The organism is Stenotrophomonas sp. Sm6012 (assembly GCF_030985895.1).
GTDB lineage: Bacteria > Pseudomonadota > Gammaproteobacteria > Xanthomonadales > Xanthomonadaceae > Stenotrophomonas > Stenotrophomonas forensis.
The window spans coordinates 1-45,836 of sequence record NZ_JAPTFX010000016.1 but is presented as its reverse complement, the minus strand read 5'-3'; the positions used below and the strand labels follow the sequence as shown (position 1 = coordinate 45,836).

General features: G+C 66.4%; 41 protein-coding genes. 26 read left to right on the top strand and 15 right to left on the bottom strand.

Going from position 1 to position 45,836, the window contains the following annotated elements; translation table 11 throughout:
- The 6 genes from O0J73_RS05165 to asnS form a co-directional block, all read right to left on the bottom strand.
- Positions 1–514 (bottom strand): 3-hydroxyanthranilate 3,4-dioxygenase (locus O0J73_RS05165; RefSeq protein ID WP_308308151.1); only part of this gene is annotated, 514 nt, incomplete at its 3' end.
- A 19-nt stretch (positions 515–533) separates the two neighbouring features.
- Positions 534–1,196, bottom strand: coding sequence for a carbonate dehydratase (can, locus tag O0J73_RS05160; protein ID WP_006453004.1), 663 nt, complete (start codon positions 1,194–1,196; stop codon positions 534–536).
- Positions 1,197–1,268: 72 nt separating this feature from the next.
- Positions 1,269–1,907 (bottom strand): FMN-binding negative transcriptional regulator, encoded by a 639-nt coding sequence (locus tag O0J73_RS05155; RefSeq protein WP_308308150.1) that lies wholly within the window; start codon positions 1,905–1,907, stop codon positions 1,269–1,271.
- A 7-nt stretch (positions 1,908–1,914) separates the two neighbouring features.
- On the bottom strand, positions 1,915–2,229 hold the full coding sequence (locus O0J73_RS05150) for a hypothetical protein (protein ID WP_006453002.1): 315 nt from the start codon (positions 2,227–2,229) through the stop codon (positions 1,915–1,917).
- A 7-nt stretch (positions 2,230–2,236) separates the two neighbouring features.
- Entirely contained in the window at positions 2,237–2,536 is a 300-nt protein-coding gene (locus O0J73_RS05145) for a hypothetical protein (RefSeq protein ID WP_005417403.1), read from the bottom strand.
- Between the two features lie 30 nt (positions 2,537–2,566).
- Entirely contained in the window at positions 2,567–3,961 is a 1,395-nt protein-coding gene (gene asnS / locus O0J73_RS05140) for an asparagine--tRNA ligase (protein ID WP_006452999.1), read from the bottom strand.
- Between the two features lie 128 nt (positions 3,962–4,089).
- Here asnS and O0J73_RS05135 point away from each other — a divergent pair, with 128 nt between their 5' ends.
- From O0J73_RS05135 to zipA, 6 genes are all read left to right on the top strand, one after another.
- The gene (locus O0J73_RS05135) at positions 4,090–4,428 is read left to right on the top strand and encodes an iron-sulfur cluster assembly accessory protein (RefSeq protein ID WP_006452998.1); all 339 of its coding nucleotides are present in this window, start codon (positions 4,090–4,092) and stop codon (positions 4,426–4,428) included.
- 221 nt (positions 4,429–4,649) lie between these two features.
- Positions 4,650–5,087 (top strand): 30S ribosomal protein S6, encoded by a 438-nt coding sequence (rpsF, locus tag O0J73_RS05130; protein WP_006452997.1) that lies wholly within the window; start codon positions 4,650–4,652, stop codon positions 5,085–5,087.
- A gap of 11 nt (positions 5,088–5,098) precedes the next feature.
- Positions 5,099–5,329 (top strand): 30S ribosomal protein S18, encoded by a 231-nt coding sequence (gene rpsR / locus O0J73_RS05125; RefSeq protein WP_002804494.1) that lies wholly within the window; start codon positions 5,099–5,101, stop codon positions 5,327–5,329.
- 105 nt (positions 5,330–5,434) lie between these two features.
- Positions 5,435–5,884, top strand: a complete 450-nt coding sequence (gene rplI / locus O0J73_RS05120; protein ID WP_006452981.1) for a 50S ribosomal protein L9 — start codon at positions 5,435–5,437, stop codon at positions 5,882–5,884.
- 259 nt (positions 5,885–6,143) lie between these two features.
- On the top strand, positions 6,144–9,647 hold the full coding sequence (gene smc / locus O0J73_RS05115) for a chromosome segregation protein SMC (protein WP_308308149.1): 3,504 nt from the start codon (positions 6,144–6,146) through the stop codon (positions 9,645–9,647).
- A gap of 46 nt (positions 9,648–9,693) precedes the next feature.
- Positions 9,694–10,431, top strand: a complete 738-nt coding sequence (zipA, locus tag O0J73_RS05110) for a cell division protein ZipA (RefSeq protein WP_197564560.1) — start codon at positions 9,694–9,696, stop codon at positions 10,429–10,431.
- Between the two features lie 115 nt (positions 10,432–10,546).
- Here zipA and O0J73_RS05105 read toward each other — a convergent pair whose 3' ends face one another.
- Entirely contained in the window at positions 10,547–11,671 is a 1,125-nt protein-coding gene (locus tag O0J73_RS05105) for a pyridoxal phosphate-dependent aminotransferase (RefSeq protein ID WP_308308148.1), read from the bottom strand.
- A gap of 230 nt (positions 11,672–11,901) precedes the next feature.
- Here O0J73_RS05105 and ligA point away from each other — a divergent pair, with 230 nt between their 5' ends.
- From ligA to O0J73_RS05070, 7 genes are all read left to right on the top strand, one after another.
- Positions 11,902–14,373, top strand: a complete 2,472-nt coding sequence (gene ligA, locus O0J73_RS05100; RefSeq protein WP_308308153.1) for an NAD-dependent DNA ligase LigA — start codon at positions 11,902–11,904, stop codon at positions 14,371–14,373.
- A gap of 49 nt (positions 14,374–14,422) precedes the next feature.
- Complete coding sequence (locus O0J73_RS05095; protein ID WP_006452958.1) at positions 14,423–14,908, top strand: GNAT family N-acetyltransferase; 486 nt, start codon at positions 14,423–14,425, stop codon at positions 14,906–14,908.
- Complete coding sequence (gene epmA, locus O0J73_RS05090) at positions 14,905–15,861, top strand: EF-P lysine aminoacylase EpmA (protein ID WP_006452957.1); 957 nt, start codon at positions 14,905–14,907, stop codon at positions 15,859–15,861. The genes O0J73_RS05095 and epmA overlap by 4 nt, the downstream gene beginning before the upstream one ends.
- Before the next feature lie 139 nt (positions 15,862–16,000).
- Entirely contained in the window at positions 16,001–16,729 is a 729-nt protein-coding gene (locus O0J73_RS05085; RefSeq protein ID WP_049458739.1) for a DUF3011 domain-containing protein, read from the top strand.
- Between the two features lie 47 nt (positions 16,730–16,776).
- A complete protein-coding gene (gene mtnA / locus O0J73_RS05080; RefSeq protein WP_006452954.1) occupies positions 16,777–17,841 on the top strand; it encodes an S-methyl-5-thioribose-1-phosphate isomerase in 1,065 nt (354 codons plus the stop codon).
- A 222-nt stretch (positions 17,842–18,063) separates the two neighbouring features.
- Complete coding sequence (gene gyrA, locus O0J73_RS05075) at positions 18,064–20,778, top strand: DNA gyrase subunit A (protein WP_308308147.1); 2,715 nt, start codon at positions 18,064–18,066, stop codon at positions 20,776–20,778.
- 130 nt (positions 20,779–20,908) lie between these two features.
- The gene (locus O0J73_RS05070) at positions 20,909–23,461 is read left to right on the top strand and encodes a membrane-bound PQQ-dependent dehydrogenase, glucose/quinate/shikimate family (protein WP_197564443.1); all 2,553 of its coding nucleotides are present in this window, start codon (positions 20,909–20,911) and stop codon (positions 23,459–23,461) included.
- A 7-nt stretch (positions 23,462–23,468) separates the two neighbouring features.
- Here O0J73_RS05070 and O0J73_RS05065 read toward each other — a convergent pair whose 3' ends face one another.
- On the bottom strand, positions 23,469–24,458 hold the full coding sequence (locus O0J73_RS05065) for a zinc-dependent alcohol dehydrogenase family protein (protein ID WP_308308146.1): 990 nt from the start codon (positions 24,456–24,458) through the stop codon (positions 23,469–23,471).
- 118 nt (positions 24,459–24,576) lie between these two features.
- Here O0J73_RS05065 and O0J73_RS05060 point away from each other — a divergent pair, with 118 nt between their 5' ends.
- The 3 genes from O0J73_RS05060 to O0J73_RS05050 all read left to right on the top strand — a co-directional run bounded on the left by O0J73_RS05060 (position 24,577) and on the right by O0J73_RS05050 (position 27,428).
- The gene (locus O0J73_RS05060; RefSeq protein ID WP_308308145.1) at positions 24,577–25,482 is read left to right on the top strand and encodes a LysR family transcriptional regulator; all 906 of its coding nucleotides are present in this window, start codon (positions 24,577–24,579) and stop codon (positions 25,480–25,482) included.
- Positions 25,483–25,710: 228 nt separating this feature from the next.
- Entirely contained in the window at positions 25,711–27,141 is a 1,431-nt protein-coding gene (locus O0J73_RS05055; RefSeq protein ID WP_308308144.1) for a serine hydrolase domain-containing protein, read from the top strand.
- A gap of 62 nt (positions 27,142–27,203) precedes the next feature.
- Positions 27,204–27,428: a hypothetical protein gene (locus tag O0J73_RS05050; RefSeq protein ID WP_152908755.1), complete on the top strand. Its 225-nt coding sequence runs from the start codon at positions 27,204–27,206 to the stop codon at positions 27,426–27,428.
- Positions 27,429–27,440: 12 nt separating this feature from the next.
- Here O0J73_RS05050 and O0J73_RS05045 read toward each other — a convergent pair whose 3' ends face one another.
- A complete protein-coding gene (locus O0J73_RS05045; protein ID WP_308308143.1) occupies positions 27,441–27,833 on the bottom strand; it encodes a DUF3037 domain-containing protein in 393 nt (130 codons plus the stop codon).
- The gene (locus tag O0J73_RS05040) at positions 27,811–28,587 is read right to left on the bottom strand and encodes a HipA family kinase (protein WP_308308142.1); all 777 of its coding nucleotides are present in this window, start codon (positions 28,585–28,587) and stop codon (positions 27,811–27,813) included. The genes O0J73_RS05045 and O0J73_RS05040 overlap by 23 nt, the downstream gene beginning before the upstream one ends.
- Positions 28,588–29,045: 458 nt before the next feature.
- On the opposite strand from O0J73_RS05040, the gene O0J73_RS05035 reads away from it, so the two are divergent.
- The 4 genes from O0J73_RS05035 (at position 29,046) to O0J73_RS05020 (ending at position 33,323) form a co-directional block, all read left to right on the top strand.
- Positions 29,046–29,375 carry a hypothetical protein gene (locus O0J73_RS05035; protein ID WP_207049180.1) on the top strand — a complete coding sequence of 110 codons (330 nt, stop codon included), beginning with the start codon at positions 29,046–29,048 and terminating at the stop codon, positions 29,373–29,375.
- A 169-nt stretch (positions 29,376–29,544) separates the two neighbouring features.
- Positions 29,545–32,007 (top strand): prolyl oligopeptidase family serine peptidase, encoded by a 2,463-nt coding sequence (locus tag O0J73_RS05030; protein ID WP_308308141.1) that lies wholly within the window; start codon positions 29,545–29,547, stop codon positions 32,005–32,007.
- A 109-nt stretch (positions 32,008–32,116) separates the two neighbouring features.
- Positions 32,117–32,884 carry a hypothetical protein gene (locus tag O0J73_RS05025; RefSeq protein WP_308308140.1) on the top strand — a complete coding sequence of 256 codons (768 nt, stop codon included), beginning with the start codon at positions 32,117–32,119 and terminating at the stop codon, positions 32,882–32,884.
- A 118-nt stretch (positions 32,885–33,002) separates the two neighbouring features.
- The gene (locus O0J73_RS05020; protein WP_006452913.1) at positions 33,003–33,323 is read left to right on the top strand and encodes a hypothetical protein; all 321 of its coding nucleotides are present in this window, start codon (positions 33,003–33,005) and stop codon (positions 33,321–33,323) included.
- Between the two features lie 13 nt (positions 33,324–33,336).
- On the opposite strand, the gene O0J73_RS05015 is transcribed toward O0J73_RS05020, so the two are convergent.
- Complete coding sequence (locus tag O0J73_RS05015; RefSeq protein ID WP_308308139.1) at positions 33,337–34,320, bottom strand: hypothetical protein; 984 nt, start codon at positions 34,318–34,320, stop codon at positions 33,337–33,339.
- 138 nt (positions 34,321–34,458) lie between these two features.
- Between O0J73_RS05015 and O0J73_RS05010 the strand changes: the two genes are divergently transcribed.
- Both O0J73_RS05010 and O0J73_RS05005 read left to right on the top strand, forming a co-directional pair.
- Positions 34,459–35,424 carry a DUF2268 domain-containing putative Zn-dependent protease gene (locus O0J73_RS05010; RefSeq protein ID WP_308308138.1) on the top strand — a complete coding sequence of 322 codons (966 nt, stop codon included), beginning with the start codon at positions 34,459–34,461 and terminating at the stop codon, positions 35,422–35,424.
- A gap of 50 nt (positions 35,425–35,474) precedes the next feature.
- The gene (locus O0J73_RS05005) at positions 35,475–36,284 is read left to right on the top strand and encodes an SGNH/GDSL hydrolase family protein (RefSeq protein ID WP_308308137.1); all 810 of its coding nucleotides are present in this window, start codon (positions 35,475–35,477) and stop codon (positions 36,282–36,284) included.
- Here the strand turns inward: O0J73_RS05005 and O0J73_RS05000 are convergent.
- The gene (locus O0J73_RS05000) at positions 36,232–37,101 is read right to left on the bottom strand and encodes a LysR family transcriptional regulator (RefSeq protein WP_308308136.1); all 870 of its coding nucleotides are present in this window, start codon (positions 37,099–37,101) and stop codon (positions 36,232–36,234) included. The two genes, O0J73_RS05005 and O0J73_RS05000, sit on opposite strands and share 53 nt — an antisense overlap.
- 105 nt (positions 37,102–37,206) lie before the next feature.
- Between O0J73_RS05000 and O0J73_RS04995 the strand changes: the two genes are divergently transcribed.
- The gene (locus O0J73_RS04995; protein ID WP_308308135.1) at positions 37,207–38,340 is read left to right on the top strand and encodes an agmatine deiminase family protein; all 1,134 of its coding nucleotides are present in this window, start codon (positions 37,207–37,209) and stop codon (positions 38,338–38,340) included.
- 6 nt (positions 38,341–38,346) lie between these two features.
- Here the strand turns inward: O0J73_RS04995 and O0J73_RS04990 are convergent, their stop codons facing one another.
- A complete protein-coding gene (locus O0J73_RS04990; RefSeq protein WP_012511531.1) occupies positions 38,347–38,892 on the bottom strand; it encodes a thioesterase family protein in 546 nt (181 codons plus the stop codon).
- A 69-nt stretch (positions 38,893–38,961) separates the two neighbouring features.
- Here O0J73_RS04990 and O0J73_RS04985 point away from each other — a divergent pair, with 69 nt between their 5' ends.
- Both O0J73_RS04985 and O0J73_RS04980 read left to right on the top strand, forming a co-directional pair.
- A complete protein-coding gene (locus tag O0J73_RS04985) occupies positions 38,962–39,537 on the top strand; it encodes a TetR/AcrR family transcriptional regulator (protein WP_308308134.1) in 576 nt (191 codons plus the stop codon).
- A 52-nt stretch (positions 39,538–39,589) separates the two neighbouring features.
- Positions 39,590–39,973: a nuclear transport factor 2 family protein gene (locus O0J73_RS04980; RefSeq protein ID WP_006452852.1), complete on the top strand. Its 384-nt coding sequence runs from the start codon at positions 39,590–39,592 to the stop codon at positions 39,971–39,973.
- A gap of 187 nt (positions 39,974–40,160) precedes the next feature.
- Here O0J73_RS04980 and O0J73_RS04975 read toward each other — a convergent pair whose 3' ends face one another.
- A complete protein-coding gene (locus O0J73_RS04975) occupies positions 40,161–42,269 on the bottom strand; it encodes a TonB-dependent receptor (RefSeq protein ID WP_308308133.1) in 2,109 nt (702 codons plus the stop codon).
- A gap of 209 nt (positions 42,270–42,478) precedes the next feature.
- Here O0J73_RS04975 and O0J73_RS04970 point away from each other — a divergent pair, with 209 nt between their 5' ends.
- Complete coding sequence (locus O0J73_RS04970; RefSeq protein ID WP_308308132.1) at positions 42,479–44,164, top strand: hypothetical protein; 1,686 nt, start codon at positions 42,479–42,481, stop codon at positions 44,162–44,164.
- A 138-nt stretch (positions 44,165–44,302) separates the two neighbouring features.
- Here O0J73_RS04970 and O0J73_RS04965 read toward each other — a convergent pair whose 3' ends face one another.
- Positions 44,303–45,739 carry a serine hydrolase domain-containing protein gene (locus O0J73_RS04965; protein WP_308308152.1) on the bottom strand — a complete coding sequence of 479 codons (1,437 nt, stop codon included), beginning with the start codon at positions 45,737–45,739 and terminating at the stop codon, positions 44,303–44,305.
- Positions 45,740–45,836: the final 97 nt, after the last annotated feature.

The window sequence follows — 45,836 nt, the reverse complement described above, 5'->3', positions numbered from 1 at the left end:
CTGCCGGCGCCGGCAGCGGGTCCACATGCCCGCACTGGCTGCAGGTACGCAGCTCCAGGCTGGCGTGGTAGCGCGCGAACACCTTGGGCAGGTCGGTTTCGATGTTCTGCAGCGGGAAGAACTCTTCATGCAGCTTGTGGTTGCAGCGTTCGCAGTGCCAGATCACGCCGTCCAGCTCATGCGGCAGGCGCTTGCGCTCGACCACCAGGCCAACACCGCCGGGTGGGCGCCGCGGCGAGTGCGGTATCTTCCCCGGCAGCAGGAAGATCTCGCCGGCGCGGATCGGAATGTCGCGCACCGCGCCATCCTCCTGCACCTTCAGCACCATCTCGCCTTCGAGCTGGTAGAACCACTCCGGGCCTTCGTCGTAGTGGTAATCGGTGCGCGAGTTCGGCCCGCCGACCACCATCACGATGAAGTCGCCGTTGTCGATCATCTTGTTGCCCACCGGCGGCTTCAGCAGGTGGCGGTGTTCTTCGATCCAGGCGTGCAGGTTGATCGGCGAAGCGAGCATGATCGGTTTCCCCTGGAAGTCAGTCGCGCTTGCCCTTGCGCGGCACGTAGGACAGCGCTTTTTCGTAGGCCGGCTGCAGCTCTTCCGGCGCGCCGACGTCGATGCCCATCTCGCGCACGCGGCCGTCCTTCAGGCTGTAGACCCAGCCATGCACCATCAGCTTCTGGCCGCGCGCCCAGGCATCCTGCACGATGGTCGAGCGGCACAGGTTGGCGACCTGCTCGATCACGTTCAGTTCGCACAGGCGGGCGTGCTTGAGCTCGTCGGTCTCGATGGCATCGATGATCGCGGTGTGCTTCTGCATCACGTCGCCGACATGGCGCAGCCAGTTGTCGGCCAAGCCGACGCGGGTGTTGTGCAGGCAGGCATGCACGCCGCCGCAGCCGTAATGGCCGACGATCAGGATGTGCTTCACCTTCAGCTGGTCCACTGCGTACTGCACCACGCTCAGGCAGTTCAGGTCGGTGTGCGCGACCACGTTGGCGACATTGCGGTGCACGAACACTTCGCCCGGCGCCATGCCGATGATCTGGTTGGCCGGCACGCGCGAATCGGAGCAGCCGATCCACAGGTACTCGGGGTGCTGCTGCTTGGCCAGCTGGTGGAAGAACTCCGGATCTTCCTTCTCGATACGGTCGGCCCAGTCGCGGTTGTTCTGCAGCAGCTTGTGGATGTCTTTCATGTTCGGGTCCCTGGCGTCGGGTGGGGGCTCGCTGCAACCGTCCGGCTGCGGCGTCGCGGGAATCTGGGGCGTTCAGCCGTTCTGCGCGGCCTGTTCGCGGTGCCAGCGCATCCACTGCGCCAGTTCCTGGGAAGGCGGGGTGGCCAGCGCATCCAGCGCGGCGATCACCGCCTGCTGGTTGGCGTCGGGATGGTTCTGGCTGAGCTTCAGCTTCAGCTGTACATGCTCGACCTGGAAGCGGAAGCCGATGATGGCGCGCAGCTCCGGGCCATGCTCGGCACGCGTGGCATCGAACTGCCAGGCCTGGCCGACACTGGCCTCGAAGCGGTCGCTGATCGCGCCGACCAGCTCGGCCAGTGCATCGGTATCGTCGAAGGCATGAAGCTGGCCGCGCAGTTCCGCCGCAGCGTAGTTCCAGGTTGGCACCCGCGCGGCGGGCTCCTTGTCCGGGTACCAGCTGGCCGAGACGTAGCCATGTGGGCCATCGACCAGCACCTTGGCCGCGCCACGATGGCGCGACTGCGGGTTGGCACGGGCCCAGTGCCCGCGCAGCTCGATGTGCTCGCCATCACGCCGGTACAGCACCGGCATCCGGGTCAGCTCCGGCAGGCCATCGCTGCCCGCGGTGAGCACGGTGACGAACGGATCGCGCGCCAGCAGGCGGTCCAGCCAGAGCAGGTCGGTCTCGGCGAAGGCGCGCGGGGTGAACATGCGAGGGTCAGGCGCGCCCGCCCAACGACTGGATCATGCGACCGCGCAGGCCTTCATCGCTGTCGGCCTGCGGCGGCTGCACTTCGTGCAGGCTGAAGCCACGCACCAGCGCGTCTTCCTCGTCCAGGCCGTCGTACTCGACGAATTCGGCGTCGAACAGCTGCGAACGGGCGGTGTCTTCGCTGTCATAGCTCAGCGTGTTGCCATCGCTGTCGAGCACTTCGGCGGTGCCGGCCGGGCGCACGCGCAGGCGTGCCCAGATCAGGGTGTTGCCGAGGCTGGCCAGCCACCAGCTGTCGCGCGAGGCGGTGATGTCATTCATGGATGTGTTACCAGAGCGAGGCCAGCCAGAGCAGGGCGGCCATGCCCAGTCCGGCCAGCAGGGTCAGCAGCGATACCCAGGCCGGGGTCGCCAGTCCCGACAGCGAGCGGTCCGGCTGCTGGCGATAGTCGCGGCGCAGCAGCCAGGCCAGGGCATCGGGCTTGAGGAAGGCGCCACTGCCGAAGCGCTCGGCAAGCGCCGGATGGCGATCGCGCACGTGCACCAGGGTCAGTGGCCAGAAGATCACGAAGGCACTGAACCCGGCCACTGCAACGCCGACGAAGCAGAGGGCGAAGAACAGGGTCATGGGGGCAGTACCTCCGTGGTCGTGTGGGGCTTAGAAGTCCGCGCTGCCCGGCGCGCGCGGGTAGGGGATCGCATCGCGGATGTTGGACAGGCCGCAGACGTACACCACCAGGCGCTCGAAGCCGAGGCCGAAGCCGGCGTGCGGCACCGAGCCATAGCGACGGAAATCGCGGTACCAGCTGTAGTGCTCGCGGTCCAGGCCGAACTGGGCCATGCGCGCGTCCAGCACGTCCAGGCGCTCTTCGCGCTGGCTGCCGCCGATGATCTCACCGATGCCCGGGGCCAGCACGTCCATCGCGGCAACGGTCCTGCCGTCGTCGTTCAGGCGCATGTAGAAGGCCTTGATGTGCTCCGGATAGTTGGTCACCACCACCGGGCGGCCGACGTGTTCCTCGGTCAGCCAGCGCTCGTGCTCGGTCTGCAGGTCCAGGCCCCATTCGACCGGGAAGTCGAACTTCTTGCCGGACTTCTGCAGCAGGCTGACCGCATCGGTGTAGTCGATGCGTTCGAACGGTGCGTTGATGAAGTCTTCCAGCTTGGTGATCGCGTTCTTGTCCACGCGCTCGGCGATGAAGGCCAGGTCGTCGCTGCGCTCGTTCAGCACCGCGCGGAACAGGTACTTCAGGAACTCTTCGGCCAGGCGCGCATCTTCGGCCAGGTCGGCGAAGGCGATTTCCGGCTCGATCATCCAGAACTCCGCCAGGTGGCGGGTGGTGTGGCTGTTCTCGGCGCGGAAGGTCGGGCCGAAGGTGTAGACCTTGCTCAGCGCCAGGCAGTAGGCCTCGACGTTCAGCTGGCCGGACACGGTCAGGAAGGTTTCCTTGCCGAAGAAGTCGCGGCTGAAATCGATCGCGCCCTTCTCGTCACGCGGCAGGTTCACCATGTCCAGGGTGGACACGCGGAACATCTGGCCGGCGCCTTCGGCGTCGGAGGTGGTGATGATCGGGGTGCTGATCCAGTTGAAGCCGTTCTCGTGGAAGAAACGGTGCACGGCCTGGGCCAGGCAGTTGCGGATGCGGGTGACCGCGCCGAACAGGTTGGTGCGCGGGCGCAGGTGCGCCACTTCACGCAGGAACTCCGGCGACATCGGCTTGGGCTGGATCGGGTAGGTGAGCGGGTCTTCGACCCAGCCGACCACCTCCAGCGCGCTGGCCTGGATCTCGAACGACTGGCCCTTGCCCTGCGACTTCACCAGGGTGCCGGTGGCGATGACCGAGCAGCCGCTGGTCAGGCGCTTGATCTCGTCGAAGTTGGCCAGGCTGTCGTTGGCCACGACCTGGATCGGGGCGAAGCAGGAGCCGTCGCTCACATTCACGAAGGCCAGATTCGCTGAACCGCGCACCGTGCGCACCCATCCGCGTACCGTGACTTCGCCGCCTTCCGGGATCTTCCCGGCAAGCGCATGTTCAACGCTGACCACCGTCATGACTTGAATCCTCTGCTGATCGACTCGATCTGTGAACACGGGAGTTTACCGGTTGCAGTGTTCCGCTTGCGAGGCATTTTTCATGGCAACGGCTCCTTATAATGTCCCCGTACCTCTGGAGTAGCCCCATGGCCGTCAGCCTGACCCCCATTGCCTTCGAGCGCGTGCAGCGCTTCGTCGCCCAGACCCCCGGTGCGCTGGGCCTGCGTTTTGGCGTGACCAAGACCGGCTGCTCCGGCTGGGGCCACGTGACCGATCTGGCCCGCGACGAGCGCGAGGGCGATACCGTGTTCGACCAGGACGGCGTGAAGATCTACGTTGATGCCAAGAGCCTGGCGCTGGTGGACGGCACCGTGATCGACTTCGGCAAGCACGGCCTGAGCGAGACCTTCACGTTCAGCAACCCGAACGCCACCGCCGAGTGCGGCTGCGGCGAGAGCTTCACCACCGACGCCGACAAGGCCTGAGGGCCGACGTGAGCCTGATCGCTCTGGTAGCGGCCAATCTTGGTTGGCGTGAAGGCTGCTCCCGGGTTCAGGTTGCCCTATGGCCTGCCGGTTGCCCGGCCACCCCATCTGCGCCATAATGCGCGGCTTCCTGCCTTCCTGGCGGGAATCCTTGCCCCACCGCGGTCTCAACGGCGGGGGGCTGTCCGGCCGCAAGGCCACATCCGAAAGGTAGAAAAAACATGAGTCGTCATTACGAAATCGTGTTCATGGTCCACCCGGACCAGAGCGAGCAGGTCCCGGCCATGATCGAGCGCTACAAGTCGCTGGTCGAGAACGGCAACGGCACCATCCACCGTCTGGAAGACTGGGGCCGCCGCCAGCTGGCGTACCCGATCCAGAACCTGGTGAAGGCCCACTACGTGCTGATGAACATCGAAGCCGACCAGGCCGTTCTGAACGAACTGACCGAAAGCTTCCGCTTCAACGACGCCGTGCTGCGCAACCTGGTCATCAAGCGTGACGAGGCTGACACCGAGCAGTCGCTGATCATGAAGAGCAAGGACGAGAAGGGTGACAAGCCGGAGCGCGGTGAGCGCCGTCGTCGTGACGACGAAGAAGGCGAGTCCACCACCACCGCTGACAACGAAGCCGGCGACGACGCCGCTTCCGCCGCCTAAGGAGCCTTCCCATGTCCAAGTTCTTCCGTCGCCGCAAGTTCTGCAAGTTCACGGCTGAAGGTGTGAAGGAGATCGACTACAAGGATCTCAACACCCTGCGCCAGTACCTGACCGAGAACGGCAAGATCGTGCCGAGCCGCGTCACCGGTACCAAGTCGAAGTACCAGCGCCAGCTGGCGACCGCCGTCAAGCGCGCTCGCTTCCTGGCCCTGATTCCGTACACCGACAACCACGACGTCTGATGCCCGGCGGGGCGGCCCGGTGCCGCCCCCGCTGTGCCAGCTATTCGGACAGCCTTTGTTGCGGGGCATCGCCTCGCTAACGAATAACTCATCTGGAGCAATACCATGCAGCTGATCCTCCTGCAGAAAGTCACCAACCTCGGCAACCTGGGCGACCTGGTCGACGTGAAGCCGGGCTACGGCCGTAACTTCCTCGTGCCGCAGGGCAAGGCCGTGCCGGCCACCGAGAGCAACAAGGCCGAGTTCGAAGCCAAGCGCGCCGAATACGAAGCCAAGGCCCAGGCCATCCACGCCGACGCTGACGCCCGCAAGGCCAAGCTGGAAGGCGCGAGCGTGACCATCGCCGCCAACGCTTCGACCGAAGGCAAGCTGTACGGCTCGGTCGGCGCCCGTGAAATCGCCGATGCCTTCACCGCTGCCGGCCTGCCGGTCAGCAAGAGCGAAGTCATCCTGGGCGAAGGCGCCTTCCGCAACATCGGCGAATACGACGTGCTGGTCCACCTGCACGCCGACGTCGAGACCACCGTCAAGGTCGTCGTCGTCGCCGAAGCCTGATCCCACGCCGCAAGGCCTGGAATCACCGCAGAACGGGCGCCCGCAAGGGTGCCCGTTTTGTTTTATGGCCCGCTTTCTCAGCGTTGCGCCACGCCTGGCCGGCGGGGCGGGGCCGGACAATGTTCCACGCCCATTCGTAGAACACGGCCACATCGGTATACTCAGGGCGTCACACCCGTTCCACGGGCATCGATCCCAACAGGATCAATGGCTTGGAGGGTAAACGCAGGCCGCTTGCCGGCCCCAGTCCGGAACCCCTATGCGTCTTTCCACGATCAAGCTGTCCGGCTTCAAGTCGTTCGTCGATCCGACCACCCTGCACCTGCCGACCAACATGACCGGCGTGGTGGGGCCCAATGGCTGCGGCAAGTCGAACATCATCGACGCCGTGCGCTGGGTCATGGGCGAAAGTTCGGCCAGTCGCCTGCGCGGCGACTCGCTGACCGACGTGATCTTTTCCGGCTCCAACGCCCGCAAGCCGGTCTCGCAGGCCACCGTCGAGCTGATCTTCGACAATTCCGACCATACGATTTCCGGCGAATACGCCTCGTTCAACGAAATCTCGGTCAAGCGCACGGTCAGTCGCGACGGCACCAGCAACTACTACCTCAACGGCACCAAGTGCCGTCGCCGCGACATCACCGACCTGTTCCTCGGTACCGGCCTGGGCCCGCGCAGCTACTCGATCATCGAGCAGGGCATGATCAGCCAGATCATCGAGGCGCGCCCGGAAGACCTGCGCGTGTACCTGGAAGAGGCGGCCGGCATCTCCAAGTACAAGGAGCGCCGCAAGGAGACCGAGACCCGCATCCGCCACACCCGCGAGAACCTGGACCGGCTGGGTGACCTGCGCGACGAGATCAGCAAGCAGCTCGAGCACCTCAAGCGCCAGGCCCGGCAGGCCGAACAGTACCAGGCGCTGCAGGAAGAGCGGCGGGTCAAGGATGCCGAGTGGAAGACGCTGGAATTCCGTGGACTCGACGGGCGCCTGTCGAAGCTGCGCGAAGGCCTGTCGCAGGAAGAGACCAAGCTGCAGCAGCTGATCGCCGACCAGCGTGATGCCGAGGCCCGCATCGAGACCTCGCGCGTGCGTCGTGAAGAAGCTGCCGATGCGCTCAATACCGCGCAGGCCGCGGTCTACCAGGTCGGCAGCACGCTGGCGCGCCTGGAACAGCAGATCCAGCACCAGCGCGAGCTGTCGCAGCGCCTGCACAAGGCGCGCGACGAGACCCGCCAGGCGTTGGCCGAACTGGGCCAGCACATCAGCGGCGACGAGGCCAAGCTGATGGTGCTGCGCGAAGCGGTGGAGGCCGCCACCCCGCAGCTGGAGGAGCTGCAGGAAGAGAACGAGATCAAGCAGGAAAGCCTGCGCGAGGCCGAGGAACGGCTGGCCAGCTGGCAGCAGCGTTGGGAGCAGCACACCTCGCAGAGTTCGGAAGCGTCGCGTGCCGGCGATGTCGAGCGCACCCGCGTGGACTACCTGGACAAGCAGATCCTCGACGCCGACCGCCGCCGCGAAGCACTGGCCGCCGAGCGCGCCGGGCTGGACGTGGATGCGCTGGAGGAAGCCTTCGAGCAGCTGCACCTGCAGCACGACACGCAGAAGACCGCGCTGGACGAACTGGGCGAAGAAGTCGAACACCGCAAGCAGGGCGTGGCAGCCGTGCAGGAGCAGCAGCGCAACGGCCAGAACGAACTGGCCGAACTGCGCAAGCAGGCCAATGGACTGCGCGGCCGCCTGGCATCGCTGGAAACCCTGCAGCAGGCCGCGCTCGGCCAGGAGCAGGGCGCTGCCGTGGCCTGGCTGAAGGCGCATGGACTGGATTCGGCGGCGCGTGTCGGCGAACGCCTGGATGTCGATGCTGGTTGGGAAAATGCGGTCGAAAGTGCGCTCGGCCAGTTGATCGAAGGCGTGCTGGTCGATGACCCGGCCGGGCTGGTCGATGCGCTGGGTGAGCTGGACGAAGGTCACATCGCGCTGGTTGCCGACGATGATGCGGACCTGAAGGTTGCCCCGACCTCGCTGGCGGCACGCGTGCGTGGCCCGGCCGCGATCCGTCGCCTGCTGGCGCACCTGCACGGTGCACGTGATCTGGCCGAGGCGAAGACGCTGCAGGCCAGCCTGCCCGAAGGCGATTCGGTCATCACCCAGGGGGGCGAGCGCCTGGGCCAGGGCTGGCTGCGCGTTTCGCGCTCGGGTGCGGCCCAGCAGGGCGCATTGCTGCGCGAACGTGAGATCAATGAACTGCGCGAGCAGATCGAACAGTTGCAGGAGCGCGAGGCTGAGCTGGAAGATCAGCTGGCTGGCTTCCGCGAACAGTTGCAGGCCGCCGAGCAGCAGCGCGAAGACGCGCAGCGCACGTTGTACCAGGCCCATCGTGCGGTCTCCGAGCTTGCCGGCCAGCTGCAGGGCCAGCAGGGCAAGGTGGAAGCCGCTCGTACCCGCATCGACCGCATCGAAGGTGAACTGAAGCAGCTGCAGGAAACGCTGGAAGCCAACAATGAGCAGGCGCGTGAAGCGCGCTCGCGGTTGGAGAATGCGGTCAGCAGCATGGGTGATCTGGAATCAACCCGGCAGCGCTTGGAGGGCGAACGCCGCCAGCTGACCGAGGCGCGCGACCTCGCCCGTGATGCTGCGCGTGCGGTGCGCGAACGCTCGCATTCGCTGGCGCTCACCCTGGAATCGCAGCGTGCGCAGCTGGCGTCACTGAGCCAGGCACTGGAGCGCATGGGTACCCAGCGCGGGCAGCTGGATTCGCGCCTGGGTGAATTGCACTCGCAACTGGATGAAGGTGATTCGCCGGTTGAATCGCTGCAGGCCGAGCACCAGAACGCACTGGAAGAACGTGTGCGTGCCGACCGCGTGCTGACCGAGGCGCGCACGCTGCTCGATGGCATCGATGCCGAGCTGCGCAACTACGAGCAGACCCGTCATCAGCGCGACGAGCAGGCGCTGGCCCAGCGCGAGCGTATATCGCAGCGCAAGCTGGACCAGCAGGCGCTGGTGCTCAGCGCGGACACCCTGCAGGGCGCGGTGGAAAAGGCCGGTTTCGTGCTGCAGGACGTACTCAACGCACTGCCCGAGGACGCCCGCCTGGGCGACTGGGAGCAGGCCGTGCACCAGATCGACGGCCGCATGCGCCGGCTGGAGCCGGTCAACCTGGCGGCCATCCACGAGTACGGCGAGGCTTCGCAGCGTTCGGAGTACCTGGATTCGCAGCACACCGACCTGACCACGGCGCTGGAAACACTTGAGGACGCCATCCGCAAGATCGACCGCGAAACCCGTGGCCGTTTCAAGGACACCTTCGATCGCGTCAACGCAGGCGTGCAGGCGCTGTATCCGCGCCTGTTCGGTGGCGGCCATGCTTATCTGGAACTGACCGGTGAAGACCTGCTCGACACCGGTGTGACCATCATGGCGCGTCCGCCGGGCAAGCGTGTCTCCAGCATCTCGCTGCTGTCCGGTGGCGAGAAGGCGATGACCGCGGTGGCGCTGGTGTTTGCCATCTTCCAGCTGAACCCGGCGCCGTTCTGCCTGCTGGACGAGGTGGACGCGCCGCTGGACGAAGCCAACGTCGGCCGCCTGGCCAACATGGTCAAGGAAATGAGCGAGAAGGTGCAGTTCCTGTTCGTCAGCCACAACAAGGCCACGATGGAAGCCGCCCACCAGCTGTCGGGCGTGACCATGCGCGAGCCGGGCGTCAGCCGCCTGGTCAGCGTGGACCTGGAAGAAGCCGCGCGATTGGCGGGCGCGGCCTGACGTGCCATCCTAGTTACCTGAATGAACTAGCCGGAGAACCTATCGAATGTCCGACACGGCACTGTTGCGCATCGGCATCCTGGCCGCCGGCCTGCTGTTGATCGCCGCGATCTTCCTGTTTGGCCGTCCGAAGAAGAAGCCCCAGGGGCGCCGCGTGGAAAGCGCGGAGCCGACCAGTGGCGAGCGCCGCGAGCCGGTGCTGGGCGATGACGGCGTCGCGCTGGCTGATGGCCGGGTCGAACCGGGCATGGGTGGCGAAGGCGAGCAGGCCGAACTCGGCCTGGCCGACACCGACGCGGGAGCCAGCGATCTCGGCAAGCGCGCCACCCAGGACTTCGACAAGATCGTCTCGTTGTTCGTGGCCGCCCGCGCCGGCGAGCAGCTGCGCGGCGAGGACATCGTGGTGGCGGCCGAGAAGACCGGCCTGGTGTTTGGCCACATGAATGTCTTCCACCGCCTGGTGGAGGCCCATCCCGAACGCGGCCCGATCTTCTCGATGGCCAGCATCATGAAGCCGGGCAGCTTCGACATGGCCAACATCCGCGCCATGGAAACCCCGGCGATTGCCTTCTTCCTGACCCTGCCTGCGCCGCTGACCGCGCTGGACGCCTGGGAGAAGATGCTGCCGACCGTGCAGCGGATGGCCGAACTGCTGGATGGCGTGGTGCTGGATGACAGCCGCAATGCCCTGGGCCGCCAGCGCATCGCGCACATCCGCGACGAACTGCGCGCCTACGACCGCCAGCACCAGGCACCGCCGCTGACCAAGACCCCGCGCTGGTAAAACTGGATGTGCCGACCAACGGTCGGCACCCACCGTCGGCCGTTGTTCGGTATCCCCGGGTAGAACCACGCCATGCGTGGATGGGGCGAGCCGAGGTTCGCCCCCACCCTCTGCGTCAGGCCGGCACGCCGGCCACCTTGGCGAACGCGCTGCGGAATGCCGCCATCTCCTCTTCGGTGCCCACGGTGACGCGCACGCGCTGCGGCCAGATCGGCCAGCTGCGCCCGATCACCACGCCGTTCTCCGCCATGGCCTTGGCGAATGCAGCACCGTCGCGCTGGACATCGACCACGAAGCAGTTTGCCTCCGAGGGCAGGCAGCTGAAGCCGCGCTTGCCCAGCCATGCAAGGGTGGTCTGTCGTGCCTTCGCATTCTGCAGTCGTCGCTGCGCGATCAGTTGCGGGTCGCGAAGGCTGGCCAGTGCCGCTGCCAGCGCGGGCACCGGCAGCGGGTTGTCACCCAGGCTGGCCAGTTCACGCAGGCGGTCGGGATGTGCCGCCGCTACGCCCATGCGCAGGCCGGCCATGCCGTACAGCTTGGAAAACGTGCGCAGCACGATCAGGTCATCGCGCTGTGCAACCTGTGTGATCAGGCTCGGCTGCTCGCTGTACTGCAGGTAGGCCTCGTCGACCAGCACGCGGGTGGACGCGGGCTTGTGGGCCAACAGCCAGGCAAGCTCATCCGGCGGGCTGATCGAGCCGGTCGGATTGTTCGGGTTGCACACATACAGCAGCCCGGTGGGGCGTGCATGCGCGGCGGCGGCCATCGCGCGCAGGTCGTGCGCGCCGTCCCCGCGCAACGGCACCTTCTGCACGTGCGCGCCATGCGCGGCGGCGACCTCGCCCAGCGTCTCGAAAGTGGGGTCGGCCACCACCAGTCCCGCCTGCGGACCGGTCCACAGCGTGGCAGCACGGTTCAGTGGTTCACTGGAGCCGGGGTACAGGCGCACGTGGTCGGCGGGGATGCGCGCCTGCTCGATGAAGGCGTCGCGGACCTGAGCAGCCAGCTCGAAGCGATAGCGGCCACATTGAGCGATGCTGTCGCGTGCCGCCTGCTGTGCTGCAGGCGAGGGGCCGTAGGGGCATTCGTTGAAGTTCAGCAGCACGGCGCCGTCGGCAGGGACAGGCGCCGCGACTGCGGCGGGCTGTGCCTGGCCGAGGCGGGGCAGGCCGCTGCCCGCCAGGGCGAGACCGGCACCGGCCAGTTGCAGGAAGTGGCGGCGGGAGGCAGGCAGGGTCACGGGCGGGATTCCAGAGGGCAACCGACGCACGCTAACGCTGGTGGCGGTGGGCGGCAAGCCCGCTTGTTGTGGAGTCGAGCCAGCTCCATTGAAGATGTGCCAACCAGGGTTGGCACCTACCAGGGCGGGGGAGCGCCAGTCGAGCATGGCTCGACGCTACAAAGGGCGCCGGCGTTACAGGGCCTGACGGCCGGGCGCGGTAGAATCCCCGGCCATCCCAGAACCACCGGATCCCGATGAGCCCCAGCCCCGCCGAACGCGCCGAAGACCTTCGCCGGCAGATCGCCCAGGCCAACCGCGCCTACCACGAGCTGGATGCGCCGGAGATCCCCGACGTCGACTACGACCGGCTGGTGCGCGAGCTGGAAGCGCTGGAGCGCGAGCATCCGGAGCTGGCACGTGCCGACAGCCCGACCCAGCAGGTCGGCGCCCGTCCGTCCGGCCGTTTCCCGGAAGTACGCCACGCGGTGCCGATGCTGTCGCTGTCCAATGCCTTCAGCGATGAGGAAGTGGCCGACTTCGTGCGCCGCATCGATGAGCGCCTGGGCCGTCGCAGCCTGCAGTTTTCGGCCGAGCCGAAGATGGATGGGTTAGCGATCAGCCTGCGCTATGAAGAAGGTCATTTCGTGTTGGGTGCCACCCGCGGCGATGGCAGTACCGGCGAGGACGTGACCGCCAACCTGCGTGAGATCGGCGACATTCCCAAGCGCCTGCATGGCAAGGACTGGCCCGACGTGCTGGAGGTGCGCGGCGAGGTCTACATGGCGCGCGCCGACTTCGAGGCCTACAACGAGCGTGCCCGCCAGCAGGGTGGCAAGGTGCTGGCCAACCCGCGCAATGCCGCCGCCGGTTCGTTGCGCCAGCTGGACCCGAAGATCAGCGCGCAGCGCAGGCTGAGCTTCTTCGCCTACGGCACCGGCGAGGTGCAGGGCGGCGAACTGCCCGACACCCATTCGGGCACGCTGGCCCAGCTTGGCGCCTGGGGCTTCCCGGTCAGCGCGCTGTGCAAGGTGGTGGAAGGCACCGACGGCCTGCTCGGCTACTACCGCGACATCGGCGAGCGCCGCGATGGCCTGCCGTTCGACATCGATGGCGTGGTCTACAAGCTGGATGACCGCGCCGGCCAGCAGGCGATGGGATTCGTCTCGCGTGCGCCGCGCTGGGCCATCGCGCACAAGTTCCCGGCGCAGGAACAGAGCACGACCGTGGAAGCAATCGAGATCCAGATCGGCCGCACCGGTGCCGCCACGCCGGTCGCGCGTCTGGCGCCTGTGGCGGTGGCCGGTGTGATCGTTTCCAACGCCACGCTGCACAACGCCGACCAGATCGCACGCCTGGATGTGCGCGTGGGCGACAGCGTGATCGTGCGCCGCGCCGGTGACGTGATCCCGGAAGTGGTCAGCGTCATCCTCGACCGCCGCCCACAGGGCACCACGCCGTGGCAGATGCCGACGCGCTGCCCGGTGTGCGGCTCGGAGATCGTGCGCGAGGAAGGCGCTGCAGCGTGGCGTTGCTCGGGCGAGCTGTCCTGTCCGGCACAGCGCAAGGAAGCGATTGCCCACTTCGCCTCGCGCCGCGCGATGGACATCGATGGTTTGGGTGACAAGTACATTGAAACCCTGGTCGACGCGGGCATCGTCAAGAGCGTGGCCGACCTGTACCGGCTCAACCGCGACCAGCTGCTGCACCTGAAGCTGGTGCTGGATGCCGAAGACCCTTCCGCTCTGGCCGCCGCGCTGAAGCTGCACCTGCCGGCCGAAGGCAGCGGCGTCGTGCTCAATGCGGTGCTCAAACTGGATGGAAATGATCCGGGCTGGCGCGCACAAGCGCTGGTACAGCCGGCCAGCTTCGAATGGAACACGAAGAAGATCGCCACCAAGTGGGCCGACAACCTGATCGCGGCCATCGATGCAAGCCGTGCCGCCACGCTGGAGCGGCTGCTGTTCGCGCTCGGCATCGAACATGTCGGCGAGAGCACGGCCAAGGCGCTGGCGCAATGGTTCGGTGATCTGGAGCTGATCCGCCACCTGCCGTGGCCGTTGTTCAAGCGCGTGCCCGACATCGGTGGCGAAGTGGCGCGTTCGCTGGGCCATTTCTTCGAGCAGCAGGGCAACCAGCAGGCCATCGATGACCTGCTGAAGGTCGGCCAGGTGCGCATCAGTGATGTGCATGCGCCCAGCGCAAAGCTGCGCGAAGGCCTGGATCTGGCACAGCTGCTGGTTGAATCGGAAATTCCCGGCATCACCCGCCTGCGCGCGGAGAAGCTGGTGGCGGCGTTGCCGGGCGCCCAGGCGGTGCTGGATGCCGAACATGGCCAGTTCGTCAACGCGGGCCTGCCGGACGACACCGCGCGCGGCCTGGCCGACTGGTTGGACACCGAAGGTCATGGTGCGATGCTGCTGGCGGCCGAAAAGGCGATGCAGCTGATCCTGGCCAAGGCGCCGGCGCTGGCCGGGATCGTGGCCGGCCCGCTGGACGGGCAGACCGTGGTGCTGACCGGCACCCTGGCCCAGCTCACCCGCGATGCCGCCAAGGAGCGCCTGGAAGCACTCGGTGCCAAGGTCTCCGGCAGCGTCTCGAAGAAGACCAGCTTCGTGGTGGCCGGTACTGAAGCGGGCTCCAAGCTGGACAAGGCGCAGTCGCTGGGCGTGCCGGTGTGGGACGAAGACCGCCTGCTGGCCTACCTCGCCGAACACGAATGATGACCCCGCCGGGTGCCTCGCGCCCGGCATGAAACACAAAGGAACACCGATGCAGACCGCCCCGCTGGATTTCCGCCTGGCCACCCGCGCCGACGAGGAACGGTTGATCGCGTTGATGCGCGAGTTCTATGCCGAAGACAGGATCGACTTCGATGACGCGCGCGTGCGTCGCGGCGTGGATGCACTGCTGGCCGACCCGCGCAACGGCGAAGTGCTGCTGTGGTTGGACGAAGTGGCTGAAGTGGTGGGCTACGCGGTGATCGCGATGGGCTTCAGCCTGGAGCAGGGCGGCCACTTCATGCTGTTGGACGAGCTGTACCTGAGCCATCGCGCGCGCGGCCGTGGCCGTGGCAAGCAGGCGCTGGCCATCTGCGAACAGCGCGCCCGCGGGCGTGGCGTCAGCCGCCTGCGCCTGGAAGTGAACCACCACAACGAGCTGGCCCGCCGACTGTACCTGGCTAGCGGCTACATCGATGACACCCGTGACCTGCTGACCCTGCCGCTGGACCACCCGCGCCCGGAGGGCATTCTGTGAGCGCGGCCCTGCTGCGCACGCTGCAGCAGCGTGCCGCACTCAATGCACTGGTGCGTCGCTTCTTCGCCGAGCGCGATGTACTGGAGGTGGAAACGCCGATCCTCTCGGTGGCGGGCAACACCGAGCCGAACATCGACAGCTTCCATACCGATTTCAGCGGCCATGTCGATGCCGGTGGCCGTCGCCGCTGGCTGCGCACCTCGCCGGAGTACCCGCTCAAGCGGCTGCTGGCGGCGGGCGTGGGCGACTGCTATGAGCTGGGCCGGGTGTTCCGCAACGGCGAGGCCGGTGGCCGCCACAACCCGGAATTCACCATGCTGGAGTGGTACCGGGTGGGGTGGGACCACCACCGTCTGGTACAGGAAACCGCCGAGCTGGTCGGCCAGGCGCTGGCCCTGGTCGGGCGCAGCGCGTCGCTGCACGTGCTGAGCTACCGCGAGCTGTTCCAGCAGCGTGTGGGCGTGGACCCGTTCGACGCCGATGAGGCCGCACTGCGTGCCGCACTGGGCGACGTACATATCGATCCGGTCGGCCTGACCCGCGACGACTGGCTGGATCTGTTGATGACCCACCATATCCAGCCGCATTTCGATGACGCGGTGATGACCGTGGTGCATGACTGGCCCGCCAGCCAGGCCGCACTGGCGCGCATCCGCCCCGGCACGCCGCCGCTGGCTGAACGTTTCGAGTTGTACCTCGGGGCGGTCGAACTGGCCAACGGCTATCACGAACTGAACGATGCCCATGAACAGCGTGCGCGCTTCCAGCGTGACCTGCAGCGCCGGCATGAGCGCGGCCAGGTGCAGCCGGCGTTGGACGAGGCGTTGCTGGCCGCATTGCCGTCGATGCCGGCCTGTGCCGGCGTCGCCGTCGGTGTCGATCGCCTGCTGATGGCGATGAACCGCACGCCTTGCATTGCCGATGTGCTGGCCTACGACTTCGCCCATGCGTGAGTGCTGCGTTTTCCTGAACATCGAAGACTGAACGGATTGCCGCGTCAGCGCGCTTGCTTCGACAAGCAGGATGATGCTCTTATCACGGCAGATGCGAGACACTGGCATCGGAATTCGTCCACTCCAGTTGGGGAAGGCATTGGTCAAGTGGTTTGCGGTCGTCGCTGCACCGGTGTACTCCATCGCGCTCTGGGGTGCCTGGCTGCCGTCATCGGCGTCTGCGCAGCAGGTGGGCTACGACGATGCAGTGGTGACCTGCGAATCGCGTGACATGGCGTGGGTGCATTGCGATATCGATGTCAGCAACGGCGTCGACCTGGTCCGCCAGCTGTCCAATAACAGCTGCATCCGCGGCAGCGAATGGGGAACCGACCGCAGTGGCGTGTGGGTCACCCTGGGCTGCCGTGCCGAGTTCCGCGCCCGTCGCGCTGCCGGCGCCACGGCTGCGGCCACTGAAGGCAAGCGCCTGGTCCGTCGCGTGGTGCGGTGTGAATCCAACGGCCGCCCGCAGAGCTGCCCGGTGCGTCTGGACGGCGCCCCGGTACGCCTGCTGCGGCAGCTGTCGGCGCTGCCGTGCCGGGAAGGGCAGGGCTGGGGCTACAAGCGCAATGAAGTGTGGACCAGCCGCGGTTGCCAGGGCGATTTCGAAGTGGCCGATGATGAGGGTCGCTTCGTCGATGTGCCGCGCAGGTTGACCTGCGAATCCAAGTCGAAGAAGCGCCGCTTCTGCGGTGCCAGCATCTCGGTGGGGGCCGCCGTTTCCGAGCAGCTGTCCAGCACGCCCTGTGAGGAAGGCAGCACCTGGGGCTGGAACCGCAACGGGATCTGGGTGGATGGCGGCTGCCGTGCCGAATTCTCGGTGAATTGAGCCCGGGCAGGCTCCAACCCTGGAGGGTGTGGCCCTACAATGAGCCCATGAACACTGCCTCCGACATCGATTACGCCCGCTACGACCACATCCGCCCGATCCTGTGGACCGGCGATGCCCTGCAACTGCTGGACCAGCGCAAGCTGCCGTTCGTGGTCGAGCATGTGGTGTGCCATGACAGTGACGAGGTCGCCTCGGCCATCCACGCACTGACCGTGCGCGGTGCGCCGGCGATCGGCATCGCCGCGGCCTGGGGCGTGGTGCTGGCGGCGCGAGACGTGCAGGCGGCCGATGGCGCGCAGGCACTGCAGCAGCTGGAACCGGCGCTGCAACGGTTGAACGCTTCGCGTCCGACGGCGGTCAACCTGGCCTGGGCGCTGGCACGCATGCGCCGCTGCCTGAGCGCTGCCGGCCCGGACTGGAAGGTACTGCTGGCCGCGGAAGCGCAGGCCATCGCCGAGGAAGACCTGGCCGCCAACCGCCACATGGGGGCATTGGGCGCGGGCCTGATCGACGTTGGCAGCGGCGTGCTGACCCATTGCAACACCGGTTCGCTGGCCACCGCCGGTTTCGGTACCGCACTGGGTGTGATCCGTGCCGGCATGGCCCAGCACCGTATCGCCCGCGTCTTCGCCGGCGAGACCCGACCGTGGCTGCAGGGTGCGCGCCTGACCGTGTGGGAGCTGCAGCAGGATGGCATCGACGCCACGCTGATCGCCGACTCGGCGGCCTCGCATCTGATGAAGACCGGCGCCGTGCAGTGGGTGATCGTCGGCGCCGACCGCATCTGCGCCAATGGCGATACCGCCAACAAGATCGGCACCTACCAGCTGGCCATTGCGGCCCGCCACCACGGTGTCAGGTTCATGGTCGTGGCACCGTCTTCCACCGTGGACATGGAGACCGTGGACGGCAGCCAGATCGAGATCGAGCAGCGTGACCCGGGCGAGCTGTACGGCGTGGGCGGCACCCGCACCGTGGCCGAGGGCATTGCCGCCTGGAATCCGGTGTTCGACGTGACCCCGGGCGAACTGATCGACGCCATCGTGACCGAGCGCGGGGTGATCCTGAATCCGACCGTCGAGAACATGCGCGCCGCCTTCGGCGGTTGAAGGGCCGGGGGCGCCCCAGAGTGACCTGCGCCCCCGGCTCGTACCGGCCGGTGGCCGGCAGCAATCCCCTAAGTTCCTGATTTGTGCCGGTAAAATCCCCGTAAAGGGAGGCGGAAAACGGCCTGTTGTGGTAGTATCCACAGGTTGAATCGAGGTTCCGGCACGACCCCCTCCCGCAGAGGGCTGCGCCGGACTGGACCGCTACCAGACAACGGAACCCGAATGGCAGAAACCGCCAAGGAAATCATCCAGGTCAACCTGGAAGACGAGATGCGCAAGAGCTACCTCGATTACGCCATGAGCGTGATCGTGGGCCGCGCGCTCCCGGATGCGCGCGACGGCCTCAAGCCGGTGCATCGTCGCGTGCTGTTCGCGATGAACGAGTTGAACGCGCACAGCAACAAGCCCTACTTCAAGTCGGCGCGTATCGTCGGTGACGTCATCGGTAAGTACCACCCGCATGGCGATCAGTCGGTGTACGACACGCTGGTGCGCCTGGCACAGCCGTTCTCGCTGCGTTACATGCTGGTCGATGGCCAGGGTAACTTCGGTTCGATCGACGGCGACTCCGCCGCGGCGATGCGATACACCGAGGCGCGCATGTCGCGCCTGGCGCATGAGCTGATGGCGGACATCGACAAGGAAACCGTCGATTTCCAGCCCAACTACGACGAAAAGGAACTGGAGCCGACGGTCATGCCGACCCGGTTCCCGAACCTGCTGGTCAATGGTTCGGCCGGTATTGCGGTGGGCATGGCGACCAACATCCCGCCGCACAACCTGAGCGAATCGATCAACGCCTGCATCGCGCTGATCGACAACCCGGACATCGATGTCGACGGCCTGATGGAGTACATCCCGGGCCCGGACTTCCCGACCGCCGGCATCATCAACGGCACCGCCGGCATCGTCGCCGGCTACCGCACCGGCCGTGGCCGCGTGCGCATCCGTGCCAAGGCCGATATCGAAGTGGCCGACAACGGCCGCGAATCGATCATCGTCACTGAAATTCCTTACCAGGTGAACAAGGCGCGTCTGATCGAGAAGATCGCCGAGCTGGTCAAGGAAAAGAAGATCGAAGGCATCAGCGAGCTGCGCGATGAGTCCGACAAGGACGGCATGCGCATCTACATCGAGATCAAGCGCGGTGAATCTGCCGAGGTTGTGCTGAACAACCTGTACCAGCAGACGCAGATGGAGTCGGTGTTCGGCATCAACATGGTGGCGCTGGTCGATGGCCGCCCGCAGTTGATGAACCTCAAGCAGATGCTGGAGGCGTTCGTCCGCCACCGTCGCGAAGTGGTCACCCGGCGCACCGTGTTCGAGCTGCGCAAGGCGCGCGCCCGTGCCCACGTGCTGGAAGGCCTGACCGTCGCGCTGGCCAACATCGACGAGATGATCGAACTGATCAAGACCTCGCCGAACCCGAACGAAGCCCGCGAGCGCATGCTGGCACGCGTGTGGGAGCCGGGCCTGGTCGGTGCGATGCTGGGCGCCGCCGGTGCCGAAGCCTCGCGTCCGGAAGACCTGCCCAGGGGCGTGGGCCTGATCGAGGGCGGCTACCAGCTGACCGAAATCCAGGCCACCCAGATCCTGGAAATGCGCCTGCACCGCCTGACCGGGCTGGAGCAGGACCGCCTGACCGACGAGTACAAGCAGCTGCTGGAAGTGATCGCCGGGCTGATCCACATCCTGGAAGATCCCGACCGCCTGCTGCAGGTGATCCGCGAGGAACTGGTCAACGTCAAGGCCGAATTCGGCGACGAGCGTCGCACCGAGATCCGTCACAGCGAAGAAGACCTGGACATCCTCGACCTGATTGCGCCGGAAGACGTGGTGGTCACCGTGTCGCATGCCGGCTACGTGAAGCGCCAGCCGGTGAGCGTGTACCGCGCGCAGCGCCGTGGTGGCCGTGGCCGCAGTGCGGCGGCGACCAAGGAAGAGGATTTCATCGAACAGCTGTGGCTGGTCAACACGCATGACACGCTGCTGACCTTCACCAGTTCGGGCAAGGTGTTCTGGCTGCCGGTCTACCAGCTGCCGGAAGCCGGTTCCAACGCCCGTGGCCGCCCGATCATCAACTGGATCCCGCTGGAGCCGGGCGAGCGCGTGCAGGCCGTGTTGCCGGTGCGCGAATACGCCGATGGCCAGTTCGTGTTCTTCGCCACGAAGAACGGTACGGTCAAGAAGACCCCGCTGGGCGAGTTCGCCTTCCGTCTGGCCCGCGGCAAGATCGCGATCAACCTGGACGAGGGCGATGCGCTGGTCGGCGTCGGCCTGACCGACGGTGAGCGTGACATCCTGCTGTTCGCCTCCAACGGCAAGACCGTGCGCTTCGGCGAGGACAAGGTCCGCTCGATGGGCCGTACCGCGACCGGCGTGCGTGGCATCAAGATGCCGGCCGGCGAGGAAGTGGTCAGCCTGATCGTGGCCGAGAGTGCCGGCGGCAGCGAGGACGAGAACGAGGACGACAACGGTGTCGAGGACATCGCAGCCAATGGCGATGCGGTGATCGACGGCGCCGACGACGCCAGTGTGCAGTACATCCTCACCGCCACCGAGAACGGCTACGGCAAGCGCACCCCGCTGCCGGACTACCCGCGCAAGGGCCGTGGCACGCAGGGCGTGATCGGCATCCAGACCACCGAGCGCAACGGCAAGCTGGTGGCCGCGGTGCTGATGGGCTCCGGCGATGAAGTCCTGCTGATCTCCGATGGCGGCACCCTGGTGCGTACCCGTGGCTCGGAAATCAGCCGCGTCGGCCGCAACACCCAGGGCGTGACCCTGATCCGCCTGTCGAAGGACGAGAAGCTGCAGGCGGTGGAACGCATGGATGCCTCGATCGACGAGGACGAGGACGAGGTGGCCGCCGCCGCCCCGGCCGCGACCGACGGCATCCCGGCTGCTGCCAGCAGCGAGGACACCGCGCAGGAGTGATCCTGCCGCCAGCTTGAGGTACCCGACGACGCCGGCCCTGTGCCGGCGTCGTCGTATCCGGATGCCATACATACGCGCGCGCTTCACGTCGGCGGTGGGATAAGGGCGCATGCTGCCCCGGAGATCGACGATGTCCGCCACGCCGCAGTCTTCCTCCGCTCCTTCCTCCCGCCACCCGCTGGTCACCGTGCTGTCGCTGCTGCTGGTCGTGCTCGGCCTGGTCATCGGCGGGCTCGGCGCGTGGCTGCTCAGCCTCGGTGGCTCGGCCTACTATGCGATCGCAGGGTTCGGCCTGTTGGTCAGCGGCATTCTGTTGTTCGGCAACCGCCGCAGCGGTGCGCTGCTGTACGCGCTGGTGTTCCTCGGCACGCTGCTGTGGACCTGGTGGGAGTCGGGCAGTGACTACTGGCGCTGGGTGCCGCGTCTGGGCCTGGTAACCGCGCTGGGCATCGTGCTGGCACTGCTGGCGCCGACCCTGCGTACTCCAGTTCCCAAGCGGCTCTCGCGTGCGGTGGCCGCTGTGCTGATGCTGGTATTCGTGGCGGCCTTCGGCCTGGCCTTCGCACCGCACGGCGAAGTGGACGGGCACCTGCCATTCCCGGAAGGGGCAGCCAGTGCCGGCCTGGAGCCGACCCGCGACACCACCGGCCTGCAGCCGGCCGACCAGCCTGCCGAGGGCGACTGGCCGGCGTGGGGACGCAGCAACGCCGGCACCCGCTACTCGCCGCTGCAGCAGATCACGCCGGCCAACGTCGGCACGCTGCAGCTGGCCTGGCAGTTCCGGACCGGTGACCTGCCCAGGAAGCGCTGGGGCGCGGAAACCACACCACTGAAGATCGGCGACCGCCTGTACCTGTGCACCGCCCGCAACCGGCTGATCGCGCTTGATGCCGCCAGCGGCAAGGAGCTGTGGCGGTTCGATCCCAAAGTGAAGGATGCCTCGATCCCGTACACCGCCGCCTGTCGCGGTGTGAGTTACTACGAGCAACCGAGCGCACCGACCCTGGCCGATGCGGCACTGGCGGATGTCGCTGCCGATCTGGCACTGCCAGAGCCACCGCCCAGCGTGACCCGAAGTGCTGCGATGGGCAGCCATCCGGCCTGCTGGGCGCGCATCATCGAAGGCACGCTGGACGGCCGCCTTATCGCGGTGGATGCGGACAGCGGCCGGCCCTGCGCCAACTTCGGCAACAACGGCCAGGTCGACATCACCCTGGGCATGGGCGAGGTACCGCCGGGATACGTGTCGATCACTTCGCCGCCGGCCATCGTGCGCGGGGTGATCGTCACCGGCCACCAGGTGCTGGACGGGCAGCGTCGCGATGCACCGTCCGGTGTGATCCAGGCCTACGACGCGATCACCGGCAAGCTGCGCTGGGCGTGGGACATGGACCAGCCCGATCGCAGCGGCCTGCCGCCGCGCGAACAGACCTATACGCGTGGCACGCCGAACATGTGGACCACCGCGACCGGTGACGAGGCATTGGGGCTGGTCTACCTGCCGCTGGGCAATTCGGCCGGCGACTACTGGAGTGGTTCGCGCACGGAAAACCAGAACCGCTACGCGACCTCGCTGGTGGCCATCGATGTGGCCACCGGCAAGCCGGCGTGGCATTTCCAGGCGGTACGCAAGGATGTCTGGGACTACGACCTGGGCTCGCAGGCCAGCCTGATCGACTATCCGACGGCAGCCGGCAAGGTGCCGGCGATCCTGCTGCCGACCAAGCAGGGCGACATCTACATCCTCGACCGCCGCAACGGCCAGCTGCTGAGCGCCGCCGAAGAGCGCAAGGTACCTGTCGGCGGTGTCGAGCCAGAACAGCGCTCACCCACCCAGCTGTTCTCGCTGTACCATACGCTGCGCCGCGAGCATGACCTGACCGAGCGCGACATGTGGGGGCTGACCCCGATCGACCAGCTGGTCTGCCGCATCCAGTTCCGCAAGGCGTACTACGAAGGCTTCTACACACCGCCGAGCAGTGATCGTCATTCCATCGAGTACCCCGGCTACAACGGCGGCTCGGACTGGGGCAGCGTGTCCATCGATACCCGTCGCGGCGTGGTCGTGGCCAACTACAACGACATGCCCAACTACAACCGGCTGGTGCCGCGTGCCGAGGCCGACCGGCTGGGTTGGCTGCCACGCGAGAAGATCCGGTTCGACAAGGGCGGCGCCGAAGGTGCGGGCGACCCGCAGGTGGGCACGCCGTACGCCATCCAGGTCAATGCCGGCTGGCGGCTGCCGTTCACCGGTTTGCTCTGCAAGCAACCCCCGTATGGCGGCATCCGGGCCATCGACCTGCGCACCGGCAAGCTGCTGTGGGACCGACCGTTCGGCAGCGCCCGTGGCAATGGACCGTTCGGCATCCGTTCGGGCCTGCCGATCGAGATCGGCACGCCCAACAACGGCGGTTCGGTGGTGACCGCCAGTGGCCTGATCTTCATCGCTGCCGCCACCGATGACCTGTTGCGTGCCATCGACCTGAAGACCGGCAAGGAACTGTGGCATGCCAAGCTGCCGGCGGGCGGGCAGGCCAACCCGATGGTGTACGAGCAGGGCGGGCGCCAGTATGTGGTGATCATGGCCGGCGGCCACCATTTCATGGAAACCCCGAGCGGCGATTACGTGATGGCCTATGCGCTGCCGGAACCGGGGCGGCCGGTCGCCGCCCGCGCTCCCTGATGATCGATCAAACCGTCACTACCACCTTGCCGATCTGCTCGTTCGATTCCAGGTAACGATGTGCGTCCTGGATCTGCGCGAACGGGAACACTCTGGCAATCTTCGGCACCAGCGTGCCCTTGTCCAGGCCATCGACGATGAACGCCTTGGCACGGGTCAACGCCGCATCATCAGAGACGATTTCCGAATACAGATAGCCCTTCAACGTGAGCGATTTGCCCAACACGTTGAACAATGGGAACGGCGTGGGTTCGCTGCTCAACGCGCCGTACTCCAGCAGGATGCCGCCACGCGCCATCGCTTCGGTCAGCGGCACGAACTGCGGGCCACCGATCGGATCGAACACCACGCGGGCACCGGCGCCATTGGTGATGCGCGCTACTTCGGCCACCAGATCCTGTTCCTCGGTGGCAATGACATGGGCGGCACCGGCATCGAGCAGGGCCTGGCGCTTGCCCGGGCCACGCGTTACCGCGATGGGCGTGGCGCCTACGGCATTGGCGATCTGGATGGCGGCGAGGCCAACGCTGCTGCTGGCGGCGGTGATGATGACGGAATCCCCGGTGGCCAGATGCGCCTGTTCCAGCAGTGCGCCCCAGGCTGTGACGTACTGCATCCACACTGCGGCGGCTGTTTCAAAATCCAGTGCCTGCGGATGCTTGACCACCAGCCGCGCCGGCACATTGGCCAGCTCGCCGTAGGTGCCCCAGCGGGCGATATCCAGCGGCGGGACCACGCTGACCGCATCGCCTGCAGCGAAGCCGCTCACTGCACTGCCGATGGCTTCAACAACGCCGGCCGCCTCGTAGCCAAGACGGCTGGGGAACTGCGCTTGCTGCAGGTAGGCACCGTTGCGGAACATCACCTCGGCGCGGTTCAGGCCGATGGCCTTGACCCGGATCTGGACTTCGTCGGCGGCGGGGGCGGGAACGTCGATGTCGTCGATGCGCAGTGCATCGGCATTGCCATACTCGTGGATGCGGACAACCTGACTCATGGGGGCTCCAGTGAGGGGCCGGCGGTCGGGCCGGCGGGGAAGTGACGGCCACTATGCACGTGGCCTGCGTCCAGAATAAGAGGTAATCTGGCATTTCATTGGAAATAATCTGTTTGCAATGGACCTGGTCGTTCCCCTCCGGACCTTCGCCAAGGTGGCAGAAGTCGGCTCCTTCGCCGCCGCTGCCGCCGCGTTGGACCTGTCGCCGCAACTGGTCGGCAAGCACATCCAGGCGCTGGAGCAGCACCTGGGCGTGCGCCTGCTCAACCGCACCACGCGCAAGCAGAGCCTGACCGACTTCGGCCAGGCCTTCCTGGCGCGGGCGCGGGTGATCCTTGAAGAGGTGGAGGGCGCCGAGCAGCTGGCCGAGGTGGCACGCGGCCGGCCGATGGGGCGTCTGCGCATCAGCGCACCGGTCACCTTCGGCGTGCATGCGCTGGGCCCGGTGGTGGTGGCCTACATGCAGGACTACCCGGACGTGCAGGTCGATCTGAACCTGTCCAACAGCCTGGTCAACATCGTCGAAGACGGCTACGACCTGGTGTTCCGCACCGGTGACCTGGCCGACAGTGGATTGGTGGCGCGACGGCTGGGGCCGTATCCGCTGGTGCTGTGCGCATCGCCGGCATACTTGGCCTCGCGCCCGGCCATTGTCCATCCAACCGATCTGAGCCGTCACGAGTGCCTGGGCTTCGCGCATTCGATCATCCGCACGCGCTGGAGCTTCCGCGATCCCGAGGGCAGCGTGCTGACCGTGCCGGTGTCCAGCCGCTTCATGGTCAACCAGGCCGAGCCACTGCTGACGGCGGCCGTCGGCGGGCTGGGGCTGATCCTGCAGCCCTACGAAATGCTCTCGGCGGCGCTCGCACGCGGTGATCTGGTGGAAGTGCTGCCGACGTTCGAGCCGGTGTCGACCTGGATCCATCTGCTGTACCCGCGCGACCGCCAGGTGACGCCCAAGCTGCGCAGCTTCGTGGATTTCTGCGTGGCGCGGTTCAGCGAGCAGAGCATGGCGCGGCGGTAGCGCGGCCATCGGTCAGCATTGTTCCTGTCTACTGCGAAGGATCACGCCCTCACGCCACTTCAGGGCCGCAACGTGTTGTGCGCTTTCCACCCAACGCGCTGAGTGGATGGCAGCGCATCGAAGCATTCAACGTCACCGCTGAAGTGTTGTGGCAGAGCCCCTGGCGTGGATGCGGCGGGCCGATCCATCGTCTAGGATGCGTCCAGGGATACCTGCAAAGGAACTGCCATGAGGGCTGTTGGACGCCTGGTTCTCTGCAATGCGCTGGCCTGCGTGGTCCTGGTGACCGCCTCGGCTTCTCCGGCAGTTGCCGCAACATCTTTCGAGCATTCGCATCCACGTGCGCAGAATGTCATCGATGACTGGCTTGCGGCCTTCAATGCGGGCAGCCTCGAGGGTCTGCAGGCATTCGCCGACAGATATGCGAAGCAGGAGGGCAGCACTCCCAGGGACTATCTCGAGTTCCGCGAGAGCACAGGCCCGCTGAGCATTCTGGAAACACTCGAGAGCGCGTCCAGCCGGGCGAGGCTGTTGGTGATGGGCCAGTTGAACGAGCGCGCGATGCGGGTGACGGCCGTCATGGATCCGGCCAATCCTGCGCACGTGAAGCAGTTCCAGATTGAGGGCGCTGAAACGCCGGACAAGTACAAGCCAGCGCGGGTGGCTTTGCCTGTCCTGATGGCCGATACTGCGGCAAAACTCGAGGCGCTGCGGGCGCGGGACGCGCTGTCGGGGGCGTTGCAGGTGGTGCAGAACGGCCAGGTGCTGCTGGACTGGCGCGGTGGCGATGCCGATCGCACCGCTGGCATTCCAGTGGGCGTGGGTACGCAGTTCCGCCTTGCGTCCTCCAACAAGATGTTCACCGCAGTGGCCATTCTGCAGCTGGTGCAGGATGGCAGGCTCAGTCTCGATGACACGATCGGCAAGCACCTGCCGGGCTATCCGAACAGGGCCGTCGCCAACAACGTGACCGTACGTCATCTGCTGTCACATACCAGTGGCCTGGGTGATTTCTTCGGCGATGATTTCGAACAGTATTCTGCGTCGCTGAAGACGCTGGATGACTACGTGCAGCGCTTTGCCAAGGATGCGCCGCAGTTCGCGCCCGGCAGCCAGGACAGTTATTCGAACTACGGCTTCATCGTACTGGGGCGTATCATCGAAGCGGTTTCAGGGCAGTCGTACTACGTCTATGTGCAGGACCGCATCCTGCGCCCGGCCGGTATGACCGGCACCGGCTTCGAGCCGGAAACAGTGAGCGTTCAGCAGCGTGCCGTCGCCTACACGAAGCAGGATGGGCAATGGGTCCGTGAAACGAAGTCGCTGCCCTGGCGTGGCATGTCAGCCGGTGGTGGCTACAGCACGGTAAGCGACATGGTGGCGTTTGCCGAGGCATTGCGTAGTGGAAAGCTGGTCTCACCTGTATTGCTGCAACAGGCCACCACGGCGCAGAACCACAAGGGCTGGTACGGATTCGGCTTCGTGGTGCAGGGCGAGGGCAGGGAACACCAGTACGGCCACGAAGGCGGTGCGCCCGGATCCAACAGTGCCATCGTGGTGCTGCCCGCGCAGGGCTGTGTGATCGTTGGCCTGGCCAATGTCGATCCGGATGCGATCAGCAACGTGGTCAACTACATCGCGCGAAGAGTGCCGCTGTAGGCCCGAGCGACTGTGCTGCAGTGATGTTGACGCTGGGGCAGGTGGCGGACCAGAATCGGTCCATGAGCCGATTCCTTCCCGTGGTGTGTCTGGTCGCCAGCATGGTACTCCTGCTGCGCGGAATGCAGGTGATACTCAAGGGTGTCCCGGCGATGGCCAGCGAAGGTGCCAGCGCTGCGTATGCACAAGGCTACCTGCATGGACAGGCGGCAGCCGGGTGGGTGTTGATTGCTGCTGCAGCAGCCTGTGCGCTCATTGCCTGGCAGAGGGTGCGCGCGAAGAAGTGAGAGACGGCCGCATCAGCGCGGCACCCGCACCATCTTCGTCATCAAGTGTTCCACCACCCCCGCAGGATCGGCAGTACGACCCACATGCGTGCTCGACATCTGCACGATCGAGCTGCGCTTGGCGGTGAGGAAATGGAAGCGCGCGCGTGTCGGCAGCTGCGCGATCGGCCCGGCGCTGGCGTCGCCACGGCAGATCGCCACGATCGCATCCAGCCACTGCTGCAGCGCCTCCTGGTCCAGCGCCGGGGCGAACGCGTGCAGGCGTGCCGGATCGATCTCGACGGCCGCTTCCAGATGACGCGCGCCGGGGCAGGACACGATCACCCCGACGTTGATGAACTCTTCGCGTTCCACCCGCGGTACCACGCGGATGACCGCATAGTCATACGTGTGCAGCGTGGGCACGGATGGCCTCCTGCACGAATACCGCGCGCACCTTCAGGCGGTGCTTGAGATAGTCGATGTAGCCCTGGCGATAGGCCTGCGGGCTGTCGAATGCCGGCTCGTTGACCAGCCAGCTGTCGGGCACCAGGCCGACGATGCGCTCGATCTCGGCATCGGTCAGGCGGGCGGCCAGCTCGGCATCCACCTCGGCGATGCGGCTGGCGAACGACAGCAGCACATGGTCGCGGATCAGCACGAAGGGTTTCTCGCAGGCATCGCCGGCGTTGGCCCAATCGTGATGGAAGTACATCGCCGCACCGTGGTCGATCAGGTACAGGTTTCGATGCCACACCATCAGATTGGGATTGCGCGTGGTGCGGTCGACATTGCTGGTGAACGCATCGAACCAGACAATGCGCGAGGCCAGGTCGGCATCCACGGGCATTGCCGCCGGATCGTAGTTGATCGCGCCGGGCAGGTAGTCCAGGCCCAGGTTCAGGCCCTCGCTGGCACGGATCAGTTCCTGGATCTCCGGGTCCGGCTCGGTGCGGGCGAATTCGCGGTCCAGTTCGACGAACAGGATCTCCGGAATCGGCAGGCCCAGCGTGCGCGCCATCTCGCCGGCAATCAGCTCGGCGATCAGCGCCTTCGGTCCCTGGCCAGCACCACGGAACTTCAGCACGGCCATGCCGTCGTCGTCGGTCTCGACCACGGCGGGCAGGGAGCCACCTTCCCGCAGCGGGGTGATGTAGCGGAGGGCATGTACGGTGCGCATGCGCGCATTCTAGCGTGGCGCCGCGGGAGACGCGCCGCAGCGGAACGGGGCGCCAGCTTGATGAACGGGCACCGCGCGAATCGCCTTGTACGGGCCGCCGGCAATCTTCACTTCGTCCTTCCGCGCGCAGTGGCAGCATTCGTTCCAACGGAGCAACACGCCCGCGTGTGACCTTCAACAGGAGGCCGTCATGCCGCTACAGTGCAGCTGTCACGCTTCACCCTGCATGCAACGCAACGCGTGGTGTTGACCTTGGCCTGACACGGTCACGGCACCGGCACGGATGGCCGCCCCCGCAGCTGCAGACACCGTTCACACCTCGCGCCCCCGGCGTTGCCCGGTGGGTCCTGCGATCCAGAGAGTTGCGCCCCGAGATGAATCCCTGCGTTGCCGCCGGCAGTGGCAACGTGGGCGGCCGCCGAATCCACGATGTCCCCACAGGCTTTGGAGGTGCACCGATGAACGACGAATTCAATCCCATGTTGCCGCCCCTGGACGATGCCAAGGCCGAGGAAATGATCGGCAAGCTCGTACTGGTCGGTGTCACCCGCTATGGTGGCGACGGCCAGGTGCAGGGTCTGGAACAGTACGCGGGCACCGTGCTGCGCATCAGTGCCGACGAAGGCGTGGTGCTGGCCGATGAAGATGATGGTCATGAGCGCTACCTGCCACCGATGCTCGACCAGTACCAGCGAGCCGAGCCCGGTGAGTACCGGATGCGGAACAGCGGCATGATCGTGGTCGACCCGGACTACCTGGCCACCTGGGACCTGCACGCGCAGCAGTGATGACAGGCCACGCCTGGCAGGTACCGGACCGTTGCCGGCCTGACCGGGCGTGGCTCACTTTGCCCCATCCGGCCACTAGTCCTTCCGGCCCATTCACTACAGCCCCTGCGGTGCTAGATTCGGGCCCTTGCCCGTCTTCGGGCACCCATTCACACCCCAGGGGATAAGGATGCTGATCCGTCGAACCTCTCTGGCGGCGGCCGTTGCCGTTGCCACCGTCGGCCTGCTGGCCGCTGGCCCGGCGCTTGCCGATTACGCGAAGCCGCCGGAACACCTGCTCAACGTGCTGAAGGCACCGCCTCCGCCGGCGCCGAACGTGGCACCGGGTGGCCAGCGCCTGCTGCTGACCACCGCGCAGACCTATCCGTCGATCAGCCGCGTGGCCCAGCCCTATCTGAAGCTGGCCGGCGTGCGCCTGGAGCCGAAGAACCGCAGCCGCCATGACACCCCCGGCGGCTACGGCATTCCGGCCTGCGTGGCCGACTTCACCTTGGTCGATATCGGCAGCGGCAAGGAAACCAAGGTGAACCTGCCGCAGGGCTGCGCCACCGGCGCGCTGTGGTCGGCCGATGGCAGCCACTTCGCCTTCCAGAATGCGGTGGACACCAGCGTGCAGCTGTGGGTGGGCGATGCCGCCACCGGCCAGGTGAAGCAGGTGCCGAACGTGCAGCTGAACCCGATCTTCGGCAACACCGTGCAGTGGCTGGGCGGCAGCCAGAACCTGCTGGTGAAGCTGGTGCCGCCCAACCAGGGCCCGGCGCCGTCCAATGGCGGCGTGCCGACCGGCCCGGATGCGCAGGAATCGCTGGGCAGCAGCGGCGAGAGCAGCACCTATGAAGCGCGCGACACGCTGACCAGCGTGCATGACGAAAAGCTGTTCGCCTACTACGGCGCTTCGCAGCTGGCCGTGGTCGATACCGCCGCTGGCAGCGTGCGTCCGGTCGGGCAGCCGGCGCTGTTCAACGAGGTCAGCGCCGCACCCGATGGCGTGCATGTGCTGACCGAGTCGATCAAGGCCCCGTATTCGCATGCGGTGACCTACCAGCGCTTCGCCAACGACGTGGCGGTGCTGGACATCACCAGCGGCAAGGCCACCCCGATCGCCAGCCTGCCGCTGGCCGACCGTGTGCCGGTTCACGGCGTGCCGGAAGGCCCGCGCGGTTTCGACTGGCGTGCTACCGACCCGGCCACCCTGGTCTATGCCGAAGCGCTGGACAAGGGCGACTGGAAGGTCAACGTGCCGCACCGTGATCGCGTGCTGATGCTGAAGGCCCCGTTCAACGGCAAGCCGACCGAAATCACCCGCAGCGCGCAGCGTTTCGAAGGCTTCGCGTGGACCGCCGATGCGGCTGTGGCCTTCCAGTACGAGAACGACGAGAACCGCCACTGGATGCAGACCCGCATCGTCGATGTGGACCAGCCGAAGAAGGAAGGCCGCCTGCTGTGGGACATGTCCAGCGATGAGCTGTATGGCAACCCCGGCAACCTGGTCTTCACCCGCCTGCCGAATGGCGCGCAGGTCGTGCGTCGTGAAGGCAACCATGTATTCCTCAGCGGCCGTGGCGCTTCACCGCAGGGCGACCGCCCGTTCCTCGACCGCCTGGACCTGGGCACGCTGAAGAGCGAGCGCCTGTTCCGCAGCAGTGCCGATGCCTACGAGCAGTTCCTCGGTTTCAGCGCCACGCCGGGCCGCTACCTGACCTGGCACCAGTCGGTGATCGATCCGCCGAATGCCTTCATCCGCCAGCAGGGCGAGGCGGTGGCCGATGCGAAGGCCGGCGAGGCGCAGTTCGCCTCCAGCGCCACTGCGCTGACCAGACTGGTCGACCCGACCCCGGAAGTGCGCCAGATCAAGAAGCAGCTGGTGACCTACAAGCGTGCCGATGGCGTGGACCTGTCGTTCACCCTGTACACGCCGCCGGGTTACAAGGAAGGACAGCGCGTGCCGGCGATCCTGTACGCCTACCCGGCCGACTTCGCCAACGCCGCACAGGCCGGGCAGGTGTCCGGTTCGCAGCAGACCTTCACCCGCCTGCAGCCGTACCGCCTGATGCTGCTGGCCGGCTACGCGATCATCGACAACGCCTCGTTCCCGATCGTGGGCGACCCGAAGAACGCCTATGACACCTACCTGGAGCAGCTGGAAGCCGACGCCAAGGCGGCGGTGGACAAGGCGGTGGACATGGGCGTGGTTGACCGTAACCGCATCGGCGTGACCGGTCACAGCCATGGTGGCCTGATGACCGCCAACCTGATTGCCCACACCAACCTGTTCAAGGCGGGCGTGGCCACCAGTGGTTCGTACAACAAGACCTTCACCCCGTTCGGCTTCCAGAACGAGCGCCGCTCGGTGTGGCAGGCGCAGGACGTGTACCTGAAGGCCTCGCCGTTCTTCTACGCCGACAAGATCAAGCTGCCGCTGCTGCTGGTGCACGGCGAGGACGACGCCAACCCGGGTACCGAACCGTTCCAGTCGCGCAAGCTGTACCAGGCCATCCGTGGCAACGGCGGTACCACCCGCCTGGTGATGCTGCCGAACGAACCGCACTGGTACACCGCGCTGGAATCGAACGAGCAGCTGGTGTCGGAAATGCTGAACTGGTTCGACACCTACGTGAAGAATGCCAAGTAGCGTCGAGCCTGCTCGACGGCGTTGCAGAAGGCCGCCTTCGGGCGGCCTTCTGCATCCGGTGGAACCGGTCCTACGCTGGGCTGCTGTTTGAAAGGGATGGGGAGGCCTCATGAAGACTGGATTGCTGGCACTGGCTGCGCTGTTGGTCTCTCCGGTTGCCATGGCGGTCCCGCCACGGCTGAGCGTGCACGTGACGTACGACTGGTCTGGCTGGGGTTCGGTGTCGGAGCGCTGGCTCATCCAGCGCGATGCCTATGGCATGACCACCCGTGTGCAGGTGGTGGATGCGCCTGACGTGAAGGCGCGCCTGCCTGAGCTGCTGCCGGTCGACGCCATGGCGGCCTTCGAGGCCGCGCTGCAGGCAGCACCACTGACCCGGGAAGCTACAGTGAATCTGATCAGTTCGCGGCTCGACCGGGCCGCGATACTGGGGCTGGACCCGCGGCTGCGCAGCCTGCAGCCGGGCGCATGCTCGTTCGTCCAGCAGCGTGCGTTCGCCCGCCAGGCGCTGGCCACCTTGAGCCTGCAGGCACGTGTCGCACGCCATGTTGAAGGTCTCTGGACCGACGATTACCCGATGATGACCGTGGTGGTGACCCGGCCGGGACGCCCGGATGTCGTACTGGTATCGACATCGCAGGCGACGATGATGCTGCCCTGGAAGCGCCTGCCGTCGGCGGAGTTCGATCAACAGGTGTTGGCCGGCGCGCAGGAAGAGTGGCGCCCGGCATTGAGCGAAGCGGTGAATGCGCTGTTGCCGGACGGCGACGCGACGCGCAGTCGATTCCAGATGGGGTGGCTGCAGGACCGGTTGCGCAGTGACCTCGCACTGGAGTCGCTGGACTGTGGTGCCTGGCGCAGACGGCGCGCAGAGTGATCGATCAGGCGTGCACTGCAATCAACTGTGGAGGCTCGGTAACGGCGTGTTACCGGCACATTCCCGCGTCAGGCAAATGAGCTAGGCTGACCCTGTGAGTTCGTCCCGGGTCGGTGCAATGAAAGCCATCCTTGTTGCTGCAACGTTGTCCTTGGTCCTGGTCTCGACTGCAGGTGCGCAGCCACTGCCCACCGAGCTGGTGCAGCTGGGGATCATCGCCGGTATGCCCTACGCCAAGGCCAAGCGCCTGCTGGATGCTGCGGGATGGCAGGTGAAGCCGCTGCAGGGCGCGCCGGAATCGCTGGAGGGCTTTCCGGAAGTTGGATGCCAGAAGGGCGGAAAGCAGTGTGCAACGACCTTTGAGAAGGGCGATCAGCAGGTCGCGATGCGGCTGGGCACTACCCTGGCAGGGCAGCCGTTCGTGCAGGGCGCTGACTGAGCGTCTGCGGCGCTCAGGCCAGTGGCAGCCGGTCCAGCGCGTGCGACAGGCGATCATGCAGGTCGCGCACATGTTCGGCCTTGGCGTGGGTCCGCGTGGTATCACCAAAGCTGCGCAGATAGGCGCAGGCGGCGAAGCCAGCGCTCTTCTTCTCGTAGTCGGCAATCCAGGCCAGGCGGTCCGGGTTGTTGGCCTGCTCGGCTGACCACGCGGCCACCGGTGGACGGATGCGGTACTTCAGGCCGACGCGCCAGGGTTTGGGTGTCAGCCGTGCGCGGAAGCAATGCTGCAACCGGCACATGCGCGCGTACAGGGTGTCGGCGCCCAGTGCCTTGAAGAACGCCTGCAGCTGTTCGTCCTCGGGTGGGAACGTGGCGTGCATGGCCAGCACGCGCAGTCCGGCCGGTGTCCGGTAGGCGCGCAGGTGCCAATCCGGATGCTGCTCGCTGAAGGCCGCGACCCGCTGCAGGGCCACTCCCTCGGCGCCACCGGCCGCGGCCAGTCGGCGCCTGCGTTGCATCAGCAGCGCGGTATTCACCAGCACCACTGCCGCCACGCCCAGCACCAGTCCCACCAGCCAGTGCCAGAGCAGGGTGCCGATGATGGCGCCGGCAAACAGCAGCACCGCCGCGATGAGGGCGGGCATCACGCAACCTGCCGGGGGCGGCGCGTGGTCGATGTCGGCGAACAGCACGTCCGGGGAGTTCAGGCACAGCGCACCGTAGCTGTTGCGGGTGATGATGACATCGCCGTCGCGCCGCACGATCTGCTCGCGGATCGGAACGCCTTCCACACCGTAGTTGCTGCGCACCTCACGACGCGGCAGTGCCTGCCCGGCAAGGATGGCGTTGAGGGCTTCATTGGCACGCCGGTCGGCGTGCCCCTGGGCCTCGGCCGGGCCTTCGTCGGACCAGCCGAAGCGGCGCACGACCACCGGCCGGCCGCGGAAACGGGCCTGCAGGCGGGCTTCGGCCCAGTACGCGGGGACGATCATCATCGTGCGGTGCTCCATCATCCGTGGCAGGTGCCGAGGCGAGTCTGGCACAGCGCCGGAACGGCCGCACCCGCCTGCTGCGGTGGGCCGGGCAGAGTGGTAGATTGCGCGCTTCGCATGCACTCCACCAAGGACGGAGCGATGTTCATGATCCTGCGCGGCCTGTTGGCCCTGGCCTGTACCGGGGCGGTTGGCATGGCCATGGCGGCGGAGCCGGCCGCGCCGCAGATCCTCATCGAGGATGTCACCCGCTTCTACGCGCTGTACGACGCTGCCGGCGGCAAGCCCAGCGTTGCACAGCTGCGTGGGTACATGGCCGAGGGCTCGGTAGGGCTGGCGGAGTTGGCCAAGGCGCGGCGGGTTACTCCCGAACGGATTGCCGAAGCCATGGCCGCCCAGCCCGAGCTGTATGCACAGGGACGAAACTGCCTGGCCGAGCTGCCGGTGGTGAAGCAGCGCCTGACGCGCGTATTCGCCAACCTGCAGGCGATCTACCCGCAGACCCGGTTCCCGCCGGTGACCATCGCAGTGGGGCGCGGCAGGCCGGTCGGGCTGACCTCGAAAAGTGGCGTGATCATCGGCCTGGAAGCGCTGTGTGCGGCGGATTTCATGAATCCCAATGTGCAGGACCGCTTCGTGCACGTGATCGCGCATGAGTACGTGCACGTCCAGCAGACCGGGCTGACCGACTTCGAGCCGGGCGATCCGCATGCGACGGTACTGCGCGTGTCGCTGGGTGAGGGCATCGCCGAGTTCATCACCGAACTGATTTCCGGCAACGTTGGCAATGGCCGCCACGCCGCGTGGACACGCGGCCGCGAAGTGCATATCGAAAGCGCATTCGCACTGGACCTGGACAGCACCGACCTGTCACCGTGGCTGTACAACTACACGCCCGGTTCGCAGGAGCCCTACGACCTGGGCTACTGGGTCGGTTACCGCATCGCCAAGGCCTATTACCTGCAGGCCAGGGACAAGCGTGACGCAGTGCGAGCGCTGATCCAGCAGGACAATCCCAAGGCCATCCTGGCCGCCAGCGGCTGGACGCCGGGCATGTGGATGCCGGCGAAGGTGACCGGCGTGGCGGCGCGCACCGCTGCGCGCTGAGCCTTGTGCACAGCGCTAGACTGCGGGTCTGGTCATCTGGAGAACCACGCATGCGCGGACCCGTGCTGCTTGCCGCTGCAATCACCGCTGTCATGGCGCTGAGCACGCCACTGGAGGCGGCCGAACAGGCGGCGGTCAATCCGTTGCTGGTCAAGCCTGTTGAACAGTTGCGCCCGGACGAAGTGCGCTTCATGCAGCAGCAACTGGCCGACTGGCCGCAGCTGCAGCGTTATCGCGACGCCAACGCACAGCTGCCTGCGGCAGCGCCCGGTCAACCACGCGTGGTGTTCTTCGGTGATTCGATTACCGAAGGTTGGGGCAGGGAAGGCACTACCCCGTTCTTTCCGGGCAGGGGGTGGCTCAACCGCGGCATCAGTGGCCAGACCACGGCGCAGATGCTGCTGCGTTTCCCGCAGGATGTGCTGGCGCTGAAGCCGCAGGTGGTGGTGATCCTGGCCGGCACCAACGACATCGCCGGCAACACCGGGCCGACCACGCAGGCGATGATCGAGGACAACCTGCACGCGATGGTGGATCTGGCGCAAGTGCATGGCATCCGCGTGGTGTTGGCCTCGGTGCTGCCAGTCAGCAACTACCCGTGGATGCCGGGCATGACGCCTGCGCCCAAGGTGCGCGCATTGAATACGGCGTTGGAGCGCTATGCAGAGGCGAAGCAGCTCACCTATCTGGACTACCACACACCGATGGCCAATGCGGCCGGTGGCCTCGACCCGCAGCTGGCCGACGATGGCGTGCATCCCACCGCGAAGGGGTATGCGGTGATGGCGCCGTTGGCCGAGGCGGCGATCAAGCGCGCGCTGGATCAGGCAGACTCGCCAGCAACCACTCACAGAAACTGATCACCAGCGGATCTGCCGCGCTGTCCTCATGCACCAGCCAGCTCCAGCGCGGGCCGCGCACGCGTGCATCATCCAGCGGTTGCAGCAGCCCCTGCCCGCAGGCGCGCGCGGCCAGCAGCTCGCTCACCAGTGCGATGCCCAGCCCCTGGCACGCAGCATCCAGCAGCTGGCCGGGCTCGGAGAAGTTCATGCCCTCGCGGCGCTGGCCCACGTCCGCTCCGCCCTGTACCTGCCACTGGCTCCAATCCATTTCGCGCTCGCCATGCAGGGTCAGGCGCTGCCGCACGGGCGTGGCGAGCAGGGTCGGATGGCAGGCCGGGTAGAGGCGGTCCCGCAGCAGCACCCGATGCTGGCACTGCGCCTGTGAGTCGAGGTCATCACGCACCGCCACGTCCAGCGTCTGCGTGGTCATATCGGGTGCTTCCTCGCTGGTCAGCAGCCACAGGTCGGCGTCGGGATGCAGGCGGTGGAAGTCGGCCAGGCGCGGCACCAGCCAATGGCGAGCAAAGGCTGGGCTGGTGTTGACGATCAGTTGATTCGGCTTGCGGTACTGATCGAGCCGGCGGATGCCGCTGGCCAGCTGGCGCAGCAGCGACTGGGTGGTTTCCAGCAGATCGAGGCCTGCGTCGGTGAGGGTGACGCTGCGGCCCTGGCGGAAGAACAGCGGCTGCTGCAGGGCGTCTTCCAGGCCGCGGATCTGCTGGCTGATGGCCGATTGGCTCAGGTGCAGTTCCTCGGCCGCGCGATGGAAGCTGCCGAGCCGGGCGGCGGCTTCGAAACCCCGCAGGGCGTTCAGCGGTGGCCAGTGCTTGAGCATTTCAGATAAGCAGAACTGTTCAGATGATGGCTGAATCTATCGTTTGTTCTTATGGGTCGGCAAGCGCAGCATAGCGTCCATCCCACACCGGCCCTGGAGCCTGTCATGAGCAACCGACGTCACTTCCTCACCCAGCTGGCGGGCGCCGCCGGTCTTGGCGGCCTGGCCGCCCTGGGTCTGGCCGGCCTGCCGGGTCGCGTGGCAGCGGCAGGCCCGGGCGCAGGCATCTGGCGCATGCCGGACGAGCACGGCCCGCAGGAGCGGGTGTTCCTGGCCTTCGCCGCGCAGCCGCGGGTATGGGGCGCGCAGGCCGATGCGGTGAACACCGCCGTGGCGAGGCTGGCGCGCACCATCGCCCGCCATCAGCCGGTCAGCGTGCTGTGCCGCCCGGCGCAGTTGAAGCAGGCGCAGGATCGCTGCGGCCGCGACAACATCGAGTTCCTCGAGGTGCCGCTGGATGACATCTGGGTGCGCGACTACGGCGGCTGCTTCGTCACCAACGGCCGGGGCGGGCTGGGCCTGGTCGACTTCAACTTCAACGGCTGGGGTGGCAAGCAGAGCGCGCGCAACGATGGTGCGGTGGCACCCTGGCTGGCGCAGGTAACCGGCGCAACGCTGCTGGAAAGTGACCTGGTGGGCGAGGGCGGCGGTATCGAAGTCGATGGCCATGGCACCGCCATCCTCACCGAGAGCTGCTGGGTGAACCGCAACCGCAACCCAGGCTGGTCGCGCGCGGATATCGAAGCCGAGCTGAAGCACCACCTCGGCCTGCGCAAGATCATCTGGCTGCCCGGCATCGCCGGCGAGGACATCACCGATGCACACGTGGACTTCTACGCGCGCTTCGTGCGTCCGGGTGTGGTGATCGCCAACCTCGACAACGATCCGGACTCCTATGATTACGACCTGACCCGCGAGCACCTGCAGATCCTGCGCGGGGCCAGCGATGCCGATGGCCGCCGCCTGCAGGTGCATACGCTGCCGCCGCCGCTGGACGGGCGCGACAACGTGCATACCCGCGACAACGACGATCTGGCGATGGGCTACATCAACTACCTGCCGATCAATGGCGCGGTGGTCGCGCCGCAGTTCGGAGACGCCGCCGCCGACGGCTACTGCCGTGAACTGCTGGAAGACCTGTATCCCGGCCGCGTGATCGAGCAGGTGGATATCGATGCGATTGCCGGTGGCGGCGGCGGCATCCATTGCGTGACCAAGAACATGCCGAAGGTGGAGTGACGCGCCTCAGGCGTCGTCCTGCTTCAACGCGGCATCGGCCGCCAGCAGCGCCTCGGCGGCCGCACTCAGCGGCGGCGACGGCGGGGCCACCACACCGATCGCTTCCATCATCTTCGGCATGCCGAGGAACTGGCGCGCGCGGCGGTCGTAGATGCCGGTGACCAGCAGTGCGCGGGTGGCGATCTTCTGTTCGGCGCCGATCAGCACACGCTGCTCCATGATGCCGCGTGAGCCCACCCAGCCGACCAGCCGCGTTTCCAGGGTGAAGCGCTGGAAGGGCTTCAGCTCGCGGCGGAACTGGATGGTGCCGGCGCCGACGATCGGCGCCCATTTCTCGCGCAGTGCCACCCGGCCCAGGCCCATGCGCAGGATCAGGTCCAGCCGGCCCAGGTCGAAGATGTTCCAGTAGCGGCCATTGGTCATGTGCAGGTTGCTGTCCAGGTCGTTGGGCAGCACCCGGAACTGCAGCCGCGAGACCCCGAACGGCGCTTCCAGCTTCGGCCGGAACAGGCTGCACAGCAGCAGGTGGAGCAGGCGGAACCAGAGATTCATGGCTATGACGACTGTTATAGATCGGCCGGTACGCTAATCTATGACGACCGTCTTAGCAAGGAGCCTGCCGTGAGCCCGCGACCCTCTGATGCGCCTCAACGCGTGATTGATGCTGCGGCACAGATGCTGGCGCGCGTGGGCCTCAATGCCACCAGCATCCGCGAGGTGACCAAGCTGGCTGAAGCGCCGCTGGGCTCGACGTACCACCACTTTCCCGGCGGCAAGCAGGAGCTGCTGGCGCGTGCCACCCATATGGCCGGCGACAAGGTGGAAGCGCTGCTGGTGGAGCTGCTGAAGGGCGGCGCCGTGCAGGGCCTGCAGCAGTTCCTGGCGATGTGGCGCGAGCGCCTGCTGCGCTCCAGCTTCCGTGCCGGTTGCCCGGTGCTGGCTGCTGCGGTGGAGGAACCGGTGGAGGCGATGTCCAGCCAGCCCCGTGCGGCCGCCGCCGAGGTGTTCGCACGCTGGCAGGGCCATCTGGCCTCGGCCTTCATTGCGGAAGGGCATGCACCGGCTGCCGCAGGTGAGCTGGCCAGCCTGGTGATCGCCAGCGTGGAAGGCGCGGTGGCGATGTGCCGCGCGCTGCAGGATATCGACCCGTTCGACCAGGTGGCTGCGCAGTTGCTGAAGGCCGCGGCGACGCCTTGATCCGGCCACGCGGTCGCGGGAGACTCGGTGCTGGCCCTGACTGGATGTCGCCATGGACGAATCGCACTGCCGCCACTTGATCGAGCACTACCTGCAGGCCTACAACCGCTTCGACATCGACGCCATGCTGGCCGTGCTGGCGCACAACGTGCGCTTTGAGAACCACAGTGATGGCCAGCTGACCATGGTCACCGAAGGCATCGATGCCTTTGGTGAACTGGCACGACAATCGGCGCAGATGTTCCTCGAGCGCGAGCAGCAGTTGCTTGGGTTGACCTTCAATGACGACGTGGCGCTGGCCAGCATCGGCTGGCGTGGCGTGTTCGCGCAGGACATTCCAGGCGGCCCCCGCGCAGGCGCGGAACTGGCACTGAAGGGGCGCAGCGAGTTCGCTTTCGAAGGCGGTCGCATCGCGCGGATCGTCGACCGCAGCTGAGGAGTGGCTGCGGTGGAATCCGCGCAACACCGCCTACGCGTGCGCGTGCCCGGCAAGGATGCCGGCATGCTGCATCAGGTTCTCAAGCGCCCATGCTGCACGATCCGCGGCACTCGGTGGAGCCGGGCCGGCGGACCCGGGCTGCTGCTGTTCCTTGCCATGGAGAGTGACCCGGCCGGAATGTGGCTCAATCAAAGCGCCAGCGCACACCCGCATAGATGCCGCGGCCGTCGCCCGGCGTCGAGCGGGCGACGTCCTTGCCGGCATCGTCATAGCCCGGCGTGACCGTGGCGGCGTAGTGGCGGTTGCCGAGGTTGCGCATCTCCGCCCAGGCCTGCCAGCGGCCATTGGGTGCGTCGTAACCGATACGGCTGCCGAAGATCACGTGGCTGTCGGCCCAGTAGCTGTTGGCGTAATCCACCGCGATACGCGACGCATACTCGCTATTGAGCGCGGCATACAGGCCGGAGGCATGGTCGAAGCGCAGTTCGGCCTGGTAGGCGTGGCGCGGCAGGCCAGGCAGGCGGTTGCTGCCGAAGCGTGCATCGTGGCGGTAGCGGAAGTCGCTGAAGGTGTACGCCTGGCGCAGCGACAGACGACCGGCGGCGGCCTGCCACAGCGTGCTGTCCAAGCCGGCCTCGATGCCACGGTGCACGGTGGGGCTGGCGTTGTTCTCGGCGATGAACAGGTTCGGCACCGGCTGCAGTTCGACGCTAAGCAGTTCGTGGTTCACGTGTGCGTAGTAGCCGGTCAGTTCCCAGCGGCCCAGCGCAGCGTCGCCACGTGCGCCCAGTTCCAGCGTGGTGGCGGTCTGGTTCTGCATCGGCACCGGCGCGCGCTGGCGGCCGCTGGACGATCCATTGCCCGGACCGAAGTACTGGTTCGAGCCCCAGATCATCGACCACGGGTGCGGTGCCTCCACCGAGCGGCTGAGGTTGCCGAACCACTGCGTCTGCGCGCTGTGCTGCCAGGTGAAGCCCAGTCGAGGCGCGTAGTCCCAGCCGTTGTCGCGCAGGCGGCCGCCACTGCTCGGCCAGGTCACCTGCACATCACGGCGGGTGTTGATCAGCGCCAGCCCCGTTTGCATCCGCAGGCGCTCGTTCAACGTGAGGGTGTTGCTGACGTGCAGGGTGCTGTCGGTGCCGTGGTGGCGGAAGTCGCGCGTGCGCGTGCCAGCGGCGTAGCCGTTGTTGGCAAAGCGCAACGACTCGCGCACGTCGGCGTCCAGGTCGTGGGTGACGCGCAGGCCAACGTTGGTTTCGCTGTCCAGGCCGAACAGCCGGTGGCGATGGCGATAGTCCAGCGTGGCATTGAGGTTGGCGTAGTCCAGCTGCTGGCGGTACAGGCTCTCGTTCAGGTCCATCGGGTACCTGTGATAGACCAGCCCGGCCTGCAACGAAGAAACCTCATCGATCTGCAAGGTGGTGACGTTGCCCACCCACGTGCTGCCCGGCTGCGGGCGGCGCGCATCGATGGCCAGGTTGGCCGGGTTGGCCGCGCGCGGGTCGTTGCGGATCTGCTCGCGGGTCAGGCGCCCGGGCGTTTCGTGGTTGGTTTCGCGGTAGCGCACGAAGAAGCGGGTCTGCAGGTCGGGGTTGATCTGCCAGCCGATGTTGGCCATCGCGCCCTTGCCATCGCCGCGCGCATGACGCTGGTAACCGTCGAATTCGGTATCGGTGTAGGCCAGGAAGTAATCGACATCGCCACTGACGCCGCCCGAGCTGATGCCGCGCTTCTGGTAGCCACGGCTGCCGGCTTCGTAATGCAATTGCACGCCCGCCGAATCACGGCCGCTGCGGCTCACGTAGTCGATGGCACCGCCGAGTGCCAGCGCGCCACGTTCGAAACCATTGGCCCCGCGCAGCACCTCCACGCGCGACAGCCACAGCGGTTCCAGTAGTTCGTAGGGCGTGCCGCCGGGTCCGGTCAACGGCAGTCCATCGATCGACACGGCAATACCCGAGGCATGCGCGCCCGGGCCACGGTTGATGCCGGAGCCGCGGATGGAGACCTTGGTGCCCTCGTTGCCCGGCGATTGCGCGCTGATACCGGGCTGGTAGGCCAGCACATCGGCACTGGTGGACAGTCGGCTGTCGGCCTTGGCCACGTCGATGACGTTGCTGGCGCCGGGTACGCGCTTCAGCGCCTCGCGCGCCTGGGCGCTGGCATCGGCAGCAGTGACCCGCACCGCATCCAGCGTGGTGGCCTGAGGCGCGGCATGGGCGGTAGTGGCGAGGCCGAGGGAAACGGCCAGGAACAGGGGCGACGGAGTGGGGCGATACGACGAGAGCGACATGCGAGACTGCTGTAAACCACGAAAGTGGAGCGAAAGTTAACAGGTCTGGGGCGCCACGTCACCCGTGCTTTCCGGGCCAAGTGAAAGGCGCGCGCGCCTATACTGCGCACGACCGGGGGAAGGCCGGTCGCAGGACGCTCGGAGCTCAGGACCTCCGATGCAGGGAGGTTGTGCCCGGGCCATTGAACATGGCGAAACAACAGGGGGGCATGGCAATGCATGCACGAGGCTGGATCAGCCTTCTGGCTGGGATACTTGCTGTTAATGCGTCCGATGCATCGGCGCGGCAGGTTGATGGTGGTACTACAACGTTGTCTCCAGAGTGGCTCGCGCTGGGCTTCAGCGAGCCTGGCGTGCCGATCCGGCAGGACGGCTATGCACAGATGCGGGTGGTCGCCTACATTCCCGAAGGAAGTGACGGAACGACGTTTGACGCATGCCCGCAGAAGTCCGTGTGGGACTTGAATCTTAAGGATGTGCTCAAGGGCGACCGGGTACACCTGCTCGGTGTTTCTGTTGCGCCGCCTACATCGTCGGGGTTGCCGGCGTTCACTGCGGCGCCCCTGCGTCTGGAAACACGCAATAAGTTCTTCGGCAGCAGCTGCACATTGAACCTGCGAAAGTTCGAGTACCTTTCGCCGCGCTTCCACGTAGGCCGCAATGCGCACAGCCGGTTCCAGGTGGTTCCTGCAATCTTGACCAGTACCCAGGTGAATGTCGAAGCTTGGGATCAGGCAATGCAGGCGATCCAGACGCTCACTACCTATGCGGGACTAACCGCGCCGCTGGTGACTACCCAGTTGGCTGGGCTCAAGGGCCAGCTGCTGCAGGGAATGAAGACATCGGTGGAACGGCCGGATGAGATATTCACGATCAGCGAGGGCGTGACACGGAAGCCAAAGGTCTGGAGCTTTTCCGGAGAACAGACCCGCGCAGGCGGGGCTATCGAGGGTCTCGCTGTCACGGTGATCGCACAGCTCGTTCCTGCCGATGATCTGGTTCGCCGGTCTTTGCCAGACGCCCCCTGGCTTCCTGCCACCATTTTGAAGACGCAGATGAACGGTACCTTGGGAGGGGAATCGGATCTGGATGGCCATATCCGCAGGATTGCCAGCGGCGAGATCGTCAATCTGATCTCGGCGCGGGGCAGTGAAGCCGCCGCTGTGCGATGTGACCAGCTGGCAGAGAAGATCCATGGGTTGCGCCTGTCGCAGCACGATGCGGGCCTGGCGCTCTGGGCCTATGCCCACAAGCGCGCCGAGATGAAACTGGCGACAGCCGACGAGGTCGTGCGGATGCCATGCCTGCAGGGCTTCCGCCATGTGCTGGTAAAGGCGGGGCTGCTGCCTGAGAACGTGCCCTTGGTCGCATCGCCGCCCACCCATCAGGACATGTTGGCCGCCACCCAGATCCAGAATGCACTGTGGCAGTTCTTCACCCGGCCTGCGTGGCAGGATCGCAAATCGTTCGCCGAGCGGTTGTTTGCCTATCCTGTTGGTTATGGCCAGCGTGTGGAGATGCTGCAATCCACTGCGACCATCGACAACAAGGATGCCTGGGTCAGCAATGCACATGCAGGCAGCAACGCATTGGCACAGTCCTTTGGCTGTCCGGTGTTCTTTCCGGGCAGAACAGACCATCCTTTCCCGAACTGGGCGGGGCATTCGGTGATGGTGGCTTTCGCAACGCTGCCCGTCGCTGGCGGAGACCCACGGGACGCGGTGGTGGCACTGCGGTTCGCGCAACAACTTCCCGGGGAGGCAGCAAAGATCGATGCCGTGGAAGTCGATCCACATCCGGCAGCCGAAGTTGCGAGGTCGGTCGCCTCGTCGCTGCAAGCGTCAGGAGGCTGTGTTGATCACTACGCCTTGGCGCCGGCGTTGTTGCAGCAGTAGGCGGACACTGGCTGCATGGGGCAGTGCGGGCATGCCCGTGCTGTCCCGCAGTCCCGATCGGGAGTACAGCGCGGTCGATTGCAGCGCGCTTCGAACGAGCCCAGTGCTCCGGTCGGAACAGGTTGCACCAACCCGGCTCTACGGCTTGGATTGTGCGAGCGCCTTCGATTTCGCGTAGAGCGCCTTGGCAGTCTCCGCGTCACCCAGTGCCGCGTGGCACTCGGCGAGGCTGTCCCAGGCATTGGCCGACTCCGGATAAAGCTCGGAGTTGAGCGCGAATACCTTCAACGCCTTGCCTGCGCCGAGGCTTTCGCGAATGGCGTAGCCGTCCGCATTGATGGCGCGTTCCAACTCGTCGGTGCGAACACGGTTCTCGTCGCGCAGCCAGCGGCGCATCGCCTGTGGCGCTCCCGCAGCATCGTCCAGTGCATAGCTGATCAGTCGTTCGGACAGCATGGTGTGAGGGAACTGATCCGGAGCCGCCACCGCCATCGTGCTTTCCACCAGCGTGCTGGACCACACATTGCGCGCGCTGCCATTGGTCAGGTACACGAATACCCAGTAGCCGCTGGCCAGCGAGTCCTTGTAGGCCAGCCGCGCACGCACACGGGTGCCACCATCGTGGCCGACCTGGGTGTAGCCATCGCTGCGGGTGGTGTCCCAGCCGGTGGAGAAGAAATTGCTGCTGCCACCGCTCAGTTTCTGTGGCTGCCATAGTTTTTCCAGCGTCGCCGTGCGTACCAGCTTGCCGGTCGCCAATGCCTGCAGGAAGCGGTTCATGTCGCCCACGGTAGTCTGCAGATCGGCATGGCCCCAGCCGTAGTCCGGCCACGGATCTTCGTTGGCGGGCTGCAATGTGCCGTCCTTGCCGATGTACGGCACCGTTGCGCGCTGCGCCGGCACGCTGGCTGCTCCCCATGAACTGCTGGTCATCTTCAGCGGTTGCAGGATGCGTTCGCGAGCGATGGCCGGGTAGGGCTTGCGGTAGTGCGCTTCCAGCAGCGCCGTCAGCACCAGGTAGTTGGCCTGCGTGTACTGCACGCGGCTGCCGGTAGCGAACTGCATCGGTGCAGCAGCCGCCACCTTCAGAGCGGCGGCAAGGGTGGGTGCCACGCCGCTGTAGCCTTTGCTGACCCAGCGGTTGTCCACCCGGTCGTAGTACTCGGCAATGCCGGAACTGTGGTTGAGATAATCGCGCACGGGGATCGCCTGCCATGCAGAGGGCAAGTCCGGCACATAGCGGCTGGCGGGTGCATCCAGGTCCACCATGCCTTGTTCCACCAGCTGCATCAACAGCGTGCTGGTCAGCAGTTTGGCCATCGACTGCGCGGCGAAGATGGTATCGACGGTGGCAGGCGCATGCGTGGCCGGGTCGCGCTCACCGCTGGCGCCTTGGTAGAGCACGTTCCCGTTGTGCGCGACCAGCACTGCCTGGCCGGCAATACCGTAGCGTTCGCGGTTGGCCTGCAGTTGGGCGTCGAGCCGGGCAGGGAGCTCGCCGGGGACGTTACGCGCGAAAGCGACGGGAGCGGCAAAGAGAGCGCAGAGCAATGCAGCAGCAAGGGTGCGGTACATCGCGGTGATCCGTCGGCGGTGATGGCGCATGTTGGTCACGGCGGGAGAGCGGGTCAAGGGCACCGATTCCCGCACCAGGGAGAGCCGGCCAGCGGCC

Excerpts from the sequence above, each read along its gene's own strand:
- O0J73_RS05025 (WP_308308140.1), top strand. The coding sequence starts at position 32,117 with ATGAAGACTGGATTGCTGGCACTGGCTGCGCTGTTGGTCTCTCCGGTT.
- O0J73_RS04995 (WP_308308135.1), top strand. The coding sequence starts at position 37,207 with ATGAGCAACCGACGTCACTTCCTCACCCAGCTGGCGGGCGCCGCCGGT.
- O0J73_RS04990 (WP_012511531.1), bottom strand. The coding sequence starts at position 38,892 with ATGAATCTCTGGTTCCGCCTGCTCCACCTGCTGCTGTGCAGCCTGTTC.
- O0J73_RS04965 (WP_308308152.1), bottom strand. The coding sequence starts at position 45,739 with ATGTACCGCACCCTTGCTGCTGCATTGCTCTGCGCTCTCTTTGCCGCT.
- smc (WP_308308149.1), top strand. The coding sequence starts at position 6,144 with ATGCGTCTTTCCACGATCAAGCTGTCCGGCTTCAAGTCGTTCGTCGAT.
- gyrA (WP_308308147.1), top strand. The coding sequence starts at position 18,064 with ATGGCAGAAACCGCCAAGGAAATCATCCAGGTCAACCTGGAAGACGAG.
- O0J73_RS05015 (WP_308308139.1), bottom strand. The coding sequence starts at position 34,320 with ATGATGATCGTCCCCGCGTACTGGGCCGAAGCCCGCCTGCAGGCCCGT.
- O0J73_RS05010 (WP_308308138.1), top strand. The coding sequence starts at position 34,459 with ATGTTCATGATCCTGCGCGGCCTGTTGGCCCTGGCCTGTACCGGGGCG.
- can (WP_006453004.1), bottom strand. The coding sequence starts at position 1,196 with ATGAAAGACATCCACAAGCTGCTGCAGAACAACCGCGACTGGGCCGAC.
- O0J73_RS05020 (WP_006452913.1), top strand. The coding sequence starts at position 33,003 with ATGAAAGCCATCCTTGTTGCTGCAACGTTGTCCTTGGTCCTGGTCTCG.
- O0J73_RS05035 (WP_207049180.1), top strand. The coding sequence starts at position 29,046 with ATGAACGACGAATTCAATCCCATGTTGCCGCCCCTGGACGATGCCAAG.
- O0J73_RS05030 (WP_308308141.1), top strand. The coding sequence starts at position 29,545 with ATGCTGATCCGTCGAACCTCTCTGGCGGCGGCCGTTGCCGTTGCCACC.
- O0J73_RS05005 (WP_308308137.1), top strand. The coding sequence starts at position 35,475 with ATGCGCGGACCCGTGCTGCTTGCCGCTGCAATCACCGCTGTCATGGCG.
- O0J73_RS05000 (WP_308308136.1), bottom strand. The coding sequence starts at position 37,101 with ATGCTCAAGCACTGGCCACCGCTGAACGCCCTGCGGGGTTTCGAAGCC.
- O0J73_RS05065 (WP_308308146.1), bottom strand. The coding sequence starts at position 24,458 with ATGAGTCAGGTTGTCCGCATCCACGAGTATGGCAATGCCGATGCACTG.
- O0J73_RS05095 (WP_006452958.1), top strand. The coding sequence starts at position 14,423 with ATGCAGACCGCCCCGCTGGATTTCCGCCTGGCCACCCGCGCCGACGAG.
- zipA (WP_197564560.1), top strand. The coding sequence starts at position 9,694 with ATGTCCGACACGGCACTGTTGCGCATCGGCATCCTGGCCGCCGGCCTG.
- O0J73_RS04970 (WP_308308132.1), top strand. The coding sequence starts at position 42,479 with ATGGCAATGCATGCACGAGGCTGGATCAGCCTTCTGGCTGGGATACTT.
- O0J73_RS05060 (WP_308308145.1), top strand. The coding sequence starts at position 24,577 with ATGGACCTGGTCGTTCCCCTCCGGACCTTCGCCAAGGTGGCAGAAGTC.
- O0J73_RS05070 (WP_197564443.1), top strand. The coding sequence starts at position 20,909 with ATGTCCGCCACGCCGCAGTCTTCCTCCGCTCCTTCCTCCCGCCACCCG.
- O0J73_RS05050 (WP_152908755.1), top strand. The coding sequence starts at position 27,204 with ATGAGCCGATTCCTTCCCGTGGTGTGTCTGGTCGCCAGCATGGTACTC.
- asnS (WP_006452999.1), bottom strand. The coding sequence starts at position 3,961 with ATGACGGTGGTCAGCGTTGAACATGCGCTTGCCGGGAAGATCCCGGAA.
- rpsF (WP_006452997.1), top strand. The coding sequence starts at position 4,650 with ATGAGTCGTCATTACGAAATCGTGTTCATGGTCCACCCGGACCAGAGC.
- O0J73_RS05150 (WP_006453002.1), bottom strand. The coding sequence starts at position 2,229 with ATGAATGACATCACCGCCTCGCGCGACAGCTGGTGGCTGGCCAGCCTC.
- rpsR (WP_002804494.1), top strand. The coding sequence starts at position 5,099 with ATGTCCAAGTTCTTCCGTCGCCGCAAGTTCTGCAAGTTCACGGCTGAA.
- O0J73_RS04975 (WP_308308133.1), bottom strand. The coding sequence starts at position 42,269 with ATGTCGCTCTCGTCGTATCGCCCCACTCCGTCGCCCCTGTTCCTGGCC.
- O0J73_RS05055 (WP_308308144.1), top strand. The coding sequence starts at position 25,711 with ATGAGGGCTGTTGGACGCCTGGTTCTCTGCAATGCGCTGGCCTGCGTG.
- rplI (WP_006452981.1), top strand. The coding sequence starts at position 5,435 with ATGCAGCTGATCCTCCTGCAGAAAGTCACCAACCTCGGCAACCTGGGC.
- O0J73_RS05155 (WP_308308150.1), bottom strand. The coding sequence starts at position 1,907 with ATGTTCACCCCGCGCGCCTTCGCCGAGACCGACCTGCTCTGGCTGGAC.
- O0J73_RS05135 (WP_006452998.1), top strand. The coding sequence starts at position 4,090 with ATGGCCGTCAGCCTGACCCCCATTGCCTTCGAGCGCGTGCAGCGCTTC.
- mtnA (WP_006452954.1), top strand. The coding sequence starts at position 16,777 with ATGAACACTGCCTCCGACATCGATTACGCCCGCTACGACCACATCCGC.
- O0J73_RS04980 (WP_006452852.1), top strand. The coding sequence starts at position 39,590 with ATGGACGAATCGCACTGCCGCCACTTGATCGAGCACTACCTGCAGGCC.
- O0J73_RS05145 (WP_005417403.1), bottom strand. The coding sequence starts at position 2,536 with ATGACCCTGTTCTTCGCCCTCTGCTTCGTCGGCGTTGCAGTGGCCGGG.
- O0J73_RS05040 (WP_308308142.1), bottom strand. The coding sequence starts at position 28,587 with ATGCGCACCGTACATGCCCTCCGCTACATCACCCCGCTGCGGGAAGGT.